52 protein-coding genes and 1 tRNA gene (1 of these 53 running past the window's edge) are annotated in these 56,423 nt (G+C 65.9%); 22 read left to right on the forward strand and 31 right to left on the reverse strand.

Features of this window, described 5'->3' with window-relative positions; translation table 11 throughout:
- Positions 1–264 precede the first annotated feature (264 nt).
- Both DRB17_RS15510 and DRB17_RS15515 read left to right on the forward strand, forming a co-directional pair.
- A complete protein-coding gene (locus DRB17_RS15510) occupies positions 265–2,100 on the forward strand; it encodes an ABC transporter permease (RefSeq protein ID WP_114583138.1) in 1,836 nt (611 codons plus the stop codon).
- A gap of 203 nt (positions 2,101–2,303) precedes the next feature.
- A complete protein-coding gene (locus tag DRB17_RS15515; RefSeq protein ID WP_114583139.1) occupies positions 2,304–2,525 on the forward strand; it encodes a hypothetical protein in 222 nt (73 codons plus the stop codon).
- A 73-nt stretch (positions 2,526–2,598) separates the two neighbouring features.
- On the opposite strand, the gene DRB17_RS15520 is transcribed toward DRB17_RS15515, so the two are convergent.
- From DRB17_RS15520 to DRB17_RS15535, 4 genes are all read right to left on the reverse strand, one after another.
- Positions 2,599–3,618 carry a Fe(3+) ABC transporter substrate-binding protein gene (locus tag DRB17_RS15520; RefSeq protein WP_114583140.1) on the reverse strand — a complete coding sequence of 340 codons (1,020 nt, stop codon included), beginning with the start codon at positions 3,616–3,618 and terminating at the stop codon, positions 2,599–2,601.
- Positions 3,619–3,980: 362 nt separating this feature from the next.
- A complete protein-coding gene (locus tag DRB17_RS15525) occupies positions 3,981–5,207 on the reverse strand; it encodes an NADH:flavin oxidoreductase/NADH oxidase family protein (protein ID WP_114583141.1) in 1,227 nt (408 codons plus the stop codon).
- Entirely contained in the window at positions 5,204–5,533 is a 330-nt protein-coding gene (locus DRB17_RS15530; RefSeq protein ID WP_241503862.1) for an ArsR/SmtB family transcription factor, read from the reverse strand. The genes DRB17_RS15525 and DRB17_RS15530 overlap by 4 nt, the downstream gene beginning before the upstream one ends.
- Before the next feature lie 87 nt (positions 5,534–5,620).
- Positions 5,621–6,265, reverse strand: a complete 645-nt coding sequence (locus tag DRB17_RS15535; RefSeq protein ID WP_161958848.1) for a histidine phosphotransferase family protein — start codon at positions 6,263–6,265, stop codon at positions 5,621–5,623.
- Positions 6,266–6,463: 198 nt separating this feature from the next.
- Here DRB17_RS15535 and DRB17_RS15540 point away from each other — a divergent pair, with 198 nt between their 5' ends.
- From DRB17_RS15540 to fdhF, 3 genes are read left to right on the forward strand one after another with little or no spacing between them, the layout of a single operon-like run.
- Entirely contained in the window at positions 6,464–6,643 is a 180-nt protein-coding gene (locus DRB17_RS15540; RefSeq protein ID WP_114583144.1) for a DUF3553 domain-containing protein, read from the forward strand.
- A 38-nt stretch (positions 6,644–6,681) separates the two neighbouring features.
- Positions 6,682–8,397, forward strand: a complete 1,716-nt coding sequence (locus DRB17_RS15545; RefSeq protein WP_114583145.1) for an NAD(P)H-dependent oxidoreductase subunit E — start codon at positions 6,682–6,684, stop codon at positions 8,395–8,397.
- Positions 8,394–11,165 carry a formate dehydrogenase subunit alpha gene (gene fdhF / locus DRB17_RS15550; RefSeq protein WP_114583146.1) on the forward strand — a complete coding sequence of 924 codons (2,772 nt, stop codon included), beginning with the start codon at positions 8,394–8,396 and terminating at the stop codon, positions 11,163–11,165. The genes DRB17_RS15545 and fdhF overlap by 4 nt, the downstream gene beginning before the upstream one ends.
- A gap of 164 nt (positions 11,166–11,329) precedes the next feature.
- Here fdhF and DRB17_RS15555 read toward each other — a convergent pair whose 3' ends face one another.
- From DRB17_RS15555 to DRB17_RS15585, 7 genes are all read right to left on the reverse strand, one after another.
- On the reverse strand, positions 11,330–12,292 hold the full coding sequence (locus tag DRB17_RS15555; protein WP_206607919.1) for a methylenetetrahydrofolate reductase: 963 nt from the start codon (positions 12,290–12,292) through the stop codon (positions 11,330–11,332).
- Positions 12,293–12,308: 16 nt separating this feature from the next.
- Positions 12,309–12,611, reverse strand: coding sequence for a virulence factor (locus tag DRB17_RS15560; RefSeq protein WP_114583147.1), 303 nt, complete (start codon positions 12,609–12,611; stop codon positions 12,309–12,311).
- A 4-nt stretch (positions 12,612–12,615) separates the two neighbouring features.
- Positions 12,616–13,245 (reverse strand): DUF1638 domain-containing protein, encoded by a 630-nt coding sequence (locus DRB17_RS15565; RefSeq protein ID WP_114583148.1) that lies wholly within the window; start codon positions 13,243–13,245, stop codon positions 12,616–12,618.
- A gap of 47 nt (positions 13,246–13,292) precedes the next feature.
- Positions 13,293–13,997 (reverse strand): corrinoid protein, encoded by a 705-nt coding sequence (locus tag DRB17_RS15570; RefSeq protein ID WP_114583149.1) that lies wholly within the window; start codon positions 13,995–13,997, stop codon positions 13,293–13,295.
- Between the two features lie 312 nt (positions 13,998–14,309).
- Positions 14,310–15,485, reverse strand: coding sequence for an iron-containing alcohol dehydrogenase (locus DRB17_RS15575; RefSeq protein ID WP_161958849.1), 1,176 nt, complete (start codon positions 15,483–15,485; stop codon positions 14,310–14,312).
- Positions 15,486–15,635: 150 nt separating this feature from the next.
- On the reverse strand, positions 15,636–16,100 hold the full coding sequence (gene bcp / locus DRB17_RS15580; protein WP_114583151.1) for a thioredoxin-dependent thiol peroxidase: 465 nt from the start codon (positions 16,098–16,100) through the stop codon (positions 15,636–15,638).
- The gene (locus DRB17_RS15585; protein ID WP_114583152.1) at positions 16,097–19,102 is read right to left on the reverse strand and encodes a bifunctional [glutamine synthetase] adenylyltransferase/[glutamine synthetase]-adenylyl-L-tyrosine phosphorylase; all 3,006 of its coding nucleotides are present in this window, start codon (positions 19,100–19,102) and stop codon (positions 16,097–16,099) included. Before DRB17_RS15585 ends, bcp begins: the two co-directional genes overlap by 4 nt.
- A gap of 79 nt (positions 19,103–19,181) precedes the next feature.
- Between DRB17_RS15585 and DRB17_RS15590 the strand changes: the two genes are divergently transcribed.
- The 7 genes from DRB17_RS15590 (at position 19,182) to DRB17_RS15620 (ending at position 26,388) form a co-directional block, all read left to right on the forward strand.
- Positions 19,182–22,436: a YhdP family protein gene (locus DRB17_RS15590; RefSeq protein ID WP_114583153.1), complete on the forward strand. Its 3,255-nt coding sequence runs from the start codon at positions 19,182–19,184 to the stop codon at positions 22,434–22,436.
- 183 nt (positions 22,437–22,619) lie between these two features.
- Positions 22,620–23,123: a type III secretion system chaperone family protein gene (locus DRB17_RS15595; RefSeq protein ID WP_114583154.1), complete on the forward strand. Its 504-nt coding sequence runs from the start codon at positions 22,620–22,622 to the stop codon at positions 23,121–23,123.
- A 44-nt stretch (positions 23,124–23,167) separates the two neighbouring features.
- The gene (proC, locus tag DRB17_RS15600; RefSeq protein ID WP_114583155.1) at positions 23,168–23,986 is read left to right on the forward strand and encodes a pyrroline-5-carboxylate reductase; all 819 of its coding nucleotides are present in this window, start codon (positions 23,168–23,170) and stop codon (positions 23,984–23,986) included.
- Positions 23,987–23,993: 7 nt separating this feature from the next.
- Complete coding sequence (locus tag DRB17_RS15605; RefSeq protein ID WP_114583156.1) at positions 23,994–24,485, forward strand: YbaK/EbsC family protein; 492 nt, start codon at positions 23,994–23,996, stop codon at positions 24,483–24,485.
- A gap of 77 nt (positions 24,486–24,562) precedes the next feature.
- Positions 24,563–25,207 carry a TetR/AcrR family transcriptional regulator gene (locus DRB17_RS15610; protein ID WP_114583157.1) on the forward strand — a complete coding sequence of 215 codons (645 nt, stop codon included), beginning with the start codon at positions 24,563–24,565 and terminating at the stop codon, positions 25,205–25,207.
- A gap of 162 nt (positions 25,208–25,369) precedes the next feature.
- Entirely contained in the window at positions 25,370–25,855 is a 486-nt protein-coding gene (locus DRB17_RS15615; protein ID WP_114583202.1) for a phasin family protein, read from the forward strand.
- A 182-nt stretch (positions 25,856–26,037) separates the two neighbouring features.
- Positions 26,038–26,388 (forward strand): tRNA-binding protein, encoded by a 351-nt coding sequence (locus tag DRB17_RS15620; protein WP_114583158.1) that lies wholly within the window; start codon positions 26,038–26,040, stop codon positions 26,386–26,388.
- A gap of 29 nt (positions 26,389–26,417) precedes the next feature.
- Here the strand turns inward: DRB17_RS15620 and DRB17_RS15625 are convergent, their stop codons facing one another.
- Positions 26,418–27,113 (reverse strand): response regulator, encoded by a 696-nt coding sequence (locus DRB17_RS15625; RefSeq protein ID WP_114583159.1) that lies wholly within the window; start codon positions 27,111–27,113, stop codon positions 26,418–26,420.
- A gap of 28 nt (positions 27,114–27,141) precedes the next feature.
- A complete protein-coding gene (locus DRB17_RS15630; protein WP_114583160.1) occupies positions 27,142–27,651 on the reverse strand; it encodes a MarR family winged helix-turn-helix transcriptional regulator in 510 nt (169 codons plus the stop codon).
- Positions 27,652–27,842: 191 nt separating this feature from the next.
- Between DRB17_RS15630 and DRB17_RS15635 the strand changes: the two genes are divergently transcribed.
- Positions 27,843–28,754, forward strand: a complete 912-nt coding sequence (locus DRB17_RS15635) for a branched-chain amino acid aminotransferase (protein ID WP_114583161.1) — start codon at positions 27,843–27,845, stop codon at positions 28,752–28,754.
- A gap of 132 nt (positions 28,755–28,886) precedes the next feature.
- Here DRB17_RS15635 and ppdK read toward each other — a convergent pair whose 3' ends face one another.
- The 7 genes from ppdK to DRB17_RS15670 all read right to left on the reverse strand — a co-directional run bounded on the left by ppdK (position 28,887) and on the right by DRB17_RS15670 (position 37,302).
- Positions 28,887–31,592, reverse strand: a complete 2,706-nt coding sequence (gene ppdK / locus DRB17_RS15640) for a pyruvate, phosphate dikinase (RefSeq protein ID WP_114583162.1) — start codon at positions 31,590–31,592, stop codon at positions 28,887–28,889.
- Positions 31,593–31,599: 7 nt separating this feature from the next.
- The gene (glyS, locus tag DRB17_RS15645; RefSeq protein WP_114583163.1) at positions 31,600–33,771 is read right to left on the reverse strand and encodes a glycine--tRNA ligase subunit beta; all 2,172 of its coding nucleotides are present in this window, start codon (positions 33,769–33,771) and stop codon (positions 31,600–31,602) included.
- A 209-nt stretch (positions 33,772–33,980) separates the two neighbouring features.
- Entirely contained in the window at positions 33,981–34,898 is a 918-nt protein-coding gene (locus DRB17_RS15650) for a glycine--tRNA ligase subunit alpha (RefSeq protein ID WP_114583164.1), read from the reverse strand.
- Between the two features lie 156 nt (positions 34,899–35,054).
- Complete coding sequence (locus DRB17_RS15655) at positions 35,055–35,339, reverse strand: hypothetical protein (protein ID WP_114583165.1); 285 nt, start codon at positions 35,337–35,339, stop codon at positions 35,055–35,057.
- Between the two features lie 65 nt (positions 35,340–35,404).
- Positions 35,405–36,271 carry a S49 family peptidase gene (locus DRB17_RS15660; protein WP_114583166.1) on the reverse strand — a complete coding sequence of 289 codons (867 nt, stop codon included), beginning with the start codon at positions 36,269–36,271 and terminating at the stop codon, positions 35,405–35,407.
- 63 nt (positions 36,272–36,334) lie between these two features.
- Positions 36,335–37,090, reverse strand: a complete 756-nt coding sequence (locus DRB17_RS15665; protein WP_241503863.1) for a tRNA1(Val) (adenine(37)-N6)-methyltransferase — start codon at positions 37,088–37,090, stop codon at positions 36,335–36,337.
- Entirely contained in the window at positions 37,087–37,302 is a 216-nt protein-coding gene (locus DRB17_RS15670) for a putative signal transducing protein (RefSeq protein ID WP_114583167.1), read from the reverse strand. Before DRB17_RS15670 ends, DRB17_RS15665 begins: the two co-directional genes overlap by 4 nt.
- Before the next feature lie 153 nt (positions 37,303–37,455).
- Here DRB17_RS15670 and DRB17_RS15675 point away from each other — a divergent pair, with 153 nt between their 5' ends.
- Positions 37,456–38,472 (forward strand): polyprenyl synthetase family protein, encoded by a 1,017-nt coding sequence (locus tag DRB17_RS15675; RefSeq protein ID WP_421779072.1) that lies wholly within the window; start codon positions 37,456–37,458, stop codon positions 38,470–38,472.
- Positions 38,473–38,506: 34 nt separating this feature from the next.
- Here the strand turns inward: DRB17_RS15675 and DRB17_RS15680 are convergent, their stop codons facing one another.
- From DRB17_RS15680 to DRB17_RS15695, 5 genes are all read right to left on the reverse strand, one after another.
- Entirely contained in the window at positions 38,507–39,697 is a 1,191-nt protein-coding gene (locus DRB17_RS15680; RefSeq protein ID WP_114583168.1) for an NnrS family protein, read from the reverse strand.
- Positions 39,698–39,777: 80 nt separating this feature from the next.
- Positions 39,778–39,963, reverse strand: coding sequence for a hypothetical protein (locus tag DRB17_RS15685; protein WP_114583169.1), 186 nt, complete (start codon positions 39,961–39,963; stop codon positions 39,778–39,780).
- Positions 39,964–39,999: 36 nt separating this feature from the next.
- Positions 40,000–40,821 (reverse strand): hypothetical protein, encoded by an 822-nt coding sequence (locus DRB17_RS15690; RefSeq protein WP_114583170.1) that lies wholly within the window; start codon positions 40,819–40,821, stop codon positions 40,000–40,002.
- Positions 40,818–41,186 (reverse strand): hypothetical protein, encoded by a 369-nt coding sequence (locus tag DRB17_RS20005; protein ID WP_147274928.1) that lies wholly within the window; start codon positions 41,184–41,186, stop codon positions 40,818–40,820. The genes DRB17_RS15690 and DRB17_RS20005 overlap by 4 nt, the downstream gene beginning before the upstream one ends.
- Before the next feature lie 12 nt (positions 41,187–41,198).
- Positions 41,199–41,900, reverse strand: coding sequence for a ParA family protein (locus DRB17_RS15695; protein WP_114583171.1), 702 nt, complete (start codon positions 41,898–41,900; stop codon positions 41,199–41,201).
- Between the two features lie 325 nt (positions 41,901–42,225).
- Between DRB17_RS15695 and DRB17_RS15700 the strand changes: the two genes are divergently transcribed.
- Both DRB17_RS15700 and DRB17_RS15705 read left to right on the forward strand, forming a co-directional pair.
- On the forward strand, positions 42,226–43,833 hold the full coding sequence (locus tag DRB17_RS15700; RefSeq protein ID WP_114583172.1) for an SPOR domain-containing protein: 1,608 nt from the start codon (positions 42,226–42,228) through the stop codon (positions 43,831–43,833).
- Positions 43,834–43,852: 19 nt separating this feature from the next.
- Positions 43,853–44,203, forward strand: coding sequence for a hypothetical protein (locus DRB17_RS15705; RefSeq protein ID WP_114583173.1), 351 nt, complete (start codon positions 43,853–43,855; stop codon positions 44,201–44,203).
- Between the two features lie 78 nt (positions 44,204–44,281).
- On the opposite strand, the gene DRB17_RS15710 is transcribed toward DRB17_RS15705, so the two are convergent.
- From DRB17_RS15710 to DRB17_RS15720, 3 genes are all read right to left on the reverse strand, one after another.
- A tRNA-Pro gene (locus tag DRB17_RS15710) sits at positions 44,282–44,358 on the reverse strand.
- Positions 44,359–44,468: 110 nt separating this feature from the next.
- On the reverse strand, positions 44,469–44,975 hold the full coding sequence (locus DRB17_RS15715) for a pentapeptide repeat-containing protein (RefSeq protein ID WP_114583174.1): 507 nt from the start codon (positions 44,973–44,975) through the stop codon (positions 44,469–44,471).
- Positions 44,976–44,992: 17 nt separating this feature from the next.
- Positions 44,993–45,484: a thioesterase family protein gene (locus DRB17_RS15720; RefSeq protein WP_114583175.1), complete on the reverse strand. Its 492-nt coding sequence runs from the start codon at positions 45,482–45,484 to the stop codon at positions 44,993–44,995.
- Between the two features lie 128 nt (positions 45,485–45,612).
- Between DRB17_RS15720 and DRB17_RS15725 the strand changes: the two genes are divergently transcribed.
- The 3 genes from DRB17_RS15725 (at position 45,613) to DRB17_RS15735 (ending at position 48,394) form a co-directional block, all read left to right on the forward strand.
- A complete protein-coding gene (locus DRB17_RS15725; RefSeq protein WP_114583176.1) occupies positions 45,613–46,554 on the forward strand; it encodes a hypothetical protein in 942 nt (313 codons plus the stop codon).
- A gap of 352 nt (positions 46,555–46,906) precedes the next feature.
- Positions 46,907–47,701, forward strand: coding sequence for an MlaA family lipoprotein (locus DRB17_RS15730; protein ID WP_114583177.1), 795 nt, complete (start codon positions 46,907–46,909; stop codon positions 47,699–47,701).
- Positions 47,702–47,704: 3 nt separating this feature from the next.
- Complete coding sequence (locus DRB17_RS15735; protein WP_114583178.1) at positions 47,705–48,394, forward strand: MlaC/ttg2D family ABC transporter substrate-binding protein; 690 nt, start codon at positions 47,705–47,707, stop codon at positions 48,392–48,394.
- A 144-nt stretch (positions 48,395–48,538) separates the two neighbouring features.
- Here DRB17_RS15735 and ettA read toward each other — a convergent pair whose 3' ends face one another.
- The 3 genes from ettA to DRB17_RS15750 all read right to left on the reverse strand — a co-directional run bounded on the left by ettA (position 48,539) and on the right by DRB17_RS15750 (position 53,222).
- Entirely contained in the window at positions 48,539–50,218 is a 1,680-nt protein-coding gene (gene ettA / locus DRB17_RS15740; RefSeq protein ID WP_114583179.1) for an energy-dependent translational throttle protein EttA, read from the reverse strand.
- Between the two features lie 145 nt (positions 50,219–50,363).
- The gene (locus DRB17_RS15745) at positions 50,364–51,725 is read right to left on the reverse strand and encodes a 3'-5' exonuclease (RefSeq protein ID WP_114583180.1); all 1,362 of its coding nucleotides are present in this window, start codon (positions 51,723–51,725) and stop codon (positions 50,364–50,366) included.
- Positions 51,726–51,761: 36 nt separating this feature from the next.
- Entirely contained in the window at positions 51,762–53,222 is a 1,461-nt protein-coding gene (locus tag DRB17_RS15750) for a putative nucleotidyltransferase substrate binding domain-containing protein (RefSeq protein WP_114583181.1), read from the reverse strand.
- 531 nt (positions 53,223–53,753) lie between these two features.
- Here DRB17_RS15750 and DRB17_RS15755 point away from each other — a divergent pair.
- The 3 genes from DRB17_RS15755 to DRB17_RS15760 form a co-directional block, all read left to right on the forward strand.
- A complete protein-coding gene (locus DRB17_RS15755) occupies positions 53,754–55,724 on the forward strand; it encodes a sodium:solute symporter family protein (RefSeq protein WP_114583182.1) in 1,971 nt (656 codons plus the stop codon).
- 100 nt (positions 55,725–55,824) lie between these two features.
- A complete protein-coding gene (locus DRB17_RS20365; RefSeq protein WP_161958850.1) occupies positions 55,825–56,064 on the forward strand; it encodes a hypothetical protein in 240 nt (79 codons plus the stop codon).
- Positions 56,061–56,423 carry the 5' portion of a tetratricopeptide repeat protein gene (locus DRB17_RS15760; RefSeq protein ID WP_161958851.1) on the forward strand. It continues 255 nt past the right edge of the window, so the window shows 363 of its 618 coding nt (coding positions 1–363); its start codon is at positions 56,061–56,063; its stop codon lies off the right edge, out of view. The genes DRB17_RS20365 and DRB17_RS15760 overlap by 4 nt, the downstream gene beginning before the upstream one ends.

The raw sequence follows: 56,423 nt of genomic DNA on the forward strand, positions 1-56,423 counted from the left end.
GCGCCCTGGTCCCCTTGTCTCGGAGCGTTCATCACTACGCATTACTTCGGATTGAGCCTTTCGGAGCAGAACCTACGCGCCTACACCTTGAAAACACGGACATGAGAGTGGGCGACAGGTGCGCGGGGGTTTTGGAAGGGCGTAGTCCGGAAAATCAAGAAGTAAGAATGCTTCGCATTCACATGCGACGCTTTTCACCTTATGTGTTGTTCGGCACGGCGGAGCGTGGGCTCCGGCGATGCAGCGGGTTCAACGGCACGGGCAATGAGCGGAATCACCGACGAACAGATTCAGCGCGGAGAGACCGACGGCGCCGCGACGCGGCCGCTGACCGCCGAGGTGCAGGCGACCACCCTGCCCCTCGACGAGCCGGGCGGCGAGGTACCCGGGCCGGCCGGCACGGGCGCGACGACGCCGTCCGGTGGCGGCGCACGGCGCCTGTGGCGGGCCGGGCGCCGGCCCGGCGTGCTGACCTGGATCGCCGTTGCGGTCGCCGCCCTGCTGGCCATCCCGGTGCTGACCGTCGTCGCGCAGCTTCTTACCCCCAGCGAATCCAACGTCTGGGGCCATCTCGTCGACACGGTGCTGCCGCGCTATCTGTGGAACACGCTGTGGCTGGTTCTGGGCGTCGGATTGCTGGTGCCCGTCATCGGCACGGGCACGGCATGGCTGGTGACGATCTGCCGGTTTCCCGGCCGCCGCGTGTTCGAGTGGGCGCTGATCCTGCCGCTGGCGGTGCCGGCCTACGTGATGGCCTACACCTACACCGACTTCCTGCAGTTCACGGGTCCCGTGCAGACGGCGTTGCGGGAAATCACCGGCTGGGGGCCGCGGGCATACTGGTTCCCGGAGATCCGCTCGCTGCCGGGCGCCATCGTGATGCTGGCATTTGTGCTCTACCCTTATGTCTACCTTCTTGCGCGCGCCTCGTTCCTGGAGCAGTCGGTCTGCGCGCTGGAGGTCAGCCGCACGCTGGGTTGCGGGCGCTGGTCCAGCTTCTTCCGCGTCGCGCTGCCGCTGGCGCGCCCGTCGATCGTGGCCGGCACGTCGTTGGCGCTAATGGAGACCCTGGCCGATTTCGGCACCGTCAGTTACTTCGGCGTGCAGACCTTCACGACCGGCATCGTGCGCGCCTGGACGTCGTTCGGCGACCGGATCGCCGCGTCCCAGCTTGCGGCGGTGCTGCTGGCGTTCGTCTTCATTATCCTGGTGCTGGAGCGGTATAACCGGGGCAAGGCGCGCTACCATCACACCTCGGCCCGCTATCAGCGGCTGCCGGGATATCGCCTTCACGGCGCGACGGCAGCGGCGGCGTGGCTGGCCTGCGCCCTGCCGCTGACCATCGGCTTCCTGCTGCCGGCCCTCATTCTGGTGAAGATGTCGGTCGAGGCTGGCGACGCGCAGTTCGGCGCCCGCTTCCTGGAACTGGCGTTCAATTCGTTCAGCCTGGCCACCATCACGGCCGTCCTGGCCGTCATCCTGGCGACCGTCATGGCCTATGCCGTGCGGCTGCAGCCGAACCGCGCCGCCTTCCTGGCAAACCGCATGGCGGGCATGGGCTATGCGGTTCCCGGCACGGTCATCGCTATCGGCGTCCTGCTGCCCTTCGCCGCCTTCGACAATGCGCTCGACGCCTGGATGCGGGCCACGCTGGGCATCTCCACGGGGCTGCTGCTGACGGGCAGCGTCGCGGCCCTGGTGTTCGCCTACATCGTTCGCTTCCTGGCGGTGTCGCTGAATACCATGGAGGCAAGCCTGGGGCGCGTGCGGCCGACCATGGACGACGCGGCCCGCGCCCTGGGTCACGGCCCCGTCAGCACGCTGCTGCGCGTGCATGCACCGATGATGTGGGGCTCCATGCTGACAGCGGGGCTGGTGGTTTTCGTGGATGTTATGAAGGAACTGCCGGCAACCCTTGTGATGCGGCCGTTCAACTTCGACACGCTGGCGGTCCAGGCCTACAACCTTGCCGCCGACGAGCGCCTGACCGAGGCATCGACGGCGGCACTGACCATCGTCGCGGTCGGTATCCTGCCGGTCATCCTGCTGTCGAAAACCATCGCCAGGTCCCGGCCGGGCAGCCGGAAGTCGGGCATGTAGCCTGCCGGAGATCGTCTTTCGTCCCCCCGCCGCCCGAGATGTTGGCTTGCCCGCTGCTGGCGGCCGACCAATATCCTGATGACACGTATGAAATGGTCGAACTGGCAGGTCGGATGCGGGCACCGGCAAACGAGGTCGTGGAAAAATGCCTCGAAAGGCTGGCGACCCGGAGCGATCGTCCTGCCCAGTAAGGGGTGTAGATCGTGGCCGATATCCAGGAGGGCGACCGCTTCGAGGAGATCCTGCCCACAGGCGAAGCGGCAACGCTGTGGCAGGTCATCTCCCGCGGCAGCGACGGACGCGCACACGTCTTCAGCGTGGACGATCCCGGCGACGTTCGGGTGGTTCATTCAGACCGGCTTCTGGACCCGGCACACTATCGCCCGGTCGCGCCGGTCCACTACTCGCCGCCCGAAGCCACTTAGTTAAGGAAAACCCGGATGCAAATTGGCGGGCCCCATTTCGCGGAGCCCGCCGTGCTTCGTCGGCGCTATCGGGTTACTTCCAGCCGACGCGGTCGAAGATCATCTGCGCCTCGGGCTGGTTCTCGCCGTAAACCGCCACGTTGACGTTGTCCACCTTGAACTCGCCGAAGTCCTTCAGCTTGGTGTTGGGTGCCACGCCTTCCACGACGGGGTACTCGTTGTTGCCGTCGGCAAAACGGCGCTGGGCAAAGTCGCTGGCGAGGAACTCCAGGAAGCGGACCGCGTTCTCCGGGTTGGGGCCATTCGCGATCTTGCCGGCGCCGGAGATGTTGACGTGCACGCCGCGGCCGTCCTGGTTCGGGAAGACGACGCCGATGCTCTCCGATAGTTCGGGCCGCTCCTCCATGACACGCAGGTAGTAATAATGGTTGGCGACGGCCACACCGCACTCGCCGGCGGCCACGCCGAGGATCTGGTCCGTGTCGCCGCCTTCCGGCTCGCGCGCGAAGTTCTCGACGACGCCGCGGGCCCAGGTCTCGGCCTCTTCGGCCCCGTGATGTTCGATCATGCTGGCCAACAGCGACTGGTTGTAGACGTTGGAGCTGGAGCGGATGCAAACCTCGCCCTTCAGCACCGGGTCCGCGAGATCCTCGTAAGCGGTAGCCGGTGGCGCGTCGTAGCGCTGCGCGTCGTAAAATATGATCCGGGCGCGCGTGGAGTAGCCGAACCATTTGCCGTCGGGATGCCGAAAGTGCGCCGGAACGCGGCTTTCCAGGGTATCGGAACTGACGGACTCAAGAATGCCGGCCTCCTCGGCCCGCCACAGGCGTCCGGCGTCGACCGTGATCAGGATGTCGGCCGGCGTGTTCCGTCCCTCGCTCTTGATCCGCTGGATCAGGGCGTCGCTCTTGCCCTGAATGCGGTTGACGTCGATGCCCGTCCGCTCGGTGAACTCTTCATAGAGCGCCTCGTCGGTCTGGTAGTGCCTGGCCGAGTAGATATTGACGTCGCCCTCCGCAGCGGCGGACCCTGCCGCCAAGCCAACGCCCACGGCAGTCGCCGCCGCGGTCAATGCTGTCAGCGTCACGCGCATCGCGTAGCCCCTCTTTACCTGTCGCATCGGCGCATGGTCCGCGCCTGAAACCTGTTCACAACCGATAATGCAAATCATTCGCATTATCAAGGCATGTTTGAAGACGTTTTGCCGCATGTGGGTGGCGCTGGACGAGGCGAACGCTTGTCGCCGCGTGCAGGTGAAAAAAGCCCCGCCGGATATTTGCCGACGGGGCCGCAAGTCAGTCATACAGGAGAGATCGATGCCAACCGGACTGGCGCGCGGCCGCCCCGCTGCATCGACGCGCACTCTAGCGGCGGCTCCAGTCAAATGCAATTGCAAATCATTATCATTTTCATCGCTTGGCAAACAGCGAACGATGGCCGAGGCCGCGCTGTCCGTCAGCAGGCTTCGCAAAGGCGGTAATCGGCGGCCTTGCGCCTGTCGAGATCGTCGTAGATTTGGAGCGCGCGCGTCGGATCCAGCGTCAGATCGGGCTCCAGCCCATCGCCGAGACGCATCAATTGCACGCCATACCAGGCCGTGCCGGCGCCCGGCGGCATTTGCGCGGGAAAGCCGCCCTCGACCCGAAGTGCGCCCTCGGCCTGCCGGGCTATCAGACGGCTCGGCAGGTCCGGCTCGACAGCCAGCGGGCGCGCCATTCCCACGAGATCGGCGGAACCGGACTGGAGTGCCTGGACAAGCCCGGCGCGGGTCCGCAGCCCCCCGGTCACGAGAACCGGCTTGTGGAACACATCCCGGATAGAATCGGCGTAGTCCAGGAAGAACGCCTCACGCGCCCGCGTACTCTCCGATTTCAATTCGCTGGCTCCGGATTCGTCGGATTCGTACGTACCACCGCTGATTTCCAGCAGGTCGATGGCTTCCTCGTTCAGCCATCCCGTCACCTGCCGGCTTTCCTCCATCGAGAAGCCGCCCTTGGAAAAGTCCGCCGAGTTCAGCTTGACGCCAACGGGAAAGGCCTGGCCCACCGCGGCACGAACGGCGCGAATGACCTCCATAAGCATCCGCGCCCGATTCACCAGCGATCCGCCCCATCCATCCGTGCGGCGGTTGAATCGCGGTGAGAGGAACTGGCTTAGCAAAAAGCCGTGGGCGGCGTGGATCTCGACGCCGGTGAAACCGCCTTCCCGCGCGGTGGCAGCGGCACGCGCAAAGCCGGCGACGGTCTCCGCGATCCCGTCCTCCGACATCTCCCGCGCGTGGTTGCCGCGCACCTCCACCGCAGACGGCGCCGCCGGCCGGTCGTTCACACCACCATAGGTGAGCGCACCGGCATGTCCGAGTTGCGCCCAGAAGTGCGTCCCGTTCTCTGTTCCTGCCGCCGTCATCCGCCGTAGCGCTGTCATGGCCGCCGGGCTTTGTATCCGGTCCAGCGCCAGGTTGCCGGGTCGTTCCGGGTAGCGATGGTCGACCTGCACTTCACCGATCAGGACAAGCCCCGCTCCACCATGCGCCCAGCGTCGGTAAAGCCGCTCCTGCGCCTGCGTGGCGCCGCCGGCGCCATCGCCCAGGCCATCCGACATCGCCGGCTTGACGATGCGGTTCTTGATCACGGCGCCGCACGGCAGCTCCAGCGGGCTGGCAAAAGCCTCGGCTTCACTCATTCATCAATATCCTCGCTGCTGTGCCCGCCCTGGCCGATCTCGCCGCCAAGCCGATCCAGGAAGGTTCTGATCGCCGGCTCGTTGCGGCGATAGAAGGTGAAGCGCCCGTGGCGTTCCGAAGCAACGAGGCCGGCGCGCTTCAGCAGGCTCATGTACGTCGAGATGGTGGACTGCGACACGCCCGCCTTTTCCTGAATGTAGCCGACGCAGACACCGTCCACGTCCGCATGCTCCGGCAGTGGCGGCGGGAAATTCGACCGGTCCTTCAACCAAACCAAGATCCGGCGGCGAATCGGATTGTCCAAGGCCATCAGGGCTTCATTCATATCCATATATCGAGAAATAGCGATTTATAGATTCGTGTCAAGCCGAACCTTGAACCGAACCATCCGACACCTTCCCAAATTTGCGGATTAAGCTGCCGAACCGATTGGGACGGACATGACGACGCGGCCTTCCTCGGGCACGTCGGTTTCCAACTTTCCGCCCATTCGCCGGGCCAGCAACCAGGTGAAGTGGCCCTGGACCGAGCGGGGCGTCAGCTCCTCGAAATCGATGTCGTCAGACAAGGCAGCGCGGCTTTCCGGTCGCAGGCCGGCATCGCGTCCAGCGGCGGTCACGGCGACACGGGGCCGGTCGCCCGCCGTCACCTCCGCCGTCAACTCACCGCCGCGCGGCAGTGCCTCCAGCCCAAGCGCAATCATGTTGAGGAGGAGCTTGCCCGACCCGTCGGGCGCGGCGCCCAGGTCGTCGGCGCGCCAGACCAGCGTCGACTTGTGAGGCGCGGCGAATCCCTCGGCAAGCTGGCGAAGCTGCCCGGGATCGGCGTCTACGCGGTGCCCTGCCCGGCCATATGCCAGACGATAGAACTGGACAACGGCCAGCGCCTGTCGCGCGGAGCCGGAGATCAGGCGAACCGCGTCCCCCATCATATCAGGGTCCGGGTCCTCCTCCATCAGTTCCATGCCGTTATTGACCGCCCCGATCGGACTGACCAAATCGTGACAGAGCCGCGATGACAGCAACTCGGCAATGCGCAGATCGACCTGAAGATCCATGCCCGACGCTCTCCCCCTGTTCCCGCGCATCCTGGCGAGCGGGAACCGGGGAGACAACCCCGCCGCCGGGATAATCCCGAAGCGAGCGCACTCCCGCGGCGAAAGTCTGTCGCTGCGGCCCTTTAGGATGTCGCTTTGAGTCTTTTGGATGACGCGCTGCGGGCACTAGACTGCCCAACCGTATCGAAGGGTGAGGTCATGAGGCACGACTTGGCGCCGGGCGTGCTGGTCCGGAATCCACAGGCTCCCGAGTGGGGCGTGGGGCAGGTTCAGTCCGCCATCGGCAACCGCGTGACCGTGAACTTCGAGAACATGGGAAAACAACTGATCGATATCGACCACGCGGACCTCGAGGTTGTGGACGAGGACCGGCAGTAGAGGCCGATACGCAGACTGGGAAGACGGAAACAGCAATCATGCCTGAAGGCAATGCTTCCTCAGACCGGCCGCTTGAGCGGATGATCCATCCGGGCTCCGGCCGCCGGCGCACGCCGCCGCAGCCCAAGGGCCGGCAGCCGGATCCGCAGGCCACCGACGAGGTCCGCGAACTTCTCGGCGACCGCCCGCGCGAGCACAATCTGCTTATCGAGCACCTCCATCTGCTGCAGGACACGCACGGCTGCCTCCACGCCCGCCACCTGCAGGCGCTGGCCGAGGAGATGCGGCTGCCGATGGCGGCGGTGTACGAGGTGGCGTCATTCTACGCCCACTTCGACATCGTGATGGACGGCGAGCCGGATCCCGCCCCGCTGACAATCCGCGTGTGCGACAGCATCACCTGCGAGATGAACGGCGCGCAGGAGATCCTGGAAAAGCTGCCGCAGGCGGTGGGCGAGCGCGTGCGCGTCGTGCGCGCGCCCTGCATGGGCCGCTGCGCCGAGGCGCCGGTCGCCGAGGTCGGCCATGGCTTCGTCGACCACGCCGACATCGCAAAGCTGGTGGAGGCCGCGGAGACCGGAGCCACCCTGGCCGAGACGCCGAAGCCTATCGACTTCGACGCCTACGTCGCCGAGGGCGGCTACGGCTTGCTGCGGCGTTGTCTGCGCGGCGAGACGGACGCCGACACCGTCATCCAGGCGCTATCCGATTCCAAACTGCGCGGCCTGGGCGGCGCCGGTTTTCCGACCGGAAAGAAGTGGAGCATCGTGCGCCAGCAGGCGCACCCGCGCTATGTCGCCATCAACGCCGACGAGGGCGAGCCCGGCACCTTCAAGGACCGCTGGTGCATGGAGCGCGACCCGCACCGCTTCATCGAGGGCACTCTGATCGCCTGTTTGGCGGTCGATGCTGAGGCCTGCTACATCTACCTGCGCGACGAGTACCCGCAGGTGCACGAAATCCTGCGTCAGGCGCTCGACCGCGCGGTCGCCGAGGGATTGAACGGACACACCCGCATTGTCCTGCGTCGCGGCGCAGGAGCCTACATCTGCGGCGAGGAATCGGCGATGCTGGAAAGCATCGAGGGCAAGCGCGGCCTGCCCCGCCACAAGCCGCCGTTCGCCGCCGAGGTCGGCCTGTGGGGCAAGCCCACGCTGACCAACAACGTCGAGACGATGTACTGGGTCCGCGATATCGTGGAGAAGGGCCCGGACTGGTTCGCTGGCCAGGGGCGCAACGGCAGCCACGGCCTGCGCCTGTTCTCGGTCTCCGGCCGGGTGAAGGAGCCGGGCGTCAAGCTGGCACCGGCCGGTATCACCCTGCGCGAGCTGGTGGACGAGTTCTGCGGCGGAATGTCCGAGGGCCATACCCTGAAGGGCTATCTGCCGGGCGGCGCCTCGGGCGGCATCCTGCCGGCCTCGCACGCGGATATCCCGCTCGATTTCGGCACGCTTGACGAGTACGGCTGCTTCCTTGGCTCGGGCGCCGTGGTGGTGCTGTCCGACAAGGACGACATCAAGGCTGCGGCGCTGAACCTGATGCGCTTCTTCGAGGACGAGAGCTGCGGGCAGTGCACGCCTTGCCGCAACGGCACCGAGAAGGCGGTCAAGCTGCTGCAACAGGAGAAATGGGACACGGCGCTTCTGGCCGACCTGTCCAAGGTTATGCGCGACGCCTCCATCTGCGGCCTGGGCCAGGCCGCGCCGAACCCGGTGGACTGCGTCATCAAGTTCTTCCCGGAGGATCTGCGATGAGCGAGAAGATCCACTTCGAACTGGACGGGCGCACGGTCGAGGCCGAGCCCGGCGAGACCATCTGGGCGGTCGCCCACCGAGAAGGCGTCGAGATCCCGCACCTGTGCCACCGTCCCGAGCCGGGCTACCGGCCCGACGGCAACTGCCGCGCCTGCATGGTCGAGGTGGAGGGCGAGCGCGTCCTCGCCGCCTCGTGCATCCGCAAGCCCACCGAGGGCATGAAGGTGAAGAGCGCCAGCGAGCGCGCGAAGAAGTCGCGCGAGATGGTGTTCGAGCTGCTGCTGGCCGACCAGCCCGCGAAGACACAGGCGCACGACCCGGACAGCACCTTCTGGCACTGGACCGGGAATATCGGGTTGGAGGACAGCCGCTTCCCCAAACGCGAGCAGCCGGCGCCCGACGTCTCGCACCCGGCAATGGCGGTCAACCTGGATGCCTGCATCCACTGCAATCTCTGCGTGCGCGCCTGCCGCGAGGTCCAGGTCAACGACGTCATCGGCATGGCCTATCGCGGCCACGATTCCAAGGTGATCTTCGACTTCGACGATCCCATGGGCGAGAGCACCTGTGTGGCCTGCGGCGAGTGTGTGCAGGCCTGCCCGACCGGCGCGCTGATGAGTGCCAGCCTGCTGGACGACAACCAGGTGCGCACGGAGTGGCCGGACTACTCCGTTGACAGCGTGTGCCCCTACTGCGGTGTCGGCTGTCAGGTCACTTATAACGTCAAGGACGACCGCATCCTGTCGGTGGACGGTCGCAACGGTCCGTCGAACGAGCAACGCCTGTGCGTCAAGGGCCGCTACGGCAACGACTACAGCCGTCATCCGCACCGCTTGACGAAGCCGCTGATCCGCCGCGAGGACGCGCCGAAGAGCGGCGATATCCAGATCGACTCCGCCAACCCCTGGACGCATTTCCGTGAAGCAACCTGGGAAGAGGCGATGGAGAAGGCCGCCAGCGGGCTCAAGGCCATCCGCGACATGCACGGCGGCGGGGCGCTCTCCGGCTTCGGTTCGGCCAAGGGCACGAACGAGGAGGCTTACCTCTTCCAGAAGCTGGTCCGCGTGGGCTTCGGCACCAACAACGTCGACCATTGCACGCGGCTGTGCCATGCCTCCTCGGTAGCGGCGCTGATGGAGAACATCGGCTCCGGCGCGGTGACGGCGCCGTTCAGCGCGGCGCTGGACGCGGAATGCGTCATCGTGATCGGTGCGCGGCCCAGCGAGAATCACCCGGTGGCCGCCAGCTACATGAAGCAGGCCGCGAAGAACGGTACCAAGCTGATCGTCATGGACCCGCGCTTCAACCAGCAGCTTGGCCGCTACGCCTACAAGAACCTGCAGTTCAACCCGGGCACCGACGTCGCGATGCTGAGCGCGATGCTGCATGTCATCTTCGACGAGGGGCTGGAGGATACGCAGTACATCCAGGCCCACGCCGACGGCGTCGAGGAACTGCGCGAGAAGGTGAAGGAGTTCCCGCCCGAGAAGATGGCCGGCATCTGCGGCATCGACGCCGAGACGCTGCGCGACGTGGCACGCACCTATGCCAAGTCCAGGGCCTCCATCATCTTCTGGGGCATGGGCGTCAGCCAGCACGTGCATGGCACCGACAACAACCGCTCGCTGATCAACCTGGCGCTGTCGACGGGCCACATCGGACGCCCCGGCACCGGCCTGCACCCGCTGCGCGGCCAGAACAACGTGCAGGGCGCTTCCGACGCCGGCCTGATCCCGATGGTCTACCCGGACTACCAGCCGGTCACCAACGCCGACTTCCAGAAGAAGTACGAGCAGTTCTGGGGCACCAAGCTGGACGGCCAGGCCGGCCTGACGGTGGTCGAGATCATCAACGCGATCCACGACGGCAAGATCAAGGGCATGTACATCATGGGCGAGAATCCGGCGATGTCGGATCCCGACCAGAGGCATGCCCGCGAGGCTCTCGCGATGCTCGACCACCTCGTCGTGCAGGAGATTTTCCTCACCGAGACGGCCTGGCACGCCGACGTGATCCTGCCGGCCAGCGCGCAGCATGAAAAGTCGGGCACCTACACCAACACGAACCGGCAGATACAGATGGGCCGGCCCGCGTTGAAGCTACCCGGCGAGGCACGACAGGACTGGGAGATCATCCAGGACCTCGCCCGCCGGATCGGTCTGAACTGGCAGTACACGTATCCGGGCGACGTGTTCAACGAGATGGCGCAGGTCATGCCGTCGCTGAAGAACATCAGCTGGGAGCGGCTGGACCGCGAGGACTGCGTCACCTACCCCTGCGACGCGCCGGACAAGCCCGGCAACGAGATCCTCTTCGGCGAGGGCTTTCCGACGGAGTCCGGCCGCGGCGGAATGCGGGCGGTGGACCTGGTTCCGCCGGACGAGGTGCCGGACGACGAGTATCCGATGATCCTCACTACCGGCCGGCAGCTCGAACACTGGCACACCGGCGCCATGACCCGGCGTGCCAGCATCCTCGACAGCCTGGAGCCGGAGGCCGTCGCCTCCATGAACCCGCGTGAGCTGAAGCTGCGCGGCTGGAACCCGGGTGATCGTGTCCGCGTGTCTACCCGCCGCGGCGAGGTTGAACTGACGGTGCGTGGCGACCGCGACGTGCCCGCGAACGTGGTGTTCATCCCGTTCTGCTATGCCGAGGCCGCGGCCAACGTGCTGACCAACCCGCAGCTCGATCCGTACGGGAAGATCCCGGAGTTCAAGTTCTGCGCGGCGAAAGTGGAAGCCGTACAGGAGCAGGTGGCGGCCGAGTAACGATGACCTGCCGGGGAAGCGGCAAGGGATAACGCCGCTTCCCCGTGCTATTCTTCAGGCTCGCGGAATAAACGCCTTTTGCGGCGCCACAAAAGAAAAACCCCGGCTACCACTCTGGCAGCCGGGGTTTTTCGTCGACGGATGGCAGAAGCCGGCCGCGAGCTTTACCCGATATCGCGGTTCACCTCGAAGCTGCGGCCGTCGGCCTTCATCTGGAAGTCGCCCTCGGCGACGGCATTGGCCCAGGCGGCTGAGCGGCGCATGCCGCCCAGCGGGTACATGTGCACGCGCTTGATGCCGCAATCCGGATCCTCGGCCGCATACTTCGCCAGATCGGAGACGAGCAGGTCCGGCGCGTTCACGGTCATCAGCTTGGTCACGTTCTTCGCCTGACGCGTCAGGAAGCGCATGGACGGCCCCACGCCGCAGGCGCGCGCGTGGTTGATCAGCGTCTTCAGCGTCGCCAGGCCGGGCACACCTATATGCACAGGCAGGTCGACGCCCTCGCGCCGGACGGCCTTGTCCCAGTCAATCACCGGCTGCGCCTCGAAGACGAACTGGGTGCAGATATACATCTCGGCGTCGGTGCGCTTGGCGAACTCCTGCTTCCAGCGCAGCGCCTGCCAGACGGCCTGCTCCGGGATGTCGGGACTGCCCTCGGGATGGCCGGCAACGCCGATGGTCTTGATGCCATGAGCATCGAAGAGCCCGGTGTCCAGAAGCTGCATCGAATCCGAGAACTCGCCCACGGGACTGTCCACCGCGCCGGCCAGCACGACCACCTTGGTGATGCCCGCCTCGTTTCGCAGGCGGGTCAGGTAATCCTCAAGCTGCGCCTTGTCCTTCAGCGAGCGTGCGGCGATGTGCGGGGCGGGCTCCATACCCTCCTCGCGCAGGCGCTTGGCGGTCGCAACCGTATCGCGATAGTCCGAGCCAGGCAGGAAGGTCACGGCGACCTTGGTTCCCTCGTGCAGGTGCTCCCTATAGTCAGGGGTTTTCGCGGCCGAACCCGGCGTCGTCTCGATCGAGTAGTCCGAGACGAAATCGACGATCTGCTGCTTGCGGCCGGCGGGCATGGCAGCCTGCTGGTGCTGCTGGCGGGCGGCGCGCTGACTGAATAGGCTCATGGCTCGGGTCCTTCTCTCAGGCCTGTTCCACGCCGCCCGCGGCGACGAGGGTGTTCAGTCGGTCGTCGGGGTAGTCGCTTTCCAGACGTTCGGCCGCCACACGCGCCTCGTCTTCCAGATCGTCCCCGCAATCCACCGGGGCGCCCCTCTTCCATTCCGCCAGGTACGAATCGGTATCCCGCAGCTTCGCCTTCATGGCGGCGCGGTCGATCGCCTTCTCGAAACGTTCGGAAAGGGGGCGCCTTGCCGTCTTGCGCCCTGTTTTAACTATGACTTGGGCCGGTATATCCCGCCAGTAGACGACCGTCATTTTCGCCATTGCGTCACGCCCCCTGACTGGCCTGCTTCATGAAGGTCTTAAGCTCGCCATAGCCGGTATCCTCGCGCCGGTAGGCAAGTCCGAGACGCGCCGCCGCCGCCTGCGCCTTGGCATCCAGTTCCGGGGTGTCGGTCTGCGCCAGATAGACCAGTGTCGAGTAATTTCCGAAATAGATTTCGGCCAGTTCCGGGTGACGGTCGATGCCAAGTCCCTCGATGATGAAGCGCTCGAAGTGGCGGGTCAGGAAGTCGGTCAGGTAGAAGCAGGTCGGGTCGTCGTCCGCCATTGCATTGAAGCGCTTCTGCGTTGCGAAAGTCGCGTAGCAATGCGGACCCGGCAGCCGCTCCACCCCCTCTTCCTCCAAAACGCGGTCGAGCAGCCCGCCCGTGCCGCAGTCGGCATAGAGGACGTAGATCTTGTCGTAGTGCGGCTTGGCCGCGCGGATCTTCTGGCGCACCCCATCAGGAATCTTTTGCGGCGTATTGTGCCAGATCGCCGGCAGGCAGGTGATCTCCATGTGAGACCACTCTTCCCGCCGGATCAGGTCGATGACCTCTCGCGCCAGTGCCCCGCACGCAAGCAAGAGAACGCGGGGACGCGCGGTCGCGTTCGTGGTGGCGGCAGACACGGCCATGCCACTTCTCCCACCGTTCGTCGCGGTGCGGACGGTGCAGGCCTACGCTACTGCGCGGCTGCCAGCCGGTTGTGGAACTGATGGATCAGGCGCTTGGCCGTTTCCACCGCGACGGCGGCGTCGCGGCAGTAGGCGTCGGCCCCGACGGCGTCGGCGAACTCCTGGTTCAGCGGCGCACCGCCCACCATGACGATATAATCGTCGCGGATGCCTTTTTCGACCATCGCGTCGATCACGACCTTCATATACGGCATGGTCGTGGTGAGCAGCGCCGACATGCCCAGGATGTCGGGCTTATGCTCCTCGATCGCTTCCAGGTATTTCTCCACAGGGTTGTTGATGCCGATGTCGATGACCTCGAAGCCGGCCCCCTCCATCATCATCGACACCAGGTTCTTGCCGATGTCGTGGATATCGCCCTTGACGGTGCCGATGACCATCTTACCCATCTTCGGCGCATTGGTCTGGGCCAGCAGCGGGCGCAGGATGTACATCCCCGCCTTCATCGAGTTGGCGCTCATCAGCACTTCAGGCACGAAGAGGATGCCGTCACGGAAGTCGATACCGACGATCCGCATGCCCTCGACCAGGGCCTCGGTCAGGATCTTGTACGGCGCCCAACCGCGCTCCAGCAGGATTTCCACGCCTTCGACGACCTCGTCCTTCAGACCGTCGTACAGGTCGTCCTGCATCTGCTTGACGAGTTCGTCGTCATCCAACTCGCGCAGATCGAGATCGTCGCCGTCGCTCATCCCCAACACCTCTTCGTCAAAATGTTCGCGCGGCCTTTCGCCGCGGTGCTTGCGATTATTTCGCGCGTAAGGGGCGGGTCATGGCTGCCGCTGGCGCGACTTCCGCTGTTCGAAATGCGACAACGCCCTGAAATCGGGGCCGATTTCGCCAATCTGTGTAGTGATGGACACACCTTCCGCCGATGCTCACCGGCGCTCGCGACAAGCCATTAACGGCCTTGTTAGCAAAGAAGTGGTAAAGTATTGAAACCAAGTTAATCGTGCCGAACACGCGTATCCGACTGTGTGCGCCGCGGTAACATGCTGTTCCAATTAGCGAAAGACTTGCGCGATAGCGCCGGAAAGCGCCCGATCCAGGATCGCCGTGACGGACTCGATGTTCAACGGACGCGGATTGGCGGCGGCGTTGGCATCTTCGACCGCGACTCGCGCCATCATCCGCGAATCCGCCCCCGTAGCGCCGATTTCCGCCAGGCTGCGCGGAATGTCGAGCGCCGCGTTGAAGCTTTCGACCCAGCCGATCAGCGCCTCGCCGCTCGTCTCGCGCAGGTTCAGGCCACGGGCGATCTCGGCCATGCGGGCCTCCGCCGCGCCAAGGTTGAAGCGCAGCACGTAAGGCAGCAGCACGGCGTTGGTCAGGCCGTGATGGGTGTCGCAGGCGGCGGAAACCGCGTGCGAGAGCGCATGCACCCCACCCAGCCCCTTGTCGAAGGCCGCCGCGCCCATCGCCGATGCCGCCAGCATTTCGGCCCGCGCGTCCAGATCTGCCGGTGTCGCGGCCAGACGCGGCAGCGCGTCGGCGATGCGCGAAATCGCCGACAGGGCCACGGCATCCGCCATCGGATGATGGCCCGGCGCCAGATAGGCCTCCAGATTGTGGATCAGCGCGTCGAGGCCGGTCCAGATCGTCAGGTGCCGCGGCAGTGACAGCGTCAGCGCCGGATCCAGGATGACGCGGCGCGGCAGCAGGTCGGGATGCCACAGACTGCGCTTGGCATGCGCCGCCGGCTCCACCACCACGGCCGAGGCCGAGAATTCGGAGCCCGTGCCCGCCGTCGTCGGCACCGCCACCACCGGCTGCACGGGCGCGGCATCATCCGGCATTGGCCGGCCGAACATGAAGTCCCAGGGGTCACGAGTCTGCAAAGCCAGCAGTGCCACGGCCTTGCCGGTGTCAAGCGCGCTGCCCCCGCCCACGGCGATCACGCCGTCATGCCCGCCATCGCGGTAGACCCCGACGGCCTCGGCCACGCTGGCCTCGTCCGGATTGCCCCGTACGGCGTCAAAGCGCCGGTGTTCGGGCAAGCTTTCAAGCGCGGCAGCCAGCGGCGGCAACGCCGCCACACCGGGATCGATAACGACGAGCGGCCGCGTGAGGCGAAGCTCGGCGCAAGCCCGTGCAAGCTCGTCGATGCGGCCGGCGCCGAACCGCGTCGGCGCCGGCCAGCTCCAGTCACCCCGGTATGATGTCTGACTATCCGCCGTCACCTGCCGCCCCCTTCGCATGAACCGCCGCGAGGATAGCGGCCGCCGGGCGGGTCGGGATTTCGCGGATACGACGGAAAGCGGCCTCAGAGCGCGATCGGATCGGGTTGAAACATCCTATTTCATCCTGATCCGTAAATCGCGGTCTCGTATCTAGAGAGCCTTGGCGGCCTCCAGCAGCTTGTCGACGTGGCCGTCCACCTTCACCTTGCGCCAGACCTTGCGGATGACGCCGTCGCCGTCCAGCAGGAAGGTCGAGCGCTCGATGCCCATCGACTTCTTGCCGTACATGTTCTTTTCCTTCCAGACGCCGAAAGCCTCGCACAGCTCGCCCTGCTCGTCGGCAATCAGCGGGAACGGCAACTCGTACTTGGCCTTGAAGTTGTCGTGGCGCTTCGGCGAATCCTTGCTGACGCCGATCACCTGGATGCCGTGATCGCTCACGTCCTGCCAGGCATCGCGGAAGCCGCAGGCCTCCTTCGTGCAGCCGGGTGTGTCGTCCTTGGGATAGAAGTAAAGGACGGTCGGCTTCCCCTTCAGGTCGGCCAGCGTCATCGTCCCGCCGCCGTCGCGCGGCAGGGAAAAGTCGGGGGCGCTGTCTCCCACGTCGAGGCTCATGTACGGCTCTCCTTACTGTTCTCGCCTTGGTTCTCGTCCGGGGCGGCGGCCGCCGCGGGGTCTTCGATAAGCTCGCGGAAAATATGGTGCACCTGTTCGGCCGTGGCCAACACGCGCTCGCGCAGGGCCTCGAAATCGGCGCATCCGCAAGCGGCGGCCAGTTGCGCCTTCAGCCCCTCGGGCGCCGTGGCCTCATCGAACGCGCTGCCGGCCATCAGGCGCAGCAGACCCTGCACGCGCCGCATCAGCCGGGTCGCGGAGATCAGGAACTCCGCGCGCTGCGGCGTCAGGATGCCTTCATCGGCCAGCGCGGAGAAGGCGTCCTGCGTTCCCTGCGCCAGCACACCGGGGTGCGCGTGGGCATATTGAAGCTGTAAGGTCTGGGCCAGGAACTCCAGGTCGATCAAGCCACCGCGGATATATTTGACGTGCCAGTCGCTTCTCGCCGGATGCTCCTTGGCGATGCGCTGGCGCATGTCATGCACCGCCGCAAGCAAAGCCCCCGGCTCGCGAGGACGGGTGAGGATTTCCCGGACCGCATCGTCGATGCGCCCGCGAAATTCGGCCCCCCCCACGACCGCGCGGGCGCGTGTCAGCGCCATATGCTCCCACACCCAGGCGTCGGATTCGTAGTACTTCCGGTATCCGGCCAGCGTCGCCACGAGTTGCCCGCCCTCGCCCTGAGGCCGCAGGCGCATGTCGACGTCGTAGAGCCGGCCTTCCGCCGTCATCGCGGTGATCGCGTTGATAAACCGCTGCGCCAGGCGCGTGAAATAACGCCCTGGCTCCAGTGGCTTGCGCCCGTCGGACTGCTGGGCGTCCGGATCGGTCTCGGCCAGGAGCACGAGGTCGAGATCGCTTGAGATCGTCAGTTCGCGCCCGCCCAGCTTGCCCAGCGCCACCACCGCCATGCCGGGTGGCGGCAGTTCGCCGTGGAGCGCCGCGAACTCGGCCAGCACGCGGGGCCACAGGCAGGCCAGCACCACCTCCGCAATATCGCTCAGCGCCCGCCCGGTCTCGTCGATGTCATGCCCGGCCTCCAGCATGTGGACGCCGACCTGGAACTTGCGGTCGCCGGTCCAGCGCCGGGCGATGTCCAGCACGTCCTCGAAATCACGCGCATCCTGCAGCAGCTGCTCCAGGTCCTCCCGCAGGGCCTCGCGATCCGGCACGGCCTCGAAGAAACCGGGTGTCAGGACCGCCTCCAGCAGGCCCGGCTTGCGGCCCAGGTGGTCGGCCAGCGCCGGCGCCGCGCCGACGATCTGCGCCAGCAGGTCCAGCAGCCGGGGATTCTGGTAGAGCATGGAGAAAAGCTGTACGCCCGCCGGCAGGCCGGCAACGAACTCGTCGAACTTCGCCAGTGCAGCGTCGGGATTGGCCGTGCGGCCCAGCGCTTCCAGCAGGGTCGGCACCAGCTCGGTCAGGATTTCGCGCGTGCGGCGGCTGCGCATGGCGCGGTAGCGGCCCCGGTGCCAGTTGGCGACGATATGGAACACCCGCTCGCCGTCGTTGAATCCCAGCCTGGCCAGCGTCTTCACCGTCTCGGGATCGGCCTCGCCGCCGGTGAACACCAGATTGCCGGACCCGGAAAGCGACGGCGCCTCCTCGAACAACCCGGCGTAGCGATCCTCCACGGTGTGCAGGTATTGTAGCAATTCGTGGCTGAACGCCCTGGCGTCGTCATGTCCCATGAACGCGGCGATTTCGCCGAGGCTCTGCTCGTCCTCCGGCAGGGTCTGCGTCTGCTGGTCGTTGACCATCTGCAGGCGGTGCTCCAGCCGGCGAAGATAGGTGTAGGCCGCGATAAGCGCGTCGGCATCCTCCCGCGAGACATGGCCCGCCCCCGCCAGCGCGTTCAGCGCATCGACCGTGCGTGGTGCCCGCAGGTCGGGGTCGCGCCCGCCCCAGATAAGCTGCTGCGTCTGGGCATAGAACTCGATCTCGCGGATGCCGCCCCGGCCCACCTTGATATCGTGCCCGGCGACGGTGACGGTACTCCCGCCACGATTGGCGTGGATCTGCCGCTTGATCGAATGCACGTCCTGGATGGCCCAGAAATCCAGATGCTTGCGCCAGACGAACGGACGCAGGACCGACAGGAACTCGCGCCCCAGCGCAAGGTCACCTGCGCAGGCGCGCGCCTTGATCATGGCCGCCCGCTCCCAGTTCTGGCCCAGGCTTTCGTAATAGGTCTCGGCGGCGGAGATCGAAATCGCGACCGGCATCGCCGAGGGATCCGGCCGCAGGCGAAGGTCGACCCGCGCGACGTAGCCGTCGCGGGTGCGATCCTCCAGGATCCGCACCATATCTCTCGTGATCCGGACGAAGAAGTCGTGTACGTCCTTGCGGCCCCGGTAGCGGGCGCGATCCAGGTCGTGGATGACGATCAGGTCGATGTCGGAGGAATAGTTGAGTTCCCGCGCACCCAGCTTGCCCATCGCCAGGACGACCAGCCCGCAATCCTTTGTCGGGCGGGTTTCGTCGGCAAGCTCGATGTCACCGCGCTCCCGCGCGCGGAGCAGCAGGTGCGAAAGCGCCGCATCCACCGCCGCGTCGGCGAAATCGGAAAGCGCCTCGGTCACCTGCACCAGCGACCAGCCGCCGGCAAGATCGGCCAGCGCCACGGCCAGCGCGGCGCGTCGGCGCGCGCGGCGCAGGATCGCCATGCACGTCTCTCGCTCGCGCGAAAAGGCGGCATCTTCCAGCGCCTCGCGCAGCGCCCCGTGCAGCAGGGCCTCGGGCCCGTTCGTCAGGAATTCACGCAGGGCGAGGATATCGTTTAGAATGCATTGCGTCAGGAACGGGCTGTTCGAAAAGACTGCCTCCAGCAGCGCCTTGCCGAACGGATCCGCCGCAAGGTCGTGCGCGAACCTGGCGAGATCGGGATCGTCCAGCCGATCCGCCGCCTCGCGCCAGTGTTCGAGTCCCCGGGCAGCGCGTTCGGCGTTGCCGACCTTCGGGAGGCTATCGGGTGTGGACAGGTAGGAGAGCTCGTGCGGCATCCGCTATGGCCCGGTTTTTCGCGAGCCTGCGCAAGCCGGAGCCGAAGGTCAAGGTGGCGGCGCCGCGCGTGAGGCGGGTTTGATCCGACGCAGTACGAAAATCGCGCTCGAAGCGATCGTGGGCGTGGCGGCGCTTGCCACCATCGTGACCGGCGTCCTGTTCTGGCGGCTGTCGCAGGGGCCGGTCGAGCTGGATTTCCTCACGCCACGCCTGCAGGCGGCCCTCAGCGACGCCGAGGAGGGCGTGTCCGTCGAGCTAGGTGGCACCGTCCTGGCCTGGGAAGGCTGGCCGGAAACGGTGGCACTGCGGGTCACGGACGTCGCCGTTCGCAGCGACACCGAGACGCTGGCACGGGTGCCCGCGCTCGACCTGAAGCTCTCGTTTCCGGCGCTGGTGGCGGGCACCCTGGCGCCGACGGAGATTGTCGCGCGCGGCGCGCGGCTGACTGTCGTGCGGGATGCCAAGGGCTTCCGGTTCGGGCCGCCCGTCGATGCCGAGCCAGGCGAGGCGGGCGACGTTTCCGACATCCTGCCCGACGTCCTGGCCGACCTGATGGCCGCGCCCCGGCCCGAGCGCCGGCTGTCGTACCTGGAAACCGTCCGCATCGCTGGCGCCAGTCTGGCGGTGCGCGACGAAATCCTCGACGTGGTCTGGTGGGCGCCGACGGCCAATATCGCCCTGCGGCGAGAAGCCTTCGGCATTGCGGGCACTGCCGACATGCGCGTGCGCCTTGGCGGGGACCTTGTTACGGCCTCCAGCTCGCTCCAATACAGGGCAGCGGAACGTCGGATCGGTATCCTGGCCGACGTGCGCAACCTGAAGCCGTCAGCCCTGGCGGCCAGCGTGCCGCAGCTCTCCGATGTGGCCGGCATCAGCGTGCCGCTGGCCGGAACCCTTGGCACCTCGTTCGACCTGTCGGGCCGCATCGGCAACATCAGCGCCAACCTGCAAGGCGACCAGGGCGAGATCGCCTGGCCCGGCTACCTTCCGGAACCGGTGCCGGTGCGCGCCGTCAGCGCGAGCGCCCGCCTCGATCGCGCCGCCGACAAGCTGACCCTGGAAACCCTGGAGCTGAATTTCGGCACGCCGGAGGACGCGGGGCCGACAATCCGTGCGACGGCGACGGCGGATGCCCTGTCGGGCGACATCCGCGTTTCCGGCGAAACCAGCATCGAGAATGTGGCCGTCAATGATCTGGCGCGTTACTGGCCGCACGGCGTCGGGGGCAACTCGCGCGCCTGGGTGACGGAGAACATCCGCGCCGGCAAGGCCGATGTGACCGGCATGCGCTACGACGTCCGGCTTTCGGAAGGCGATCCGGCGGCCGCCGAACTGCTGGAACTGGGCGGGAACATCGCGTTCAGCGGTCTCGACGTGCACTACCTTCGGCCAATGCCGCCCGTGACGAATGTCGGCGGCACGGCCACCTTCGATGCCGACAGCTTCAATCTCGATGTCGCCAGCGGCCGGCGCGATAGCCTGGAGGTCACGGGTGCGCGAGTGGAAATCACTGGCCTGGACGGCACCGACCACTGGATAGCCATCGACCTGGACGTGCGGGGGCCGCTTCGCGACGCACTGGAAACCCTTGATCACCCACGGCTCGACCTGATGGAGCCGCTCGGCATCGATCCGGCCACGACATCCGGCGAAGCCGACACGAACGCGGTATTCCGCTTCCCGCTCCTCGCCGAACTGACGATGGACGAGGTCGAGGTGGAGGCGAACGCACGGCTGGAGCGCGTCGAGGCCGAGAATTTCCTGCTGGGTCAGGACGCGCGCGGCGGCGCGTTCGACCTGCGTGTCGACAAGTCGGGCATGAACCTCAAGGGCCCGGTCAGCCTGGGCGCCTTGCCCCTCCACCTGGACTGGCGGGAGAACTTCGAAGAGGCGGCCGACTACCGCAGCGAGATCGCAGCGCAAATACCGCGGATAACGCCCGCCGACCTCGAACGTCTCGGCCTCGAGGCCAGGCCGTTCCTGGATGGCCCGGTATCCGCCAACCTGCGGGCCCGGACCGACGCCGAGGGAAGCGGTTTCGTCAAGGCGGCGCTCAATCTTCGCGACGCGTCGATGGCTCTGCCGACCCTGGCGTGGCAGAAGCCACCGGGTGATGCGGGCGAGGCCCGACTGGACCTGCGCCTGAAGGCTGGCAAACCGATGGGCCTCCGGCGGTTCAGTCTCGAAGCGGGCGGCGATATGTCCTCCCAGCTTGGCACGCACGGCTCCGTCGAGTTCGGAGAGGATGGCGCGTCGGTGAAAGGCATCCGGCTGGACACCTTCACGCTGTCGAACACCCGGCTGAACAAGGTGGCGGCACAGCGAAGCGAGGGCGTGTGGACCATCTCCGTTGAAGGCGGTGCTTTCGACGCAGACCCCCTGTTGAAACGCCTGGACACAGAGCGAAACGGCGAACAGCGCAACGCGTCGGGCGACCCTGGCCCACCGGTACGCATTCGCGATGTCCGGCTGGCGCGACTGCGATTCGGCGATGGGCGCTACCTCAGCGACGTCGATCTGGCGGCTGAGCGCGGACCGGACGGATGGTGGCGCCAGCTCTATCTCGAAGCAAGCGTCCCCGAACAGTTCGCGGCCATTCCCAACGGCGACGGAGAGCTGCCTGCTGACGCGGCCGGAACCGGTCCGACACGCCTGTTCCTGAGTTACGCGCCTCGCCCGGACGGACGGCGCGCCGTCAGGATCACGGCCGGGGACACCGGGGCCGCACTTCGGGCAATGGACATGGCCGATACACTGGAAGGCGGACGGCTGACCGTCGAGGGCCTGTCGCGCGGCATCGACCCGGCAAGCCCGATAGACGCCAGTATCGACCTGCGCAAGTTCAAGATCGCCCGGGCGCCGGCCCTCGCCAAACTCCTTACGCTTGCCTCGCTCACCGGCATCAGTGACGTCCTGCAAGGCAAGGGAATCGGTTTTCAGCGGTTTTACGGCGACGTCGTGGTCGAGGGCAGCGTCATGTCCACGGACTTCGTCCATGCCTATGGGCCGGCTCTTGGCATTACCGCCAAGGGCCACCTGGATGTGAAGCGGGACACCAGCGATCTGCGGGGCACCATCGTGCCGGCGGCTTCGGTGAACCGGGTCCTCGGCAAGATTCCGGTTCTTGGAAGCCTGCTTACGGGCGGCAAGGGGGAAGGCGTGTTTGCCGTGACCTATAGCTTGAGTGGGCCGCTGCAGGATCCGGATATCGACGTCAATCCACTGTCCGCCCTGGCGCCCGGCTTCCTGCGCGGGCTGTTCGACTTGAGCGCCGGCTCCGGCGGAACGGACAGCGAGCCGCCGCGCGCCCTGCCGCCACAGAGCGGGCGGTAAGCGCTGCTGAAAAGATTTATCCACAAGTGAACGGAAATACTATTGTTGCGCCCGCGAATTGATCCTGGCACGCTCTAAATCTGGTATGCAGAACCGACGGCGACCCGATATTTCGAATTTTGGCTATCCATCGCCGACGGCAGGGGTGCCTTCGGCCCTGGTGCAGGGAGCGCAAGCCAAGCCATGACGACGCTCGCCAAATCCTTCGACAATCACCCCGGAAATCCACTGGATCTGCTGGAGGAGCTGGTCACCGCCAACGACTGGGTCTTCGACCGCGCAAGCGACTTCGAGCTGGCCGTCCAGGTCCGTGGCCGCTGGACCGACTACCAGATCTGGTCGGTCTGGCACGAAGAGCTTCACGCCATCTACTTCGCCTGCCACTTCGAGTCGCGGGTTCCCGACACCAAGCGGCGTCAGGTCCGCGAACTTGTCGCCCTGTTCAACGAGAAGCTCTGGCTGGGGCATTTCGACTATTCCGCCGAGGACGGCACGCTGTTCTTCCGACATACCGTACCGTTGCGCGGCACGCGCGGCGCCAGCGTGGAACAGCTTGAAGACCTTGTGGACACCGCCGTCCTGGAGTGCGACCGTTTCTACCCCGCGCTGCAGCTTGTGGTCTGGGGCGGCCAGTCCTGCGCGGAGGCGGTCGCCGCCGCGATGATGGAAACCGTCGGCGAGGCCTGATCGGAGTTGCGGCGCCAAAGAGGCGGATAGATTCGGGGAGTTCCATGACGATCCAGGGAACGCTGCTGCTTGTCGGCGGCGGCAAGATGGGGGGCGCGCTGCTGGAAGGTTGGCTGGCGCGCGGGGTCGAGGCATCTTCGGTCCACGTCGTCGAGCCGGGCGAAGAGGCCCGGAAGGTACTGGCGGCGCACGGCGTCAACGCGGTCGCCGCGGCGGAGGAACTGCCGGCGGAGCTGCGCCCCGGCGTGGTCATCCTGGCCGTGAAGCCGCAGGTGATGGACAAGGTCGTGCCCGATTACCGGCGGTTCGTGGCGCCGGACACCGTGTTCCTCTCCATCGCCGCCGGGCGCACCATCGCCTCCTTCGAGGCGATCCTGGGCAGCGGCGCGGCGGTCGTGCGCTCGATCCCGAACACGCCGTCGGCGGTGGGGCGCGGCGTCACCGTGCTTTGCGCAAATGCCAATGTCGGCGCCGAACAGAAAGACGCCTGCGACGAGCTGCTGCGCGGTGTCGGAGAAACCGGCTGGGTCGAGGACGAGTCGCTGATCGACGCGGTGACCGCCGTTTCCGGCAGCGGCCCGGCCTATGTCTTCTACATGATCGAATGCCTGGCCGCCGCCGGCATCGATGCTGGCTTGCCGGAAGACCTTGCCACGCGGATTGCAAGCGCCACCGTATCCGGGGCCGGTGAGTTGGCGCGTCGAAGCGGGGAGCCGGCCGCCCAGCTTCGCCGGAACGTCACCAGTCCCGGCGGCACCACCGAGGCCGCCCTGAACGTGCTGATGGCGGACGACGGCTTGGAGCCGCTGATGAGGAAGGCTGTCGCCGCCGCCGCGCGCCGAAGCCGCGAGCTTGCGGGCTAGGCGCACGATGACGGCTCCATTGAAATTGAAGGGTAGCGTCAAGCGCGTCCATGATGCGCTGGTGGCAGCTGGCTACCAGGCGGAGATCGTGCGTTTCGGTGACAGCGCGCGCACCTCCGAGGAAGCGGCAGCGGCGGTCGGCTGCGAACTGGCGCAGATTGGCAAGTCGCTTGTGTTCCGCACGGAGAACGGTGACCGCCCCGTCCTTGTCATTGCAAGCGGCGCCAACCGCGTCGACCCCGATCGGGTCGCCGACGCGCTGGGCGAAGCGATTGCGAGAGCGGACGCCGGTTACGTCCGGACCAAGACCGGCTTCGCCATAGGCGGCGTGGCGCCGCTCGGCCATAAGGAGCAGCCGCTCACCGTCATCGACGCCGACCTCCTCGGCTTCTCCGAAATCTGGGCGGCTGCGGGCGCGCCGGATGCCGTGTTCCGGCTGGATCCGGCCCACCTGGAGACGATGACCGGCGGCACGGTGGCGGACGTGAAGCTGGACTGAGCCTGCCGGTGGCATCATCCTCGTCATGCTCTAAGTCTCGAAGCGAGGCATGACTGCACGGCAACGGAACAACTGCGATGACCCAAGCACAGCACTCGGGCGGAAACGGCACTGGCATCGACACGGACCGCGTGATCGATGCGGCAATGGAACTCGCTGCCCAAAAGGGCTGGGAGCAGGTCTCCCTGCTCGACATCGCCCAGAAAGCGGGCGTGCCGCTGTCGAGGCTGTATGGCCGCTTCCCCGGCAAGCAGGAAGTCCTGGCGGCCTTCTCGCACCGCGTCGACGAGGCGGTGCTGGCGGAGCAGGCCGGCGAGGATCTGGAAGAACCAGCCCGCGACCGCCTGTTCGACATCCTGATGCTGCGCTTCGATCATCTGCAGCCCCATCGCGAGTCGATCCGCAACATTCTCGATGCCTATCGGCGCGACCCGTTACTGGCTCTTGGCGGGCTGCGGCAGCTTCACCGCTCGATGCGCTGGATGCTCGAAGCCGCAAACCTCAGTAGCTCCGGGTTGCGGGGCGAACTTCGGGTCGAGGCCCTGTGCGCCATATACGCCGCGACGCTGCGCACATGGCTGGAGGACGACAGCGCAGACATGGCCAAGACGATGGCCTCGCTCGATGGATTATTGCGGCGCATCGAACGGCCCGCAGCCGTGCTGGAGGGACTGCGCCCCGCTCGCCGGGAAAGCCACGGCACCGCGCCGCACGACGCTTGACACCTCGGTTCAGGCTCGTGCGTACCCGGACGCTCTCCTTCCGGTCGCGTTTTGTGCACCGCAAAAACTTCTCTTGACACAGAGCCCTCTTGGTCTCACATACGGTTCAGCGTTGTGCACCGCAGCATGACGCGGGACTGCCAATGCGAGGAGGAATGCATCATGGCGACCAAGACCGGCAATCCGTTCCTGGATCAGGACTTCAGCAACATCTTCGACTTCAAGCGTTACGCCGACCAGTTCCAGGTTCCTGGCCTGGACAGCAAGGCGCTGATCGAAGCGCAGCGTAAGAACATCGAGGCCATCACACAGGCCAATCGCGTCGCGTTCGAGGGCATGCAGGCCGTCGCTCAGCGCCAGGGTGAGATCCTCCGCCAGGCGATGGACGAGTCCGTGAAGGCGATGCAGGACGTCGGCACGGCCAACGCGCCGGAGGACCGCGTCTCCAAGCAGACCGAGATCGCGAAGAACGCGTTCGAGACCGCGATCAAGAACATGCGCGAACTCGCCGAGATGAGCGCGAAGTCGCAGACCGAGGCGCTTGACCTGATCAACACCCGTGTGACCGAGGGCTTCGACGAGATTCGCAACAGTGTCGCGCAGGCGACCAAGGAGGCCCAGAAGGCCGCCACTGCGAAGAGCGCCTGATCTCGCGAGCCTCGCGGGACGCGGCATATAGCCGGTCCGTACACGCTGTTCCAAAGGACCGCCGGCTGATGGTGCCGGCGGTCCTTTTCGTGTCGCGAGACAGCCAACGCCATAGGGCACCGGCTTGTCGTTCGTGAGCGGTGATGCTAGAGCCTCCCCCGCAGCTTGAGACCGGGGGAGCCATGCCTGAACGCAAGTCTGAGATATCCTTCGCGGATTTCCAGAAGATCGACATCCGGGTCGGCACCATTGTGCGTGTCGAGGATTTCCCGGAAGCCCGCCGCCCCGCCTTCAAGCTCTGGGTCGATTTCGGCCCCGAGATCGGCACCCGAAAGACATCGGCCCAGATCACCAAGCATTACGCGCGACCCGGCCTCCTGGGCCGTCAGGTTGCCGCCGTGGTCAACTTCCCGCCCAAGCAGGTCGGCAAGTTCATGTCCGAGGTGTTGGTCCTGGGCTTCCCCGACCCGGACGGGGAGGTGGTCTTGATTTCGCCGGAGCGGCCGGTCCCGAACGGCGGTGTGCTTTATTGAATCGCGGCAAGCGCGCCGCTTGATTGGTGCTAATCGGCCATAAGGACATAGCCCGTGCCCCGCACCGTGCGCAGATAGCGGGGGTACTTGGGATCGTCCTCGATCTTCCGGCGTAGCCGCGTCATCTGCACGTCGATGGTCCGCCGGCCGCCCTCTATCCCGCTTGCATCGCAAAGCGCCTCGCGCGTCAAGGCCACCCCCGGCTGCCGCGCCAGGGCGGCAAGCAAGGCCGTCTCGGCCTCGGTCAGGCGCACGGCCTTCGGGCCCATTCGAAGTTCCGCGCGAGCGACGTCGAATTCGTAGCCGCCAAAGGCCACCACCGACGGGTCGACCTCTCGCTGCGGCACGCGGCGCAGGATGGCGTTGATCCGCAACACCAGCTCGCGCGGCTCGAACGGCTTGGCGAGATAGTCGTCGGCGCCCCGGCTCAACCCCTCGATCCGATCGTCGGCCTCGGTCATCGCCGTCAGAAGCAGGATTGGCACGCCGTTATTGCGCCGCAGCGACTCGGTCAGATCAAGGCCACTCTCGCCCGGCATCATGATGTCGAGAACCAGCAGATCGAAGGTCAGCGCCCGCAGCTTGTCGCGGGCGTCCGCCGCATTCTCCGCCACGGTGACGCGAAACCCCTGCTCCACCAGATAGCGCTGCAGCAGCGCGCGCAAGCGCGTGTCGTCGTCGACCACAAGGATATGTGCGGCTTCCTCGCCCTGCTGCATGACCATCACTATAGAAGCGCCATCCGGCCGCCGGCTAGCGCCGGCCGCCGCTACGCTGGCCCTCGCGCCGCTCGAAGCGCTGGCGGTCCGGCTCTTCCATGATGCCCAGCATCACCTGCCGGAAACCCTCGACAGCCTCTGCCCCCGCCTCGCGGTAGGCGCGGGCAATAAGCTGCCGCTGGTTTTCGCTCAGCTCATGCTCCAGCGCCCTGCCCTTCTCGGTCAACTCCAACCTGCGCTGGCGCCGGTCCCGTTCGCCCGGATGTTGCACGATGAAGCCCTCGCGCACGAGTTGGCTCAGCACCCGCGACAGGCTCTGCTTGGTGATCTGTAGGATCCCGAGCAGCTCGCTGACGGTGATTCCGGGATAGCGCTCGACGAAGTAGATCACCCGCCGGTGCGCGCGGCCGAAGCCGTACTTGGACAGGATCTTGTCCGGTACGGCCGTGAAATCGCGATAGGCGAAGAACAGCAATTCCATCGCCTGGCGCAGTTCCTCCTCGCGCAGGAAGAGAGGATTCGGACCTGTTTTTACGTCAGCCATGTTGACGTATATCGCTAATGATGTTACGAGCGGGCGACCGGCTTCGACAGAATGTTCCTCATCGGTTAAACTCGGTGTAACAAACCGAAGCCTTCCGGGGAATGCCCAGACGGCCGGTAAGCCGCGGACGGCTTGCAGCGCCCGCACAAGACGATACGAGGCCCACACGAGCAAGAGCGAACGGGTGCGTCATGGCAATGATCCCTTTCGACGACCGAGACGGTCACATCTGGATGAACGGTAAACTCGTGCCCTGGCGCGAGGCCAAGATTCATGTCCTTACACATGGTCTGCACTACGCGGACTGTGTTTTCGAAGGTGAGCGCGTCTATAACGGCCGCATCTTCAAGCGCGACGAACATCACCAGCGTCTGCACGACTCCGCCGAGATTCTCGGCTTCCGTATCCCCTATTCGGTGGACGAGATCAACGCCGCAGCCGAAGAAGTCTTGCACGCGAACGGGATCGCCGACGGCTATGTGCGCCCCGTCGCCTGGCGCGGCAGCGAGATGATGGGCGTCTCCGCGCAGCAGAACTCGGTCAATGTCGCCATCGCCGCCTGGGAGTGGCCGTCGTATTTCACGCCCGAGGCGCGCATGCAGGGCATCCGCATGAAGACCGCGCCCTGGCGCCGCCCGGCGCCCGATACCGCGCCGGTGAAATCCAAGGCGGCCGGCCTTTACATGATCTGCACCATGTCGAAGCATCAGGTCGAGGCCGAGGGCTATAACGACGCGCTGATGCTGGACTACCGCGGCCGGATCGCCGAGGCGACCGGCGCGAATATCTTCCTGGTCCAGAACGGCGAACTTCACACGCCGGTTCCGGACTGCTTTTTGGACGGTATAACCCGGCGCACGGTCATCGACCTCGCCCGCCAGCACGGCTATACGGTCCACGAGCGCGCCATCATGCCCGAAGAGCTTGCGAAGACGGACGAGGTCTTCATCTCCGGCACCGCCGTCGAAGTAACGCCGGTGCGCGAGATCGACGAGCACACCTTCACCGTCGGCGAGATCACCCGCAATTTGCTGACCGCCTACGACGAGCTGGTTCAGCGCGGCGACGAGCGGGCCGCCAGCGCCTCGGCCAGCGCCGCCTGAGCCTCGCACCCGGCTCGAACGGCCTCGAAACGCAAAGCGGCGCCCATCGGGGCGCCGCTTTTTTGTTCCAGGGCATGTTATCGCGTTCGGCACCACAGCCAGCAGCAATCCAAGCCGGCTGGATCGGCGAGCCTAGCCAGCCTTACGTTTCGCCGTCTGCCCGGAGGCCTTGGCGGGTTCGTCATGGGCGAGCGCGGCCTGCGCCGCCGCCAGCCGGGCGATCGGCACGCGGAACGGCGAGCAGGATACATAGTCTAGACCCACGCCCTGGCAGAAGTCGATGGACGCCGGGTCGCCACCGTGCTCACCGCATATGCCGAGCTTGATGTCCGGGCGGGTCTTGCGGCCGCCGTCGCTTGCGATTTCGACCAGCTTGCCCACCCCCACCGGGTCCAGGGTGATGAACGGATCGTTCGCCAGGATGCCCTGCTCCTCGTAGGCCGGCAGGAAATTCGCGGCGTCGTCGCGGGACAGGCCGAAAGTGGTCTGCGTCAGGTCGTTCGTGCCGAACGAGAAGAACTCGGCGTGCTTCGCGATATGCTCCGAGGTCAGGGCGGCGCGCGGCAGTTCGATCATGGTGCCGACCAGATAGCTGATCTCGACGCCCTTCGCCTCCATCACCTCGCGCGCCACACGGTCCACGAGGCCGCGCAGGATCTCCAGTTCCTTCTCGATGGCGACCAGCGGGATCATGATTTCCGGCTCGACCGTCTCGCCCGAATCGGCCGCGACCTCGGCCGCCGCCTCGAAGATCGCCCGGGCCTGCATCTCGTAAATCTCGGGATAGGTGATGCCGAGGCGGCAACCGCGATGGCCCAGCATCGGATTCGCTTCCGCCAGCTTCAGGGCGCGCGTGCGGACCTGATCCACTGTCACCCCGGCGGCCTTGGCCACCTGCTCCATCTCCGCGTCCTCGCGCGGCAGGAACTCGTGCAACGGCGGGTCCAGCAGGCGGATGGTGACGGGCAGCCCCTTCATGATCCGGAACAGCTCGACGAAGTCCTGGCGCTGCATCGGCAGGATGCGCTCCAGCGGGCCGCGCCGACCCTCGACACTGTCCGCCAGGATCATCTCGCGCACCGCCACGATGCGGTCGGCCTCGAAAAACATATGCTCGGTGCGGCAAAGGCCGATGCCCTCGGCCCCGAACTTGACGGCGGTGCGCGCGTCCGCAGGAGTCTCGGCGTTGGTGCGCACCTTCATCGTGCGGATGCCGTCGGCCCAGCCCATCAGCGTGGCGAAATCGCCGGAAAGTTCCGGCTGCACCGTCGGCACCTCACCGCGCATCACCTCGCCGGAAGCACCGTCGATAGTGATGATATCGCCCTCGCTCAGTTCCACGTCGCGCACGCGAAGCTTGCCGGTCTTGTAGTCGATGCGCAGCTCGCCCGCGCCGGCCACGCAGGGACGGCCCATGCCGCGCGCCACCACCGCGGCGTGCGAAGTCATGCCCCCGCGCGTGGTCAGGATGCCCTCGGCGGCATGCATGCCGTGGATGTCTTCCGGCGAGGTCTCGACGCGGCAGAGAATCACCTTCTCGCCCGCGTGCGCCTGCTGCTCCGCATGGTCGGCGCTGAAGACGATCCGACCCGAGGCCGCACCCGGCGAGGCCGGCAGGCCACGTGCGATCACATCGCGCTCGGCCGTGGGGTCGAGAGTTGGGTGCAGAAGCTGATCCAGCGAGTTCGGCGTCACCCGCTGCACCGCCTCGGCCTCGCCAAGGACGCCGTCGCGCACCATGTCCACGGCAATCTTGAGCGCCGCGGAGGCCGTGCGCTTGCCGTTGCGCGTCTGCAGCATGAACAGGGTGCCGCGCTGCACGGTGAACTCGATATCCTGCATGTCGCGGTAATGCGTCTCCAGCTTCGCTCGCACATCGCAAAGCTGCTGGTAGACATCCGGCATGGTTTCTTCCATCGACGGCAGGCCGCCGCCGTTCTGCTCTCTGGAGCGTATGGTCAGCGGCTGCGGAGTGCGGATTCCGGCGACCACATCCTCGCCCTGCGCGTTGATCAGGAACTCGCCATAGAAGTCGTTGTCGCCTGTCGAGGGGTCACGCGTGAACGCCACGCCGGTGGCGCAGTCCGCGCCCATGTTGCCGAACACCATGGCCTGGACGTTGACGGCGGTGCCCCAGTTCTCGGGGATGTTGTGTAGCTTACGATAGGTGATGGCACGCTGGTTCATCCAGGAGTCGAACACGGCCGCGATGGCGCCCCAAAGCTGCTTCTCCGGCTCCTGCGGGAAGGGGATGTCGGCGTCCTCGGCCACAACGGCCTTGTACTGCTCGATGACCGCCTGCCAGTCCTCGGCCGACAGCTCGGTATCCAGCGTAACGCCCTTATCCTCCTTGAACATCTCCAGGATGTCTTCGAAGCGGTGATGCTCCACGCCCATCACCACGTCGCCGTACATCTGGATAAAACGGCGGTAGCTGTCGAACGCGAAACGCCGGTCGCCCGACTTTCGGGCCAGCCCTTCGACCGTTTCGTCATTCAGGCCGAGGTTGAGCACAGTATCCATCATGCCCGGCATCGACACCCGCGCGCCCGAGCGCACGGAAACCAGCAACGGGTTCTCCGGGTCGCCGAAGGTGGTGCCAAGCTCCGCCTCGATCTTTCGCAAGGCCTTGCTCACCTGATCCGAGAGGCCGTCGGGATAGCCGCCGTTCTGCGTGTGAAAGATGCAGACCTCGGTGGTAATGGTGAAGCCCGGCGGCACCGGCAGCGCCAGCGAGGCCATCTCGGCCAGATTCGCGCCCTTGCCGCCCAGGAGGTTCCGCATGTCGGCCCGGCCTTCCGAGCCGTTCGGGCCGAAACTGTAGACCCACTTGGTCATGGCACCCTTACCCCTCGATCTTCGAGAAATCCGCGACCTGGTTCATTACGGTCACGATGCTATGCAGAAGAGCCAGCCGATTGGCGCGCACGGCGCGGTCATCCGTGTTCACCATGACTTTTTCGAAGAAGTCGTCGATCGGCGCGCGCAGGCGGGCAAGCTCCGTCATGGCGTCCTGGAACGTTTCGCCCCGGAGCGCCTTGCCGATGGTTTCGCGAACGGCCGACAAATTCTGCCAAACCGCCTTCTCCGCCGCGTCCTGGAACAGGGCCGGATCGACGTCGCGGTAGCTGGCCTTGTCCTTCTTCTCCTCGATGCGGACGATGTTGCCGGCGCGACGATAGGCGGTCAGCAGGTTGGCGCCGTCGTCGCTCTGCAGGAAGGCGCGCAGCGCCTCGACCCGTGCCAGCAGGCGAACGAGGTCGTCTTCCGGCCCGCCTTCGGGCGCCTCCACGGCGAAGATGGCGGAGATCAGGTCGTGGCGTACGCCCCGGTCGCGCAGCACCACCTTCAGCCGATCCATCAGGAAGTCCAGCACTTCGCCGGTCAACGCCTCCTCGGCATGCGGCACATGCTCGGCCGCGCTGACGCCCCGGTCGCTGGCCTGCGCGGCGGCGGCAAGGTGGGAGCGGAATGCCTGCTGCGCATCCTCGGGCTGCAGGTGGAACGCCTCCGCCAGCACCTTTCCGAGCGGCAGCCGCAGTTCGTTCTCCACGATAAGCCGAATCACGCCCAGCGCCGCCCGGCGCAGCGCGAAGGGGTCCTTGGAGCCGGTCGGCTTCTCCCCGATGGTGAAGAAGCCGGTCAGCGTGTCCAGCTTGTCGGCCAGCGACACGGCCACCGACACCGGCGCATCGGGGCAGCGGTCGTTCGGCCCCTGCGGCGCGTAGTGGTCGGCAATCGCCTCCGCCACCTCGGGCGCCTCGCCGTCGGCCAGCGCGTAATACCGGCCCATCACGCCCTGCAGCTCGGGAAACTCGCCCACCATGCCGGTGGTCAGGTCCGCCTTGGCCAGAAGCGCGGCGGAGCGCACCTTGTCGCGGTTCGCCTCCGCGATCCAGTCGGCGATGGTGACGGCCAACGCCTCCATCCGGTCGACCTTGTGGTGCAGCGATCCGAGGCGGGCGTGGAACACCACGTCCTGGAGCGCGGAAACCCGGTCCACCAGGCTTTCCTTACGGTCCTGCTCCCAGAAGAACTGCGCGTCCGACAGCCGTGCTCGCAGCACCCGCTCGTTGCCGGCGACAATGGCGGCGCCGCCGTCCGGTGTTTCCATGTTGGAGACCAATAGGAACCGCGGGGCCAGCGATCCGTCCGCCCGCTCAAGCGCGAAATACTTCTGGTGCGTGCGCATCGAGACTGTGAGCACCTCGGGCGGCAGTTCCATGAACTGCGCGTCGATACGGCCCATCAGAACGACCGGCCACTCTGCAAGGCCAACGTTTTCCTCCAGCAGGCCGGGGTCGTCCTTGACCCGCAGGCCCTCGTCCGCCGCCAGGGTTTCGGCCCGTGCACGAATCCGCTCGCGCCGCTCGGCCGGATCGAGCACGACTTTGGCCTTTTCCAGCTTCGCGCGATAGTCCGCTGTCGAGGTAACCTCAAAGGCTGCGGGTGCGAGGAATCGGTGGCCGCGTGTCTCCCGCCCGAAGGTCAGCGTCCGGCCGCCAAGTTCCAGTTCCCCGGCAATGGGCGCCCCGTCGAACAGCGCAAGCACGCCGTGCAGCGGCCGCACATAGCGCATGCCGTAGGTCGCCCAGCGCATCGACTTCGGCCAGGACAGGCCACGCGCCAGTTCCGGCACGATGCCGGCGAGCACCTCCGTCGTCGGCCGGCCGGCCATGTGGCGGACCACGAAGTAGAAGGTGCCCTTCTCGGTCTCGCGCTGCTCGGCCTCGTCGGCCGAGGCAAGGCCGTTGGCGCGCAGGAAGCCGTCGAGTGCCTTCTGCGGCGCGCCAACCTTCGGCCCCTTCTTCTCCTCCGTCGTATCGGGCTGCTTCTCGGGCAGGCCAATGATGGAAAGCGTCAGGCGCCGGGGCGTGACGAAGCTTTCCGCCGCGTCGAAAGCGAGGCCCGCTTCGGCCAGCTTGTCGCTTGCCAGCCGCTTCAGCTCGGCGGCCGCGCGCGCCTGCATGCGCGCCGGAATCTCCTCGGAAAACAGCTCAAGCAGAAATTCAGCCACAGCGCCGCCTCATTCCTTCCGCAGGGGCCAAGGCCCCTCACCCTGTCCCTCTCCCCGCAAGCGGGGCGAGGGGACGATAATCGAAACGACCTTCGAACCCGGCTTGCTCCGGTGCGGCATGGCAGTGACAGTGCGACTGTCGTCCCCTCGCCCCCGACAGGGGGAGAGGGACAGGGTGAGGGGGTCCCGCCGGGATGCCGCCGATTCTCTCATGCCCCCTGCCCCGTCTGACTTGCCAGCCAAGCCTCGCAGCAACCCTTCGCCAAGGCGCGCACGCGGCCGATGTAGGCCTGCCGTTCCGTCACCGAGATCACGCCGCGCGCGTCCAACAGGTTGAACAGGTGACTGGCCTTCATGCACTGATCGTAGGCCGGCAGCGACAGCGGCTGTTCCAACGACAGCAAGTGGTTGCACGCGTTTTCCGCGTCCGCGAACTGGCGGAACAGCACGCTCGTGTCCGCATGCTCGAAATTGTAGGCGGAGAACTCGCGCTCGTTCTGCATGAAGACGTCGCGGTAGGTCTTGCCGCCCTGGTCCTTCGGTACGCCGTCCCAGTCCAGGTCGAAGATGTTCTCCACGCCCTGCACGTACATCGCCAGGCGCTCCAGCCCGTAGGTCAATTCCACCGACACCGGGTCGCAGTCGATGCCGCCGACCTGCTGGAAATAGGTGAACTGCGTCACCTCCATGCCATCGCACCAGACCTCCCAGCCAAGGCCCCAGGCGCCCAGCGTCGGGCTCTCCCAGTCGTCCTCGACGAAGCGGATGTCATGGCGCATCGGATCGATGCCGATGGCTTCCAGCGAGCCGAGATAGAGATCCTGGCAGTTCTCCGGCGACGGCTTCATCAGCACCTGGAACTGGTAATAGTGCTGCACCCGGTTCGGGTTGTCGCCGTAACGGCCGTCGGTGGGCCGGCGCGACGGCTGCACATAGGCGCAGTTCCACGTCTCCAGCCCCAGGGCGCGGAGGGTCGTCGCGGGATGGAAGGTACCTGCCCCGACTTCCATGTCGTATGGCTGCAACAGCACGCAGCCACGACTCGCCCAGTAGTCCTGAAGCGTCAGGATCAGGCGCTGGAAGCAGGTTTCCGGATTGTTGCGGACGGCGCGAGCGTCGTCTGGCATGGCCACCCTGCCAAGCCTCTCACTATTGTTGCAGCGCGGGAACGGGCGCGAAACTTAGCGGCCAGCGGCCGGGGAATCAACGGGCGGTCGACGGGAATCGGCGGCTTTACCGCACAACGCGGCGTAACGCCCCCTGCGGAGCCACCTCCGGAGAGGTCAGTAGGGGCAGTCGGGACGCCCGCAGTTGCGCGCGCCCTTCGCGGCGACATAGGCCTTGCAGGTGGGGCACTGCACCATGTCCTCCGCGCCCTCGCCGGGCGCGGGCGCCGGCCCGGCGGTCGGATCGCCGCGCTGGCGGCGGTCGATGCGGTCGCGCGCACGGGCGCGCTCCTCCCGCTGGTACTGCAGGCGCGACATGTACTTGAAGCCGTACCAGACCGCCGCGATGACGACGACGAGGACGACAAGCTTGCCGAACGAGAACCCGAACATGGCCGTCATTTAGAGGCCGGCACGGCCAACCGTCAAGCGAACCGGCAGCACTGCCGCACCTGGAACGCGGGAATCTACAGGCCGAAGCGACTCCACAGCGCCCGCTCCTCCAGGGCCGCGAGTACATCACCTGCCCAGCCCTCCGGCAGCGCACCGCCGTGAATCGCCGTACCGAAGCGCAGCTTGCGGCGCAACCAGCCCCGGCGCGGCTGCACGGGACGCAGCCGGACCTTGTCGCCATAGATGCCGCGCAGCGTGTGCCGCGCCTCGCCGATGGCATCCACCAGTCCAAGCTCGAACGCGCGGCGGCCGGTCCAGAACTCGCCACTGAACAGCGTGTCGCCGTCGGCCTTCAGGCGCTTGCCACGCCGCGCGCGCACCATCGCCTTGAAGTCGTCGTGCACCTCGGCCTGGATAGCCTCCAGGCGGGAAACGTCGTCAGGATCCTCTTCCCTGAAAGGATCCAGTATCACCTTCTTTTCGCCGCTGGCATGCACGCGGCGTTCGATGCCATAGCGCTGGATCAGGTCCTGAAAGCCGAATCCGGCACTGACCACGCCGATGGAGCCGACGATGGAACTCTGCGCCGCGTAGATCTCGTCCGCCGCGCAGGCCAGCCAGTAGCCGCCGGAGGCCGCCACGTCCTCGCAGAAGGCATAGACCTTCACGTTCTTCTCGTCCGCAAGGTCGCGGATGCGCTGGGCGATCAGCGCCGACTGCACCGGCGAGCCGCCGGGCGAATTCACGATCAGCGCGACGGCCGACAGGTTCGGCAGCTTGAAGGCGTGCTCGATCGGCTCGGCGAGGCTTTCCAGCGACATTCCGCTGCGCAAGGGGCCGACGTGACCTATTGGCCCGGCCAGGCGCAGGACGGAAACGACGGGTGGCCGCTCGATGCGGTTGAGCAGCGGCAGCCGGAACAGGGACTCGGTTAGCTTCATGGCTGTTAGATGGCCCATACCCAGGGGGCTTGCCAAGCCTCGACCGTCAGTCCAGGCCGCCTTTCATAGCGTCAGGGGCGTTTCGCCGCGCAGCACGGCTTCGGCGGGCTGCGTGAAACCGCCGCCGGCCACGTGCAGGGTCAGGCCGGCGGCCATCCGCGTCGGTGTCTTGATGTCCTTGCGGGCCTGCACCAGAACCCGCTTCGCATCCTTTCCCGGCATCGGCCAAAGCGGAAACACGACGATTGCCCCTGCCTGGCCCGTCAACGCCGCGAGAAGCCGGTCCAGACGGTCGGCGCGATGGATGAAGGTGATCGTCCCGCGCGGCCGGCACAATGCCAGCGCCGCCGCAACCCAATTCGCCAGCCGTGCCGCGCCCTCCACATTGGCGATGGCGCGGCTGTGATTGTCGGGCCGTCGCGCCGACTCGGCGGAAAGATAGGGCGGATTGGCCATGACGTGATCGAAGCCCGCACCATCAGCCTTCAATGGCGGCGTCAGCAGGTCGCCGGCAACGACACTGAAGTGGCTGGCGGCGCCGTTCGCCTCGGCGTTGGACGCGGCGAGCGCAGCGAGATCCGGCTGGATTTCCAGGCCCAGCACCCGCGCTTCCGGCTGACGCGCCAGGAGGCAGAGCGCGGCCGCCCCCACCCCGCAGCCCAGGTCCAGCACACTTTCGCCCGCACGCACTGGAACGGCCGCAGCCAGCAACACGGGATCGATGGCAACGCGATAGCCGTCGACCGGCTGGCGCATGCGCACCCGCCCGCCAAGCAGTGCGTCCTCGCGCACCGGGCCGATGTGGCGGAGACCTGTCACGCGCCGTGCTCCTCCCCGGCGTCTTCGAGAACTTGCCGCGCGCGGCTCAGGTCGTCCTCCGCCACGCAGAGCCGGCGCGGAATCGCCCCGATCGAGCCCTCGATGATCGAGGTGTGGGCATCCAGGATCAGGGTCTCTATCCCGGCATCGGCCAGAAGGGCCTGCAGCCAGGACAGGCGAACCACATCGTTGGTGCGCAGCAATTCACGCATGGGGATCGGGTTTCCTCTTCGATGCTCACTCGGGCTTGACCCCTTCATGGCGACTTCTATGCTCCCGTAGCCGCCGCGGATGTTTCGCCCCACTTGTCTATATGGTAACCGCGGTACGTGATCCGACGCACGAGGGAGACGACGCACGTGGCCTTGGCCGCAGACGCAAGCCGGACGACGAAGCAAGGCAAGGATGAGGGCGTGGCCCCGCTGCAGCGGTTGGTGGCCGACGACCTGAAGCGTGTCAACGGCGTCATTCTGGACAACATGCAGTCACCGGTCGCGCTGATCCCGCAACTGGCCGGTCATATCATCGCCGCCGGCGGCAAGCGACTGCGACCGCTGCTGACGCTGGCCTCGGCAAAGATATGCGGCTACGAGGGCGACCGGCATGTCGGCCTGGCCGCCTGCGTCGAGTTCATCCACACGGCGACGCTGTTGCACGACGACGTGGTCGACGGCAGCGACCTGCGGCGCGGCCTTGAAACGGCGAACTCGCTTTGGGGCAACAAGGCCAGCGTCCTTGTCGGCGACTTCCTGTTCTCCCGCGCCTTCCAGCTCATGGTCGCGGACGGCTCCCTCAAGGTGCTGAAAATCCTCTCCGACGCCTCGGCCATCATCGCCGAGGGCGAGGTGCATCAGCTTCTCACCTCCAATGACACCGAGACCGGCGAAAGCGATTATCTTGAGGTGATCGAGGCGAAGACCGCCGCCCTGTTCGCCGCCGCCTGCCGCGTCGGCGCCGTCGTGGCGGAGCGCAGCGAGGAAGAGGAGCTTGCCCTGGAACGCTTCGGCAAGGGCCTGGGAATCGCTTTCCAGCTTGTCGACGACGTGCTGGACTATTCGGCGGAGCAGCAGGCGCTGGGCAAGACTGTCGGCGACGACTTCCGCGACGGCAAGATTACTCTGCCGATCGTGCTGGCCTACCGGCGCGGCGACGAGACGGAACGCGCATTCTGGCGGCGCTGCCTGGAGGACATGGACCAGCGCGAGGACGATCTGCCGCACGCGATGGAGCTTCTTAACAAGCGCGATTGCCTCAGCGACAGCCTGAAGCGCGCCAGCGACTACGCCAGTGACGCACGCGAAGCAATGTCGATGTTCCCCGATGGCCCGGTCAAGCAGACGCTGATCGACGCGCTGGAGTTTTCCGTGGCGCGGGCGTATTGAGCGACACCCTTCTCGGGCCGACTGCGGCCGTCCGCTACGGGCGCGGCGCCACCAGCTTCGGCGCATAGGCGGCGACGAAGACGGCGAAGGCCGCGACCCACGCCGCACCGGCCGCGGCGTGTAGGACGCTCGCCGCGCTTGGCGCAAGGGCACCCGCAATCCGCAGCACCGCCGCGGCGATGACAAGCACGTAACTGACCGTCGTCGCCATATCGGCCGTCAAGGCACGGCCCGTGTGGCCGAGTGATGTCCGTGTCATCACCGCCAGTGTCATCGCTCCCATGGCCCCGGCCGTCATCGCGTGCAGCGCCGCGCTCGCCGGAACCTCCGCCGAAAAGCTGGCCGCCGCCATCAACGCGAAGCCGAGCGGCAGCCACGCATAGCCCAGGTGAAGAATCAGAAGCAGCGGCTCTCGCCAAGTCGGCAGTCCGCGCCAACGCGACAGCCGCCACGCGTTTGCCAGCGCGGCAGCGCCCGCAAGCACACCTGTGAGGCCTGACGACGGCGCGGCCGTCCACGAGAGTGCCGCGGCCAGCGTGATCAGCAGCGCCGCCTGGTCTCCATGGCCGTACTTCGCCGGATGCCTGTCGTGGCCGCGCTTGACCAGCCAGTTGCGCGTGAAACTGGGAACGATCCGCCCGCCGATAAGAGCGATCAGAACCACGAACATGGCGACGCTGAGCCGCAGGCCGATACGCGGATCGAAGCCGAAGGCCGCGCTCGCGTGGACGGTGACGTTCGCCACCAGCAACAGCGTCAGGGCGCCCAGGATCGGCAGGTTACGCCAGTTCCGCCCCGCCACGATCTCCCGTCCCATGACGGCAAGCAGGCAAGCCAGGAAGGCAAGGTCGGCGACCGCCACAACCGTTGTTGGCAGCGCCCCGCCCAGCGCCATCGCCAACCGGCCCACGCCCCAAATCACTGTCAGCGCCGCAAGTGCACGACCCTGCAGCGGCATACGCCCTGTCCAGTTCGGCACCGCCGTCATAAGGAAGCCGGCGAGCGCCGCAACCAGATAGCCGAAGATCATCTCATGGCCGTGCCACAACACGCCGGGCATGGCGAGCGGCAGCGGCCAGCCGCCCAGCAGCCATCCGATCCAGAGCAGAACCGCAAGCGCAGACCACACGCCGGCAACCAGGAAAAACGGCCGGAACCCCTGCGACAGCAGGGACGGGCCGCTGAACGTCCGGTATCGTGGGATTGCCGCGCCTTGCCGAGCCATGATGGGCGCCAGATTGCCAGGATCGAGGCGCTATGGACAGTCCCCGCGGGCCGGAACGCCAATTGCGGGACCGGCTCCGCCTAGAAGCGAATTTCCGTGAGCAGCCCCACAAGCAACATGGGCCACGAAAGCCCTACCTCCAGCGCGCGGAGGGCCAAGGTGTCCACCCCCCAGCCCTCGGAGTAGAGGGTGACTGCCTGGCCCAAAGCCGTCAGAACCACACCAACCGCGTAAATCGAGGCGGTTCCGAAGAAAACCATGCGCATCGCGCGTCCTCCGCACCTTGGCGGGCCGATCCAAACCTATCCCGTCCGGTCGAGATGCCGCGTCTCGGCCTCGGCGATGTTGAGCAGCACAAAGTCGGCCGGATCCGTGCGGCTGCCGCACGGCAGGACGCGCGCCGTCAGCGCCTTCTGCCCGGCTCCCAGCGCGAAGTTTTCCGTCGTTTCCAGCGGTGCGGCGTCGCGCGCTGCCTGCCGCGCCAGATCGAGCACCCAGGTCGAGAGCTGGGAGAAGCGGTCGCCGGCGAAGGGATGCCCCGCCGCTTCGCCTTCACCGCTCCCCGGTTCAGGCGCATAAACCCGCAGGATATCGACAAGGCCATCCCGGGCCACGCGGATCAGCAGCGTGTTGGGCCAGTTGGCGGCAATCGTCCCCGCGTCGAGATCCTCGATTTCGGGATGTCGCCCATGGCCGACACGGCGCCAGTATCGCTTCAGTTCGCGAATGTCCGCCGGCGTCCGCGGAGCAGCCGGTGAGTCGGCCTCGGCCGATTTGTGTGCCTCGACGCGCGGCGCCCGCCGCGACTCCGGCGCGGCCGCGTCCTCCGCCGGTTCCGGCGACCCGGCGGGCTCGTCGCCTTGCGTCAGGAACCGCGAGGTATCGACGATATCATCCGGCGGTGGCGGCGACTCTTCACGCAGCGCGGGCGGCACCTCCGCGGCGTCGGCGATGGAGGCCACGCTTTCATCGTGCCGGTTGGCGACGCCGCCATCGCTTCGCGGCTCCGCATGTTGACGGCGACGCCGCGCACCCTGGTCCTTGAAGAGTGGAACGGTCAGAAGCGACGCCGCTGGCTTGCCCGCCGCCGGCGTCTCGGGCTTGCCCTGCCCCGGTGTCGTCATGACGCCCGATCCTCCTCATCCAGTTGGCAGCCGTTCCGGCATGCCTCGGCACCCTCTCGAAAGCAAGCGCAGCCCAGACGCAACCCGGAGAGATGCTCATCGAGCGCGGCGATCAGCAAATCCTGCAACGAACAGTCGAGGTGCGCGGCCGCCAAGCGTAGCCGGCGATGGCGCTCGGGGTCGAGCCGCAATGAAATTCGCGCCCGCTCGCCGCCGGCGGCGGGAGGTTCCTGCGGCGGCGCCACCCGCAGGGGCGCGCGGGACGGTAACGAAGTCTCGACACCCGCGCCACGCGGAACGGCGGCCGACGGGCGCGCTGTGCCCTTACGGGCCAGAAGCTGGCCGGATAGCGAAGCAACCGTCATCTCGCCCTCGCCTTACGCACTTGCCCGTGCCGGGACGACCACGCTCTTGCGCGGGCGCCCGGCCTCCTGGGTCCGCAGGAAAGTCTCGCGCCGCGTGCCCCGCAGCCGGCCGGACAGATACGTCCAAAGATCGCGGACCTCCTGCGCCGACTTGCTTTGCGGATTGAGTTCCCCGACGACGCGGCCGTCGATCATGCTGGCGGCGAAGTCGGTGCGTTGGTGCATCGTCGTGGGCGCGACCGTACCGTGCTGCGACAGCGCGACCGCCGCCTCGCCGGTGATGCGGGCCCGCATCGTGGCCGCGTTGACGACGAACACCAACGGCTTGCCGCAGGCTTCGACCAGTTCCACCGTGGCCCCCGCCGCGCGCAGATCGTGCGGGCTGGGCCGCGTCGGGATGGCGACGAGATCCGACACCGCGATCACCTGTTCGATCGTGTCGGTGATCGCTGGCGGCGTGTCGATGATGACAAGCTCCATCCCCATCTGTTCGAGCGCATCGAGATCCGCGCGCAAATGTCCGACGGCGGTGTGAACGAACTCCGGCATCGCCGAATCGCGTGCGTTCCACCAATCGGCAAGGCTGCCCTGTGGATCGGTGTCGATCAGCGCAACCCTTTCCGCCCCGCTCTGCGCGGCTTGCACGGCCAAGTGCCCGGCCAGGGTCGTCTTGCCCGATCCGCCCTTTTGCGAGGCAAAGGTCAACACATGCATGCTGTCCTGCTCCTGTTGCTGTCGCCGGCCACGCCTCCGGCCCTCACTTCGGTCGAATTCGACGGAAAATCGCTGGTCATTCGCGCCGTATGCATAAATTGTTTTACGATATTTACTTTTAACACATTCCTTTGTCTCTACTTCGATATGCCAATTAGTTCTGAACAATCGGTTAATTACAACTAACAACACGAAACTGCAGACTAACATCCACAAATTGTTAAGGATTAACGCGCATGATCCAGGCCAGCCATAGGGGTCCGTGCGATCCCACGGCCGGCTCAGGGCCGGCGGCGATGCAGACTTCGAGAGGGCAACGACGCCGATGAAACGCAAGATGCTGTCGCAAGGACGCTGCCTCGCGGCTGTCGCCGCCGTTCTGGTGCTGGGCGGCTGCGCAGCGACGGGCACACCCAAGCCGCAGACGCAAGTCAGCGAAACAGCCTCGCTGCCCGAACTGATGCGCTTGGCGGAGCGAAGCCGCGAGGCCGGCAACGCAAGCGTGGCGGCCGATATCTACGAAAAGGCGGCCGAGAAATATCCCGATGCCGCGGAGCCGTTCATCGGCCTGGGTCACGCCGCCCGCTCCGCGGGCCAGTCGCGGCGGGCCACCACGGCTTTCCGGGAGGCATTGAAGCGCAATCCGGACTCGCTGGCCGCGCGTTATGGACTCGGTCAGTCTCTGCTGGACGGCGACCGGCTTGCCGCCGCAATCGAGCAGTTCGATGTTCTGATCGACGCGGGCACGAGGGACCACCGCCCCTATCTGTCGAAGGGTGTGGCGCTCGACTTGCTCGACCGCCACAAGGAAGCGCAGGCCACCTACCGCGCTGGACTCGAACACATGCCGGAGAGCGTGGCGCTGAAGAACAACCTCGGGCTGTCGCTTGCATTGAGCAAGGACTATCGGAAGGCCATGCGCACGCTGGAAGCAGTGGTGCGCGATCCCACCGCGCCCGCTCGCGCCCGGCAGAACCTGGCCCTTGTGTATGGCATGGCCGGCGACATGCAGCGCGCGGCCGCGACCGCCGGCGAGGACCTGTCGCCTCAGACCGTGGAGCGCAACCTCGCCTACTACCGCGCGCTTCAGGGCCTTCGCGGCGAGAACGGCCAGGGTGCCAGGGAGACCGGGGCAGAGCCGACCGCGCGTCGTACGTCCGAGCCTCGGAGCATCGACACGGCTGAGGCGGCGGATGACGCCGACAACCCGCTCCCACCGGACGGCAAGCCGATCCAGCTTGCCGCCGCCGTTGCCATGCCTTCGCAAGGGCCGGATCGGGCCAAGGCAAACAGCGCGGAGATGTCCGGGCAGGACGATGATGCGGCCGAGATGGCGCCTGCCTCTGCTTCTGAAACCGATACCGTCGCGGACGAAGAGAAACCGGCGATGGCGGACACGGCGGAGACGGGTGCGGCAGGCGCCTCCCAGGCATCCGAGACATCGGCGAAGCCGGAGCCCGAGCCGGAATCCACGAAGCCAGCGCAGGTTGCCCGCCTCAGCGAGCCGTCGGAAGACGGCAAAACCGCCCAGGCTGACACCCCGGACACCGAGGCACAGGCATCCGAACAACCCGCCAAGCCAGCGACTGTAAACGAGGAGTCTCAGACTGCTGGTACAACGACGGCGGAGGCCGTGCGCAAACAGTTGAGCGCAACACCGCAGCAGGATTCGGGTGACGCCAAGCGAGCCTACTGGGCGCAGTTCGCATCCTTCTCCACGCCAGAGTCGGGCAAGGCGGAATGGCGGCGCCTGCAGAAGCAGTACCCGGAACTCATCGCGGGCCTGCCGATGTCACTGCAATCGGCCGAACTGCCCGAAAAGGGTACGTTCTACCGGGTGCGCACCGGCCCGTTCGACGCCAAGCAGGCGCCCGACCGCCTGTGCGAAGCACTGGCCGAGAAGGGTCAGGGATGTCTGGTCGTGCAGCGGTAACATCGCGGAGACGAGCGCCATGAGCGTGATGAGCGTAATCGGCACCGAGCCCCGGCAGGACGACGTGCTGCGCCTGCTGGAGACCCGGATGGCCTGCCTTCTGGTCGACCGACCGGGCACCGAGTCCCTGCGCCGCCACCTCTTCGTTCTGCGCGAAAAGCTGGCCAACGAGACGATCGACCGGGCCACCCTGGCGCAAGTGGAGGCAACGGTCCGCGAACTCCGCCCCGCCGGCGTGAAGCCCGCCTCAACCCAGAGCGAGCCGCAGACACTGGCGAGCCGCCTTGTCGGCGAGGCCACAAGCCGCGCCCTCGTCGGCGCCACCGGCCTCTCCGCCCTCACCCTGCTGGCACTCCAGGTCGCGGGCTGAGACGGGAAGTGGACGGCGGCAGCGACATCTCGAACGAAAAAAGCCCCGGTCGGATGGCCGGGGCTTTTCGCATGTGATTGGTCGGGGAGACTGGATTCGAACCAACGACCTCCGCCTCCCGAAGGCGGCGCTCTACCAGGCTGAGCTACTCCCCGTCAGCGGCGCCGTATATAGCGGTTCAGCGGCGCGATGGCAATGGGGCCGCGTGCGATTCTTACAGCTTTTGCGGGCCGGTCATTTCCCCGCATGCCGGGGCGGCTTCCGATTAGTTGCAGCGACCGATCGAGCCTTCACGGCAGACGTATTCGCCGTTGGTCCAGGTGGCCCCCGAGAGATCGGCGCCGGTGAAGTCAGTTTCCCGGAGTTGCGCGTCGGTCAGGTCCACGCCGCGCATGTTGGCCCCATAGAACTCGGAACTTCTGAGGTCCGCGTTTACGAACGACGCACCCTCCAGGTCCGCGCGAGAGAAGTCCACCTGGAAAAGCTGGGCGCCGTCGAAGTTGACGTTCCGCAGGGTGGCGCTGAGAAACTTCGTGCGATAGGCCTCCACCTCCGAGAGGTCGCTGCCGGTGAGATCGGCGCGGATGAAGGAAGCGCCGCGCAGGCGCGCCCCGGAAAGCCGGACGTCGCTCATGTCCATGCGATCGAACGTGCAGTCCTGGTAGTTCACCCCCGGTATCGGCGGGTCCGTGCAATCGGCCGCCGCTGGTCCCGCCAGCATGCCGAGCGCCACCCCGACAGCAACCAGCGCACTGCGGCGCACAGTGTGCATTGCTCGCATAGTGGGGCTCAAGCCTGCTGCCTCGCCGGAACCTTGATGACCCTGCCCGCCTGTTGCGGCCAGTCCAGTTTGCCGTGGGTCGCCTCCACCTGCGCCAAGCGTTGCTGCACGGCGTCCGGCATGACCCCGACGCGGCGGGTGTTGAGATCGACATAGAGAATCAGCCATTCGCTTGTCGCGGCAAGGTAGCCTTCCCCGGCGTGATACATCTCGTGGAACAGGTGGACGCGCTTCGGGTCGAAAGCCAGAAGCCGCGTGGCGATGCGAAGCGGGTCCCCCTCGCCCACCTCGCGGACATAGGTGACATGCGAATCCGCGGCGAAGACAGAGCCGCCCGTGGCCTCGCGGTGGGCGTCGTCCAGTCCGACATAGGCCAGGAAGGCGTCCGTGGCATGGTCGAAGGCGAGCACGTAATAGGCCACGTTCATGTGGCCATTGTAGTCGATCCACTCCGGACGCACGGATTCGCGGTGAAGATCCAGCGGGGCGGGCTCGCTCATCTATCGTCCTGCCGACTGTCCGTTTTCGACCACCATTCGGATAAGGACGATAGAGCATTGGCGCCGTGCGGCAAACCCGATAGCGTTGTTGCGACCACTGAATTCTTCACGATTGCCCGGCTTCCGCCATGCGACTGATTGCCAGCGTCGACGCCCTGCTCGGGTTCCTGGGCGCGCACGCCACCCGCGTCCTGTTCGTCGGCATCTTTCTTGGGCTCGCCGTGCCGCCGCTGGCCGCCATCGTCCGCCCGGCCCTGACGCCGAGCGTCCTTATCATGATGAGCGCACTGTTGCTTCGCATCGACTGGTCGGAGATGGCCGAGTACGCGCGGCGGCCAATGCTGGCCACGATCCTCACGGCCTGGCTGCTACTGGGTGCGCCACTGGCGATGTGGCTCGTGCTGGGGCCAGTGCGGCCACCGGAGGCGCTTGGCACCGCCATGGTATTGATGGCCGCCGCGCCGCCGATCCTCACCTCGGCAGCCATTGCGGTGCTGCTGGGCCTGGACGGGGCGCTTGCCATCGTCACCGGACTCGCCGCGACTCTGCTGGTACCATTCACCCTTCCCCCGCTGGCCCTCTTGCTGCTTGGCCTCGACCTGCAGATCGGTGCAGCCGCGTTCTCCCTCCGCCTTGGCGCAATCGTGCTGCCGGCGTTCTCTGCGGCGGCTCTGATCCGCAGGCTTGCCGGCAACCAGCGTGTCGCCGCTCATGCCAGACAGATCGACGGCATTGTCGTGGCTGCAATGCTGGTCTTTGCAATCGGCGTTATGAACGGTGTCACGGAGACACTTATCGAACGGCCCAGCGTCGTGGCACTATGGCTATTCGCATCCTTCGTCGCGAATCCAGGCTTGCAGCTAGTGGGTATCCTGGCCTTTTCCTGGCTTGGCCGGAAGGGCGCGCTCACCGTCGGCCTCCTCTCGGGAAACTGCAACATGGGCTTGCTACTTGCAACCATGCCGGCCGACAGCGAATTCGACGTGCTGCTGTTCTTCGCCGTGGGGCAGTTTCCAATCTTCATGTTGCCGGCCATCTTGCTCCCGATCTACCGGAAAATCCTGACTTGATCCAGCTAGTGCTCTGATAAATCTGGTTTTCTTGATTGCCAGTGCAAAGCGGGACAAATTGAGGCATTTCTGCAACAGACTGTGCCGGACACGTCTCACGCACGGCTTGTTAACTGGTTTCAAACGGACCCTTGTGCTAAGTGCTGCTGATTGGCCAAGGCCGTGTTCGCGATCCAATTGCGCGAATGCATATAGCTGGAATCCGCCTCCTGCGCACTCGTCGGTATACGGGCATCGGCGTGCTCAAAAAGGGGGTGGAAAGACGTAGTGGCGGCACCGCGCTCGTGCGAAGGGGTTTGCGGCGCGGGCATCCTGATGGTGAAGACTGGGGGGCTGCCTCAGAGGGGGGTCTATGCCTGGAGGGATCGACGGTTCGAAGCTTGGGCGGGCGCTGGCGACGGTCTTTGTGTCTGTTGCACTGGCGGCCTGCGCCGCGAATGGCGAGCAGACGGAAGAGGAGGAACTGTTCGGTTACGAAGAGCCGAACGACCCGCTCGAAACCCCCAATCGGTTCGTGTTCGCGTTCAACGACGCCGTCGATTTCGCCGTCATCAAGCCGGCGGCCTCGACGTATCGCTTCCTGCTTCCGCAAGAATTCAGGGATCTCGTACGCAACTTCGCGCGCCATGTCGGGTTGCCCGTCGTTATCGCGAACCATCTACTCCAGGGTCAGTGGGACCGTGCGGAGGATTCGGCCGCACGTCTGCTCGTGAACACCGTGACGCTCGGCCTTGGCGACCTTGTGCCGGAGCGCCACCCCTACCATCGCGAGGACTTTGGGCAGACACTGGCGGTCTGGGGCGTTGACGACGGCTTCTACCTGGTGCTGCCGATCCTGGGGCCGTCGAGCGCACGTGACGGCACCGGCAAACTGGTTGACATCTTCCTCGACCCGTTGACCTATGTCGATGGTGCGACGACTTTCAGTCTTGCCACCAGGGCCGCGGAGGGTGTCGACTTCCGCGCCCGGAATATCGAGACGCTGGAAGAGATCAGGCGGGATTCGGTGGACTTCTACGCCCGGATGCGCAGTCTATATTACCAGCGCCGCCGGGCGCAGATCGAAAACGGCGACGTCGAAACACCGGCCTTCCCGGGATATTCCGAACAGACAACACCGGGCGAGACCGCCGAACTGGAGAACTAGGCGATGCAAGCACCGGGCTTCGCCCGACGAGCAGTGGCAAAGGCGCTGCTCCTGAGCATGGTCATGGCCGCGCCGCTTACCTTGTCAAGCCAATCGGTTGCCGCTGCGAATGCCCAGAACGAGGGCGCGGCCGATTTCATCCGCACCCTTGGCCAGCAGGCAATCGCGGAGCTGGGCGACAAGAGCATTCCTTACAACGAGCGGGTGGATCAATTCAGCAACCTCCTCAACGACGGCTTTGCAATGGATGCGATCAGCCGCTTCGTGCTGGGCCGTTACTGGCGTGTCGCCAGCGATGAGGAGAAACAGGCCTTCCGCAAAACCTTCGAGCGCGTGGTCATGCAGCGCTTCCTGCCGTTGTTCGAGGGCTATTCGAACGACGACTTCGTGGTCGAGGGCGCCAAACAGGACCCGCGCAATCCGGACTTCTACCTCGTGGACAGCCGGATTGCCCAGCCCGGCGACAAGGGCGGAATGGTCAAGGCTGGATGGCGCGTGCGCCACAAAAGCTCCGACTTCGAGATCGTCGATGTATTGGCGGAGGGTGTGAGCATGGCGATCACGCTTCGCAGCGAATACACCTCGGTGATCAAGCGTAACGGCGGCCGGGTCAGCGCGCTTACCGACATCCTGGAGCGCAAGCTGGACCAGGGCGCCTTCAAACCCGAGAGCGCGCAGGGCGTGGTTCAGTAGCAAGCTTTCCCTGGAATGCCAGCTTAGCCCGCTCACAGGTCACACTGAATGCAAATGCGAAAGGCCCGCCGGTATCGCCAGCGGGCCTTCAATTTCTCGTCCGGCAGCCAGGATGGCCGTCCCCGCCACACCCCGTGATACGGCCTAGCGTTCGAGACGCTTGTACTTGATCCGATGCGGCTGCACGGCCTCCGCACCGAACCGGCGGATGCGGTCGGCCTCGAAGTCCTGGTAGTTGCCCTGGAACCACTCCACCTGGCTGTCGCCCTCGAAGGCCAGGATGTGAGTGGCGATGCGGTCGAGGAACCAGCGGTCATGGCTGATAATGAGCGCACAGCCAGGGAAGTCCAATAGCGCCTCTTCCAGCGCGCGCATAGTGTCGACATCCAGGTCGTTCGTCGGCTCGTCGAGCAGCAGGACGTTGGCGCCGGACTTCACGATTTTCGCCAGATGCACCCGGTTGCGCTCACCGCCCGAAAGCGTGCCAACCTGCTTTTGCTGGTCGCGGCCCTTGAAGTTGAAGGCACCGACATAGGCGCGCGAGTTGATCTGCTTTTTGCCCAGATCGATCACGTCCTGGCCGTCGGAGATTTCCTCCCAAACGCTGTGCTTCGGGTTCAGCGTCTCACGCGACTGATCGACATAGCCGAGCTTGACGGTGTCGCCGACCCGCAAGGTGCCGCCATCCGGCTGCTCCTGTCCGGAAATCATGCGGAACAGCGTCGTCTTGCCGGCGCCGTTGGGGCCGATGATGCCGACGATCGCCCCCGGAGGCACCTTGAATGAAAGCTCGTCGATCAGCAGCGTGTTACCGAAGCCCTTGCGCAGGTTCTCGGCCTCGATCACCAGATCGCCCAGGCGCGGCGGCGTCGGAAAGACGATGCGCCCGCTTTCCGGGGCCTGACTTGCCTGCTGCTGGAGAAGTTGCTCGTAAGAGTTGAGGCGGGCCTTCGACTTGGCCTGCCGCCCCTTGGGGGAGGATCGCACCCATTCCAGCTCGTGCGCCAGTGCCTTCTGCCGCGCGCCCTCTTCCTTTTCCTCCTGCGCCAGGCGCTTCTGCTTCTGCTCCAGCCAGGCGGAGTAATTGCCCTTGAACGGAATGCCCTGACCGCGATCGAGTTCCAGGATCCAGCCGGCCACGTTGTCGAGGAAATAGCGGTCGTGGGTGACACACACGACCGTTCCCTCGTACTCCTCCAGATAGCGCTCCAGCCAGGCGACCGATTCGGCGTCCAGGTGGTTCGTCGGCTCGTCGAGAAGCAGCAGGTCCGGTTTCTGCAACAGCAGCCGGCACAGCGCGACGCGCCTGCGCTCGCCACCCGAAAGACGCGTAACGTCCGCCTCGCCGGGCGGGCAGCGCAGGGCGTCCATCGCGATCTCGATCTTGCGGTCGATGTCCCAGGCGTCGGCCGCGTCGATCTTCTCCTGCAACTCCGCCTGCTCGGCGATGAGTTGGTCCATCTCATCGGGGGAGATATCCTCGGCGAAGCGCGCGCTCACCTGCTCGAACCGCTCCACCAGTTCCTTGATCTCGCCCAGACCCTCGGTGACGTTGCCCGCAACGTCCTTGCTGGGATCGAGTTCAGGTTCCTGCGACAGATAGCCGACCCTGGCACCTTTGGCCGCCCAGGCCTCGCCGTTATATTCCTGATCCAGCCCGGCCATGATCTTCATCAGCGTCGACTTGCCGGCGCCGTTCAGACCCAGCACGCCGATCTTCGCGCCCGGCAGGAACGACAACCAGATATCCTTCAGGACCTCGCGTCCGCCGGGAAAGATCTTGGTCAGACCCTTCATTACATAAACGTACTGATAGGAAGCCATTGCGGGCTGCGTCCTCGTCGTTGTGCGATGATTTGTGCGGAAAGTGGGGCGCCGCGAGGCCATCGCGGCCGGCGCCATACCATTTGCACGCGCCGTGTTCTAGCAAGCCCCGCCATGGAACGCAAAGTCCGTGCGTCGGCACGCCTTACCAGCCGGAATCCCGCTGCATCTTCACCAGATCCCGGCGGCTTTCGGCCAGCGCCCGGGCGGCGCCCAGCGTTGCGGCGTTCCGGTCGTGGAGCAACGGCAGCATCCGGATGAACACCTGTGCCGTCACCAGGCAGTCGCCAAGAGCGGTGTGGCGACCCTGGACGTCGACGCCGAACGCCTCCGCCAACGCTTCCAGGCGCAGATCCTCCTGCTCGGGCATCAGCGCGCCGGCCAGCAGCAGGGTGTCCAGCATAGGCGGCGGCTGCCAATCCAGACCCCAGCGCCGGCATTCGCGGTCCAGCACGCCGACGTCGAAGCCCACGTTGTGGCCGAGCAGCACCGCCCCCTGCATCATCGAGCGCAGGTCGCCGAAGGCATCCGGAAAGGGCGAGGCGTCGGCCACCATGTCGTCGGTGATGCCATGCACGGCCGTGGAGCGCGCCGGGACCGCGACGCCCGGACGGACCAGACGATCCATCGTCACGCTGCGATATACCTTCGCCCCGTGCAGGCGGACCGCGCCGATGGAAACGATGCGCGCCTCCTCGACATCGAGGCCGGTCGTCTCGGTATCGACCACAACAATTGCGAGGTCGTCCAGCGGGCTGTCGTCGCCCACATCGCCAGGTGACGGCGGCCTATCGTGCAGGTCAAGGGCGTGTTCCAGCTCGAAGGCGTACTCTGCCGCCTCATCCGCCGCGAAGGACAGGACAGCCCCGCCGTGCGTCCCGAAGGGCGCGACTCGCGCGGAAAGGGCAACGCCGTCCACCGTTGTCAGCTCCGCGTCCACGGGCCGCTCGTTTCGTTCGGCAAGGCGTACGGCTTCCAGTACGCTCGGACGGTCGAGCGCGGCGAACACGGAGGTGCCGACGCGTACGCGCTCGGCCCCCAGAAGGCCCTTGGCCCCGGCGTTCACCAGACTGACTTGGCCACTTTCCGTTATCACCACGATGGCCTCGCCGACGGCGGCCAACGCCGCATGAAGGCGTTCGTCCGGCAAGGCCCGAATGCGGGCGTAGCGGGCGGAGAGGTCGCCCAGAGCCAGCCACAGCCGCTCCATTTCCCGCCCGCACTCGCCGGTCGGCTGCACGGGCAGCACGGCGTTCTCGTCGCCGGCAAGAGTGACGATGGCACCGCGTACGCGTTCGACCTGGCGGAAGTGGCGGCGGATCAGGGTCGCCGCCGTTAGCAACGCCCCAACGCCCACCAGGAGCGCGGCGGCAAGGACCACCTCCGGCAAGCCGGGCCGCGCTCCTGGATCGAACGCCACGCCAGCATACAGCCCGGCAAGCGCCAGCACGCCGATTCCCGCCAACGCCAGAAGGACGTAGAACAGTTTCAGTCGCTCAGCCGGCATCCTTTATCGCCCTGCATGAGGTCCATGCCGCCCATGCTAGAAGACGTCGGCGGTCATTTCGCTGTGCATGCGCTTCCGCAGTGCCTCGATCGCGTGGAAGGAATCCTTCAGGATGTCCCGCTCGCGTTCGGATAACGCATCCGGGTGAACATAGTTGCCGACGCTGCGCCCGGCCTTGAAGTCAGCAATCTGCTGACGCAGCAGCAGGAAGGTGATGTGCCGGTAGGCGCCGCGCAGATAATCCGCCTCGTCCGAGCCGAGGACGTCTCTCTCCCGCAACTTGTCGATACGCACCAGGGTCGGGGTTTCCACGATGCCCTCGCGCAGGGCCATCATGCGCACGTTCTGGACCAGTGGCAGCGTGCCTGTGTGCTTCAGGTTGATCTCGCCGCGATGCTCCGGCTTGTCCTTCTCGGTGATAAATCGCCCGAACCAGCCAAGAGCCACTGCCTGATCACCGGTATGGCTATGCACATCGCGCAGGAAGCCGGGGCTGCGCCGAAGCACGTCCACGACCGCCCGGCGCAGGTCGGCGGCCATATCGATGCGCCCGTAAAGCGGCTGGAAGTCGAAAAAAATGTCGGAGAGCCGCACCGCGACGAAGCTGTGTTTGCGTCCCCACACCGCAAGTTGCTGGCGCCACTGGGAGATCGTCTTGCGCCACAACGGATTGACCGCCATGACATAGCCCTTGCACCAGGGAAAGCCGACGGCATCCAGGTCGCGGCACATTCGCTCCGCCAGCTCGCGGAACCAGGCGTCGATGCGGTTGTGTTCCTCGTCTGGATAGTCGGCCAGGATGAAGCCGTTGTCCTGGTCGGGATACAGAAAGTTCTCCCCGCGCCCGCCGGAGCCCATGATGATGGCGGCAAATTCCACTGGCGGCTTGCCCCAGCCCTCCGCCTCCATCCCGGCAATGCGCGCGTCGATGATCCGGCGGTGGATGTCCCGGTTGATATCGGTAAGTAGAGCCTGGATCTCCGGCGCCGGCACGTTGTCGGCCAGCAGTTCCCCCGCCACCTCGACCTCCGCCGCCTTCACCTCGCGCAAGCCGTCGAGCGTCCCTTCGTGGGAAATCCGCTCGATCAGGTGCACGGTCTGCTCCGCGGCGACCGCAAGCGCGGTATTGAGATCGATCACACCAAGCGGGCGCGCATCCCGGTCGGTCGCCGGCATATGACGCCAGCCGTACTGGCGCATTCGGGCAATCGCTGTATGGAGATAATCGTCGGCGTACACCGCACGTACGGGTGCGCTCATCACGTCGGCGACCGGCTCCTCGCCACGACAGCGCAGCGCGATGCGGCGGGTGACATCCTGCTCGGTGACGATACCCACCAGCCGCCCCTCGGCATCGGTTATCAGGGCGCTTGTCGACTTTGCCGCACCCATGGCACCCAGCATGTTGGCGATACTGGTGCCTTGCCCCAGGACGACGGGATGCCTTCGCATGTAATCGCGTACGAGGTGAGAGAATATCTTCGTCTGCGACTGCATCTGCGAACGCCCTTCTCCCGCGCTTCAATCGAACGTGCTCTCGGCGCCTACGCTTCCGGGTGCCGTTCGACATCGCGCCTGTTCCCGAACGAACGCCGCCGGATCGAACCCGGTTCCCTTCGAAAAGCACCCCGGCGGCTGACTTGCCGTGCGAAACGAGAGAGAGATTGGCACCGGACTGATTCGTTGTCCAATGCGTTCAGAAATGGTATTCAGTTATACTTAATTGTGCCGCGAAAGGCCGGCGTATGTCCGGGTGGGACTTGGCTTTTTGGCGATCCGGGCCACCCCGCCACTCGTTACATGCGCAGGTCCTTGCGGACCATGGCCCGTGTTCAGCACGGGCGGACGTGCCGTGAGGCGAACAACGACGCCGGGGAGGTATTTCGCGTGTCGCTATGCCAGCAGGTTGATGCGGTACGCATGGGCAGCACGCAAATGTTGCCGTCCGACACGGCGTCCAGGTATCGCGAACGCCAACAAGGCGGGGGCATCGCGCCCCCGCGCATTCGGAACTAAGGGGGCACGGCCTTGGAAACGAAAGTCATCTGGCTGTTTGTCTTCGTGATCCTGTACTGGGCGTATTGCATCTCCATGGGCATCAAGGGTGCACGTTCCGCCCGTACGGCAAGCGACTACTTCATCGCCGGGCGCCGCCTGTCGATGTGGGTCTTCATTCTGGCGGCAACAGCCACGTCCTTCTCGGGCTGGACCTTCATGGGTCACCCGGGACTCATCTACCGTGACGGCTTCCAGTACGCCTATGCGTCGTTCTATGCCATCACGATCCCGTTCACCGGCGTTATGTTCCTCAAACGCCAATGGATGATCGGCAAACGCTATGGCTATGTCACGCCGGGCGAGATGCTGTCGGCCTACTTCCGGGGCGATGCGATCCGCATCCTGACCGTGATCGTGGCGCTTCTGTTCTCGATCCCCTACCTGGGCCTGCAGCTTGGCGCGTCGGGCTACCTGTTCAACGTGCTGACGGACGATCTTGTAAGCCAGGACTTCGGCATGTGGCTGCTGTCGATTGTGGTGCTGGTCTACGTCGCCTCGGGCGGCCTGCGCGCGGTGGCGTATGTCGACACGGTGCAATGCGTCATGCTGGCGGCCGGAATCGTCATCATCGGCTTCATCGCTTACAGCTATACCGGCGGCTTCGGTGGATTGAACGAGAGCCTGGCCCTGCTCGGCCAGAACCCGGAGCTTGGCAGGTGGGGTGCCACGCCCGACGGCCACAACGCCTATCTGGCCATTCCGGGCGTGATCCAGTTCACTGCCGGCCTTGGGGTCGAGACGCCGACCGGCGGCCTGTGGACCGGCATCATGGTGCTGACCTACATGTTCGCGCTGATGGGCATCCAGTCGGCCCCCGCGTTCACCATGTGGGCCTTCGGCAACACCGACCCGCGCCCGTTCGCGCCGCAGCAGGTGTGGGCCTCGTCCTTCGCGATCGGGTTCATCCTGTTCTTCTTCACCGCCGCTCAGGGCATGGGTGCCCACTTCCTGGGCGCCAACCCGGCGGTGAACGAAGCCGGCCTGACCGACGCCACCATCCTGCCGGCCGACATCGCGCAGAACCCCGATAGCATCGTGCCGAATTATATCAACCTTATCGCCGACGCGGCGCCATGGTTGATGGGCATCCTGGCGGTCTGCGCGCTGGCGGCGATGCAGTCCACGGGTGCCGCTTACATGTCGACCGCCGGTTCGATGCTGACCCGCGATCTCTACAAGCGCTACCTCAAGCCCGGCGCGGGCCACGCGGAGCAGAAGCTGCTGGGCCGTATGGGCGTGGCGTTCATCGTGATCGCGGCGTTGCTGGTGGCCACCTTCTCCCGCGATGCGCTGGTGCTGCTGGGCGGTCTGGCGGTTGCCTTCGGCTTCCAGATGTGGCCGTCGCTGGCGTCGGTGTGCTGGTTCCCGTGGATCACCCGCCAGGGCGCGACACTTGGCCTGGCCGCCGGACTGCTCGCCGTGATCTTCACCGAGAGTTTCGGCATCAACATCGCCGGAGTTTTCGGTATCGAGCTGCCGTGGGGCCGCTGGCCGTGGACCATCCACTCCGCGGGTTGGGGCATCATATTCAACGTCGGCGTGCTCCTCATCGTCTCGGCCGTGACGCAGAACCAGAACGAGTACAAGCACCGCATGGAGTATCACAACTTCCTGCACGAGCATGCGGGGCTTAGTGACGAAAAGCGCAAGTTCATCCCGCTGGCGTGGATCGTCACCCTGGCCTGGCTGTTCTTCGGTATCGGGCCGGGTGCGGTTATCGGCAACACCATCTTCGGCGTGCCGAGCGACGCCAGCACCTGGACCTTCGGCATCCCGTCGATCTGGGCCTGGCAGATCCTGTTCTGGCTGCTTGGCGTCGGCATGATGTGGTTCCTGGCCTACTTCATGGAGATGTCCAAGGTGCCGCGCAAGGAGGTCGAGGTTCTGGTCGAGGACATCGGCGATATCGTGCAGCAGCCCACTCAGGGCGCCGGCCGCTGAGCCCTGCGCGAACTGTGAAGACGAAGACGGGGGAAGGGCTTGTCCCTTCCCCTGTTTTCTTTCTAGATTGGGGACTTAGGCGCCCCAATGCAGGCGGATAATGGCCGAGATTTTCACCGAGAAGTACCATCTGCTATGGGCGCTGCTACTGGCGGCGGCCTTGTTCTTTCCGGTGCGCCGGCTGATCTGGGTGCTGTCGGTGCGCCGGGTGCAGCGCTTGGAAGGCCAGGAAGCGGATCCCGAGCGACAGCGCGCGCTAATGCGCCGGGCGGGCGCCACGGCCGCCCTACTCTGCTTCCTCGTCGGCTACCTCTACACCTCGACCTGGTGGGGATCATGAACGGCGACGTCGTTCGGCGCTTTACCTATCTGGCAGGCACACTGCTGATCGTGGCGATGCTGGGCGCGCTGGTGTTCGGAGACTTCTTCGGCGCCGCACCCGGCGACTACTACGTGCAGAAGGGCGACCAGCGCCTATCCGAGGGTCAGTTCGACAAGGCGTTGAAGAACTTCGACCTCGCGCTGGAAGAGATGCCGAATCATCGCGGCGCCCTGATGGGCCGCGCCCTGGTATTCATCCAGCGCGAAGACTACGACAATGCGCTGGAGGAGCTGTCCTACCTGATCGATTTCCTGAACCGCACACTGCCGGAGGACACAAAGGAAGACCCCACCGGCTATGGCGTGCTGGCGGCGGCC

The sequence above is a fragment of the Ferruginivarius sediminum genome, from assembly GCF_003344765.1.
Classification (GTDB): Bacteria; Pseudomonadota; Alphaproteobacteria; order Kiloniellales; family Rhodovibrionaceae; genus Ferruginivarius; species Ferruginivarius sediminum.

Bases quoted from the DNA above. Each gene is read 5' to 3' on its own strand.
- DRB17_RS15700 (WP_114583172.1), top strand. From the start codon at position 42,226: ATGAAACGCAAGATGCTGTCGCAAGGACGCTGCCTCGCGGCTGTCGCC.
- DRB17_RS15555 (WP_206607919.1), bottom strand. From the start codon at position 12,292: ATGAGCCTATTCAGTCAGCGCGCCGCCCGCCAGCAGCACCAGCAGGCT.
- fdhF (WP_114583146.1), top strand. From the start codon at position 8,394: ATGAGCGAGAAGATCCACTTCGAACTGGACGGGCGCACGGTCGAGGCC.
- proC (WP_114583155.1), top strand. From the start codon at position 23,168: ATGACGATCCAGGGAACGCTGCTGCTTGTCGGCGGCGGCAAGATGGGG.
- DRB17_RS15625 (WP_114583159.1), bottom strand. From the start codon at position 27,113: ATGGTCATGCAGCAGGGCGAGGAAGCCGCACATATCCTTGTGGTCGAC.
- DRB17_RS15535 (WP_161958848.1), bottom strand. From the start codon at position 6,265: ATGGATCTTCAGGTCGATCTGCGCATTGCCGAGTTGCTGTCATCGCGG.
- DRB17_RS15720 (WP_114583175.1), bottom strand. From the start codon at position 45,484: ATGAGCGAGCCCGCCCCGCTGGATCTTCACCGCGAATCCGTGCGTCCG.
- DRB17_RS15570 (WP_114583149.1), bottom strand. From the start codon at position 13,997: ATGAGCGACGGCGACGATCTCGATCTGCGCGAGTTGGATGACGACGAA.
- DRB17_RS15545 (WP_114583145.1), top strand. From the start codon at position 6,682: ATGCCTGAAGGCAATGCTTCCTCAGACCGGCCGCTTGAGCGGATGATC.
- DRB17_RS15695 (WP_114583171.1), bottom strand. From the start codon at position 41,900: ATGCATGTGTTGACCTTTGCCTCGCAAAAGGGCGGATCGGGCAAGACG.
- DRB17_RS15750 (WP_114583181.1), bottom strand. From the start codon at position 53,222: ATGCAGTCGCAGACGAAGATATTCTCTCACCTCGTACGCGATTACATG.
- DRB17_RS15615 (WP_114583202.1), top strand. From the start codon at position 25,370: ATGGCGACCAAGACCGGCAATCCGTTCCTGGATCAGGACTTCAGCAAC.
- DRB17_RS15635 (WP_114583161.1), top strand. From the start codon at position 27,843: ATGGCAATGATCCCTTTCGACGACCGAGACGGTCACATCTGGATGAAC.
- DRB17_RS15650 (WP_114583164.1), bottom strand. From the start codon at position 34,898: ATGCCAGACGACGCTCGCGCCGTCCGCAACAATCCGGAAACCTGCTTC.
- DRB17_RS15565 (WP_114583148.1), bottom strand. From the start codon at position 13,245: ATGGCCGTGTCTGCCGCCACCACGAACGCGACCGCGCGTCCCCGCGTT.
- DRB17_RS15510 (WP_114583138.1), top strand. From the start codon at position 265: ATGAGCGGAATCACCGACGAACAGATTCAGCGCGGAGAGACCGACGGC.
- bcp (WP_114583151.1), bottom strand. From the start codon at position 16,100: ATGAGCCTCGACGTGGGAGACAGCGCCCCCGACTTTTCCCTGCCGCGC.
- DRB17_RS15735 (WP_114583178.1), top strand. From the start codon at position 47,705: ATGCAAGCACCGGGCTTCGCCCGACGAGCAGTGGCAAAGGCGCTGCTC.
- DRB17_RS15595 (WP_114583154.1), top strand. From the start codon at position 22,620: ATGACGACGCTCGCCAAATCCTTCGACAATCACCCCGGAAATCCACTG.
- DRB17_RS15530 (WP_241503862.1), bottom strand. From the start codon at position 5,533: ATGAATGAAGCCCTGATGGCCTTGGACAATCCGATTCGCCGCCGGATC.
- DRB17_RS15610 (WP_114583157.1), top strand. From the start codon at position 24,563: ATGACCCAAGCACAGCACTCGGGCGGAAACGGCACTGGCATCGACACG.
- DRB17_RS15605 (WP_114583156.1), top strand. From the start codon at position 23,994: ATGACGGCTCCATTGAAATTGAAGGGTAGCGTCAAGCGCGTCCATGAT.
- DRB17_RS15630 (WP_114583160.1), bottom strand. From the start codon at position 27,651: ATGGCTGACGTAAAAACAGGTCCGAATCCTCTCTTCCTGCGCGAGGAG.
- DRB17_RS20005 (WP_147274928.1), bottom strand. From the start codon at position 41,186: ATGACGGTTGCTTCGCTATCCGGCCAGCTTCTGGCCCGTAAGGGCACA.
- DRB17_RS15680 (WP_114583168.1), bottom strand. From the start codon at position 39,697: ATGGCTCGGCAAGGCGCGGCAATCCCACGATACCGGACGTTCAGCGGC.
- DRB17_RS15670 (WP_114583167.1), bottom strand. From the start codon at position 37,302: ATGCGTGAATTGCTGCGCACCAACGATGTGGTTCGCCTGTCCTGGCTG.
- ppdK (WP_114583162.1), bottom strand. From the start codon at position 31,592: ATGACCAAGTGGGTCTACAGTTTCGGCCCGAACGGCTCGGAAGGCCGG.
- DRB17_RS15715 (WP_114583174.1), bottom strand. From the start codon at position 44,975: ATGCACACTGTGCGCCGCAGTGCGCTGGTTGCTGTCGGGGTGGCGCTC.
- DRB17_RS15585 (WP_114583152.1), bottom strand. From the start codon at position 19,102: ATGCCGCACGAGCTCTCCTACCTGTCCACACCCGATAGCCTCCCGAAG.
- DRB17_RS15685 (WP_114583169.1), bottom strand. From the start codon at position 39,963: ATGCGCATGGTTTTCTTCGGAACCGCCTCGATTTACGCGGTTGGTGTG.
- DRB17_RS15660 (WP_114583166.1), bottom strand. From the start codon at position 36,271: ATGAAGCTAACCGAGTCCCTGTTCCGGCTGCCGCTGCTCAACCGCATC.
- DRB17_RS15705 (WP_114583173.1), top strand. From the start codon at position 43,853: ATGAGCGTGATGAGCGTAATCGGCACCGAGCCCCGGCAGGACGACGTG.
- DRB17_RS15690 (WP_114583170.1), bottom strand. From the start codon at position 40,821: ATGACGACACCGGGGCAGGGCAAGCCCGAGACGCCGGCGGCGGGCAAG.
- DRB17_RS15655 (WP_114583165.1), bottom strand. From the start codon at position 35,339: ATGACGGCCATGTTCGGGTTCTCGTTCGGCAAGCTTGTCGTCCTCGTC.
- DRB17_RS15540 (WP_114583144.1), top strand. From the start codon at position 6,464: ATGAGGCACGACTTGGCGCCGGGCGTGCTGGTCCGGAATCCACAGGCT.
- DRB17_RS15725 (WP_114583176.1), top strand. From the start codon at position 45,613: ATGCGACTGATTGCCAGCGTCGACGCCCTGCTCGGGTTCCTGGGCGCG.
- DRB17_RS15560 (WP_114583147.1), bottom strand. From the start codon at position 12,611: ATGGCGAAAATGACGGTCGTCTACTGGCGGGATATACCGGCCCAAGTC.
- DRB17_RS15620 (WP_114583158.1), top strand. From the start codon at position 26,038: ATGCCTGAACGCAAGTCTGAGATATCCTTCGCGGATTTCCAGAAGATC.
- DRB17_RS15745 (WP_114583180.1), bottom strand. From the start codon at position 51,725: ATGCCGGCTGAGCGACTGAAACTGTTCTACGTCCTTCTGGCGTTGGCG.
- DRB17_RS15730 (WP_114583177.1), top strand. From the start codon at position 46,907: ATGCCTGGAGGGATCGACGGTTCGAAGCTTGGGCGGGCGCTGGCGACG.
- DRB17_RS15525 (WP_114583141.1), bottom strand. From the start codon at position 5,207: ATGAGTGAAGCCGAGGCTTTTGCCAGCCCGCTGGAGCTGCCGTGCGGC.
- DRB17_RS15520 (WP_114583140.1), bottom strand. From the start codon at position 3,618: ATGCGCGTGACGCTGACAGCATTGACCGCGGCGGCGACTGCCGTGGGC.
- DRB17_RS20365 (WP_161958850.1), top strand. From the start codon at position 55,825: ATGGCCGAGATTTTCACCGAGAAGTACCATCTGCTATGGGCGCTGCTA.
- ettA (WP_114583179.1), bottom strand. From the start codon at position 50,218: ATGGCTTCCTATCAGTACGTTTATGTAATGAAGGGTCTGACCAAGATC.